Below are 57,671 nucleotides of genomic sequence, written 5' to 3' on the forward strand. Positions count from 1 at the left end.
TTTTTCCAACTGCCAATTATGTAAACAGAAACTTTGGTATGGCGAATGGTATGCCACTTCCTGAAGACATAACTCAGGCAGATCCTGCTTCAGGGTATGATCCCAGTTATCCATTCAGAGACAGGGATCCCAGATTTTACAATAGTATTGTCTATGATGGGGTGCAGGTAGTTCAGGGATCCATGCCGCCTTCTGATGAGGCGCACAGACATGCAAACTTATATACAAATGGTAGTTATAGAGGTTCTGTTTCACAAAGTCCAACCGGACTGCTTAACCGCAAATTCGTTCCTTTGACGGCCAATAGGTATGACAATGCATTTGCCTTTGGTGTGGGCTTGCATTTAAATGTTCCCTACCTCCGATTAGCAGACGTGTACTTAATGTATGCAGAAGCAGCATTGATGGGCTATGGTTCAGTGATGGGTAAATCCCCAAATTTTGACAAGACGGCCTTGGATGCTGTGAATGCCATTCGGGCCCGAGCAGGCGTGCCCGGAGTATTGCCTCAATATCAAGCTTCAGTGACTGATTTTATGGAAGAAATAAGGAGAGAAAGAGCAGTGGAATTGGCATTTGAAGCACATCGATTCAATGATTTGCGAAGGTGGATGCTCTTGATAGAAAGACCTTACACCTTAAAAACTTCATTGGAATTTGATAGGGCGCCTGAGACAGATTTGTCGGGAGATCCATCACAACACAGGGTGGTTAATATAAGAGAAGAAGTGCTCCTTGAGCGTCCTTTGGCTGAAAGGCATTACTGGCTGCCCCTAAAAGTATCTGATGTAACCTTGTACCCAGAATTTAGACAAAATCCTGGGTGGTAATAAGGCTGTATACCAATCAACTTAATTAGAAGATAATGATGAGAGATATAAAAATAATCTGGCTTCTAGGGATTGTTATGGCATTTTTACCGATGTCATTGATAGCCCAGAATGAGCAAAATATAAATTTTAGAGGTACAGTAAAAGAACTGAACGGTGTTCCGGTACTAGGGGCGATCATTAGTGATAATGATGAGCAAAATTTGACCACCACGGATAATATGGGGGAATTTGAACTTGCTGTTGCTCCAAACTCCATCCTGATCATTGATGCGCCGGGATTTGAAAGAAAAATAATAAGAGCAACTCCCCAATTAAATGATATTTACTTAGAATATGAGTTCGAATCAAGACAGGTAAATGTAGCATTTAGGACACAGGATAGGGACAATCTGATAGGAGCAGTGAGTTATGTGAATGTTCCGGATCTGATAGATAAAAACTATTTCACGCATCCCTTGGCGGATATGGCTGGATTTGCTCCTGGTTTTCACGGAAATATATGGGGTAATAATGAATACATGTTGTTGGTGGATGGGGTGCCTCGGGAGGCCGGCAGTGTGATGCCTTTGGAAATTGAACAGGTCACATTTCTGAAAGGTATATCCGCTGTTGCCTTGTATGGCAGTCGTGCTGCAAAAGGGGTCATCATGATCACCACCAAACGTGGGGCTCCCGGAAGGCAAACTATTAATGTTCGAGCAAATACGGGAATCCATGTACCGAGCAGGTTTCCTAACTATTTGGGTTCAGGAGAGTATATGTCGCTTTATAATGAGGCACGTACAAATGACGGTTTGGATCCTTTATATTCTCAAGAAGAAATCTATCACCATGCATCCGGAGCAAATCCATACAGATATCCCAATACAGATTTCTATTCCGAAGAGTATTTGCAAAGGGCATACAGCAGGCACGATGCGACTGTTGAAATAGCCGGAGGAAACGACCGTGCAAGGTATTACACCAACTTAGGATATGTGTCAGAGGGTGATTTACTGGATTTTGGCCAAGCAGCATATAATAGAAATGAACGACTAAATGTAAGGGGCAATGTGGACATAAACTTGACTGACCGTATTTCAGCTTTTGCAGATGCCGCTGCCATATTTAACAATGGCAGGGGAGTAAACGCTAACTTCTGGCAAGGCGCCGCCAACATCCGGCCTCACAGATTTTCCGCTCTTGTTCCGATCAGCATGATAGAGGAAAATGATATGGCTTCTATGACTTTTGTACAGAACAGTGACCATCTTATTAATGGCCAATATTTATTGGGAGGTACTCAACTGGAACAAACAAACCCTATAGCCGGAATATATGCAGGAGGTTCTAATCAGTTCACCAGGCGGCAATACCAATTCAATACGGGAGTGAACGCCGATTTAGGGAATGTTTTGGATGGGTTAAGCTTTAATACACGTTTTGGTATAAATTACGCCACTTCCTATAATCTTTCTTTTAACAACAACTACGCGGTTTATCAAGCTCATTGGAATAATTATGCGGGACAAGATTTGATTTCCAATCTTACTAGGTTTGGGCAGGATGCCAGTACCAGGACGCAGAATATTACTGATAACTGGTTCCAGCAGACTATGGCGTTTTCCGCACAATTGAATTACGACAAAGTAATCAACAATGATCATCAAATATCAGCGATAGTTTTAGGGCAAGGGTTTCAGCAAGCGACTTCGGCAACTTATCACCGGATAAGTAATGCGAATTTGGGATTGCACCTAGGCTACAGTTATCAAAATAAATACCTGGTTGAATTTAATGGGGCGTTGATCCATTCGGCAAGACTCCCTGAAAATAACCGTCAGGCATTTTCTCCGACTATGTCCTTGGGATGGAGGATCAGCAACGAGGATTTCTTGAAGAATTCATCAGTTGTAGACAATTTGATGATTTCAGTTTCAGGAGGGAGATTGCATACAGACTTGGATATTGCAGACTATTACCTGTATGAGCAGGTGTATACACAGCAAGGTGATGGAACGGTATATTATACTTGGAAGGATGGGTTGAACAACAACACCACAATTTCTAGACGTGGGGCAAATCCTTTTATGACTTTCCCCAAAAGAGAGGAAATCAATTTAGGGGTAGATGGTTCCTTTTTCAAAAATAAGCTTGTGTTTAACAGTTCCTTTTTCATCAGTCACATGACAGGTTTGTTGACACAAAGAGGTGATATCTATCCTTCCTATTTTACACAAGGATGGCCTGCTTCTTCCTTTATCCCATTTGAAAATTTCAATAAGGACCAGCGGACAGGATTTGACTTCAATCTAAATTTGAACGAAAGGATTGGGAATACCAATCTCTCACTGGGATTTGTAGGTACTTATTATAACACAAAAGCATTGGAGCGAGGTGAAATTTGGCAAGATTCCTATCAAAACAGACAGGGAAGACCTTTAGATGCTATATGGGGATTACAAAATGCTGGTTTTTTCAATAGTACGGATGACATCAGCTCAAATCCAACCCAAATCTTTGGAGAGGTTAGGCCCGGGGATATCAGATATGTGGACCAAAATGGGGATGGCAGGATTACCCCTCAGGATGAAATGTATCTGGGCAGAGGAGGCTGGTTTGGATCTCCACTGACTTTGGGGGTGAATGTGACAGCACAATGGAAAAACTTCACATTTTTCGCTTTGGGAATAGCCAGAACAGGTGCTCATGCTATGAGAAGTTCCTCTTATTTCTGGATGGCTGGGGAAGACAAGTATTCGGAAATAGCCAGGGATAGGTGGACTGAGGAAACCAGTGCAACGGCAACATTTCACCGATTGACCACGCTCAATGGTGCCAATAACTTCCGTAATTCCGACTTCTGGCTTTACAGCACTGACCGATTTGATCTGGCAAGAGTTCAGCTTTCCTACGATGTGCCCACCGAGAGATTTTTCGGTAACAATTTTATCAAAGGAATGGGTGTGTATATCAATGGAGCGAATTTGATGACTTTCTCTCCTAACAGGGAGATACTGGAAATGAACATAGGTACTGCACCCCAAACGCGTTTCTTTAATCTGGGGTTAACCGCCCAATTTTAACCTTAAAATGACATGAAAGAGATAAAAAATATACTGGGTTTCTTTATTTTGCTGGCGGTCCTTTTTTCAGGTTGTGATGACCTATTGGAGCCTGCAATTCAAAACAACCGTGATTTGGAAAGCGGATACAATGAGCCAAGATTTGCGCAAGGGCTGATCAAGAACGGATATGCAAGAATACCCACCAATGGATGGACTTTCAGCGATATGGCCACGGATGATGCGGTCAGTAATAATGAAACAAACCCCTACTTTACGGTAGCTACCGGACAGTGGGCAGCTGACAACAATCCCTTGAATCAATGGACCAATTCTAAAGCGGCTATTCAATATTTGAACTTGATGCTCGAATCAGCTGACAGTGTCAGTTATACTATTGATAATCCTTTGATTGACCGGATGTTTGCCGACAGGATCAAGGGGGAAGCTTATGGACTGAGAGCTTTGTTTATGTATTACCTGCTTCAAGCACATGGAGGATATGCAGATGGAGAATTGCTAGGAGTGCAGATTTTAACTAGGTCACAAGATCTTACCTCTGATTTCAATGTGCCAAGGAACACGTTTGAACAGTGCATGCAGCAGTTGTATGCTGATGTAGATAGAGCTCTGGAATTATTGCCTGAGGACTTTGAAAACGTCTCTAATATATCCATGATGCCTGAGAGGTATATTACCATGGGCGCCAGTGTCAATGATTTCAACCGTGTCTTTGGTGAAGATGCCAGACAATTGCTGAGCGGCAGAATTGCACGGGCTGTCCGAGCACAAGCCGCCCTTATGGCAGCCAGTCCGGCATTTAGCAATGCAAACACAACTACTTGGGCTGATGCGGCAAATTATGCTGCAGAAGTCATAGAGCTTAGAGGTGGTATATCAGGATTGGCTCCCAACGGGTTGACTTGGTACACCAATGTAGCTGAAATCAATAATATTGGAGGAGGTGTCAATCCTGGTGAGATACTTTGGAGAACTTCAATTGGAGGGCCTAGCAGTGATTTGGAAGCTGCCCATTTTCCACCATCCCAATTTGGCAATGGGTTGCTGAACCCAACCCAGAACCTGGTGGATGCATTTCCATCAGTAAATGGATATCCGATTAGCCACCCATCCAGTAACTATGACCCTACCAACCCTTATGCAGGCAGGGATCCCCGGTTAAGTCATTTTATTATCTATAATGGGAACACTGCCGGACCAAACAATGATGCGATAACTACAGCAGCTGACGGCACAACACTCGATGCATTAAACAGAGTGGAAGTGTCCACCAGGACGGGGTATTACATGAAAAAACTGCTTAGACAAGATGTAAACAGAAACCCTGTTTCCATCAACGAACAGTTGCATGTGAATCCAAGAATCAGATACACTGAAATATTCCTTATTTATGCAGAAGCCGCCAATGAAGCTTATGGCCCTACCGGAACCGGCGGACATGGTTTTTCTGCCTATGATGTGGTTAGGGCAATCCGGGAAAGAGCAGGGATCGGCCTTGATAACGGTGATTCTTATTTGGAGTCCGTAAGAAGTGACCAAGATGCCATGCGCGAACTTATCAGAAACGAGAGAAGGCTGGAATTGTGTTTTGAGGGATTCAGATTTTGGGACCTAAGAAGATGGGACAAAAACCTGACTGAACCTGCTAGAGGAGTTCGCATTCTCGGGGGAGATCCTCAAGTTTTCAATGTGGAAAACAGAGTATTTGCTAATCATATGACATATGGTCCAGTGCCCTTTAGCGAAATATTAAAATATAGCGCTATGAAACAGAATACTGGCTGGTAAAAATAACACTCAGCAGTTTTAGAAGGCTTAAAATCTAAAATATTCGAAAAATGAAAAAAATTGTATACATACTTGTAGTTGTCCTGACTGGCTTGACATCATGCGTAAATCAAGACTGGGAATTCCCGGATTTTGATTTTCAGAGTGTTTATTTCGCTCACCAATATCCTGTGAGGACCATTACTTTGGGTGAAGATATATTCGACACTACTCTTGATAACGAGTGGAAATTTAGAATCCTGGCCACGACCGGGGGTGTCTATAATAATCGGAATGATATCTCTATGGATTTTACCATAGATAATTCTTTGGTAGAGGGATTGGTATTTGGTGCTAGTGGAGAAGAGATAGTAACAATGCCCTCACATTATTATGGTATCACTGGAGAGAACTTCATCATTCCAAAAGGAAGTTTGTCAGGAGGCGTTGAAATTCAGTTAACTGAGGACTTTTTCAATGATCCATTGGCAATCAGAAACACTTATGTGATTCCTATGGTGATTTCCAACGTGGTAAATGCCGACACCATATTATCAGGTAGAACAGTGATAGAAAATCCCAACCCCCACGTGATTGGAGACTGGGATGTTACCAGAAAAGACTTTGTACTTTATGCAGTCAAGTTTGTGAACGAATGGCATGGTATCTATTTGCGCAGAGGGCAAGACGTCATTACAGGAAAGGCTGGTCATGAGGAACTAAGCGGGGAGTTTGTTCGGCGAGAAGAGTTCGTAGAACGTGATGAATTGAAAGATGTAAATACCGTTTCTCTGACAGAAGTAGAACTTCCACTGACTTTTCAGGATCAAACCGGTGCCAATATTCATGCTACACTTTTATTGACCTTCAATAATCAAGGTGAATGTACAATTTCCTCTGCAAGTGAAGGGGTTATTGCATCAGGAACTGGGAGTTTTGTTAAAAGAGGAGAAAAGAAAAGCTGGGGAAACCAAGATCGTGATGCTCTGTACTTAGATTATGAAATTGATTTACCAAATATGCATGTTCAGACGACCGATACATTAGTAATGAGGAATAGAGGGTTGGCTATGGAATTTTTTACTCCAGAAGTTAGGTAAGTTTTCACGCATTTAAAGAAACAGACAATGAAATTAAAATATATATGGATTTATGCAATTGGTTTTGCCAGCCTAACTTCCTGTGCGGATATTGAGGCACTTGAATTTCATGTTGACCAGCCGGAAAGTGTGGCTATGCAGGAAGAAATCAACGCTTATGGCCACCTCTTAGATTATATTAATACAGACGGGGCATCAAATTTCCTACTCGGCACCTCAATTAACGCCTCTGACTACACCAGTAGAGGTGTATCGTATAGATTGATAAATAACAACTTTAATGAGATCAGTACGGATGTAGCCATGACCCACGGTGCGGTACTTCAGTCAAATGGGGATCTGAATCTAGTTAATGTTTTAAGCTTACTTGAATCTGCGCATGAAAATGGACTTTCATTATTTGGGAATCCGTTAGTTTGGCATTCAAATCAAAATTCTGCTTATCTCAATGGGTTGCTTGCTCCTCTGGTAGTTAATTCACCCCCTTTTGCCAATTCATTGGACAAATCCGGATTAACGGATGGGTCCTTTCAAGGGTGGGATATTACTAATGGAAGTTCTAATATATCAATAGTAGAATATGAAGGGATGGGGGGGCAATCAAATGCCATCCAACTGAGGTCCAGCGCAAGTTCATCTGCTCCTGCAGATTTGCAGCTAGGAACTCCGGCCATTCCTGTCATTCCTGGAAATGATTACGAAGTAGTGGTTTATATCAAATCTGATATCCCTGGAGAAGGGCGGATTTCTTTTCAGGGATTGGTGGAGAATACACCTCAGATAGACTGGATGAATACAGGAGAAGTAACTGAAACTTTTAATACCAATCTTTCTTGGAGTGAAATCCGGTTTCTCGTTAGGGATTTCCAAGGGGATTCCTTTAGGATCAATTTTGATTTAGGGTATGAACCAAATGTCTCTTATCACATCGATTTAGAAAACCTATATGTTTATGATACCGATGGGGAGCCCATCATTAATAATTTGATTACAAACGGTGATTTTGAATCTGGTATCGCCTGGGGTGGCTGGGGAAATAACTCTGAAAGGGGAGTAACGCCGGACGGACAAGGGGTTAACAATTCCGGACGAGCATTATATGTTAATAACCCTTCCACAACAGGTGGCTTTTGGGAGGTGCAAACGGCTTATGACCTTTCAGAACCTTTGCAGGAAGGTGAAACTTATAACCTGAGCTTTTGGGTAAAAGGTGATGCCGAAGGTGTGATAAGACCGGAGATGCAAAGTCCGGATTGGTCTTCCAATGGTTTCGGGATGGTGTATGTCACAGAAGAGTGGCAACACGTAAACCTTTCTACTACCATGACCGCCAATGACCGTCAGCGATTAATCATCAGTTATGGTGAGTTTGCTGGGACTGTTTATATGGATGAATTTGTGCTAAGTAGTTCAGCTTTACAGGGAGGTACCACTACTATAGTAGAACGAACCCCTGCAGAAAAAAACCAAATAGCAACAAGTCAATTAGAAAATTGGATCGCTGGTATGGTAACTGCCACAGCCCCATATGTAACTTCCTGGAATGTAGTCAATCAGCCTATGGACGATAATAATCCATCTCAACTTAGAAGTGGACAGAACGGTGCAGGTAATGACCAATTTTTTTGGCAAGATTACATAGGTAAAGATTATGGCGTATTGGCTTTTGAGTTTGCAAGAGAACATGGCAATAATGGGGATCTATTATATATCAGTGACAATAATCTGGAAAATAATCTGGATAAAACTAGAGGGTTGATTGAATATGTAAATTATTTGGAAACTAATGGCGCATTGGTAGATGGAATAGCTGCCCAAATGAACCTTAGCTTAAGTTCGAATACTTCTCAGATTGCAGAAATGTTCACCATGCTTGCTGCTTCAGGTAAGTTGGTAAAAGTCACCCACTTAAAAGTAGCATTGGGTCCTGGTCCACCATCGATGGAAGTGCTTGATCAACAGTCAGATATGTATTATGATGTGCTAAACTTATATAAAACACATGTGCCTGCCCAGCAGCGTGGTGGCATTAGTATGGGAGGTATTACGGATGGGGCTGATTATGGTTTGTTATGGAGTCCAAATTTAAACCGTAAGCCTGCCTATGCGGGATTAGCTGAAGGCTTAAAAGAATAGTATTAAGGGTTATTAGTAATGTAGAGCTGGAATGGAAAGGTTGGTTTAAATTTTAAGCAGTCTTTCTATTTCTAGCCTTTTTTGTCCTTAAAACCCTAGCATTTCAAAGTACACCTAATGTTCTAAAAGATTTAATATTTAATATATTCATTACAAACCTATAAAACCTATTGGTCATGAATGGTCAATAAAAACATTAATCAAGCGAATTATGAAGATCACTAATTGGAGTCATTATAAGAGTTACATTTCATTATTCATTATCCTCATAATTGGATTGGGCTGTGTAATCAAACCTGATAAAAAAGTAAATACAACCTTAAAAGATGCATTTGAGGGTAAGTTTTATATCGGTGCAGCTTTAAGTGGACGACATATTAGTGGAAGAGATAAACCCGGCATGGAAGTCCTTAAAAACCATTTCAATTCCATAGTAGCAGAAAATGTTATGAAAAGCGGAATGATTCAAGCGAGAGAAGGGGAGTTTAATTTTGATATGGCGGATAAGTTTATTGAAATTGGGAAAAAGAACAATCTCCATATTGTGGGGCACACCTTAATTTGGCATTCTCAGGCACCCAAATGGTTTTTCACAGATGATGAAGGTAACGACGTTAGTCCTGAAGTTTTGGCAAAACGTATGGAAACGCACATCCATACTGTGGTTGGTCGATATAAAGGACAGGTTAAAGGCTGGGATGTGGTCAATGAAGCAATCTTAGATGATGGCTCCTGGAGAAAAAGTAAGTTTTATGAAATCTTGGGCGAGGATTTTATGAAACTCGCATTTCAATATGCCCATGAGGCCGATCCCGATGCAGAGTTATACTATAATGATTTTTCTATGGCCCAGCCTGGCAAGAGAGAGGGAGTAGTAAAAATGGTCAAAAATTTACAGGATCAAGGTGTGAAAATTGACGGGATAGGAATGCAAGGTCATATTGGCTTAGAATATCCTACCATTGAAGAATTTGAAAAAAGCATATTGGCTTTTTCTGATTTAGGTGTTACCGTGATGATCACGGAACTGGATCTTAGTGTGCTTCCCTCTCCAAGGAGAGATATGGGGGCAGATGTTGCTACTAATGTTGAATACCAACAAAGCCTAAATCCTTACACAGAAGGATTGCCTGAGGATGTACAAAAGAAATTTGATGAGCGATATCTATCATTTTTCAAACTGTTTTTAGACCATCAGGATAAAATTTCGCGGGTGACCTTATGGGGCATCAACGATGGAGACTCATGGAAAAATGGGTGGCCGGTAAGAGGCAGGACAGATTACCCTCTGTTATTTAATCGTGATAACACTCCCAAAAGCGTAGTCAACGAAATTATACAGCTAGCCGCCCAGTATTAATTAATAAAGTAAAACCAGGTCAATTCATTTGTGCAAATTTTAAGCAGGCCATATATATTAATAGATGGCCTGCATTAACTTCTATTTTGATGATTAAACTCTGTTCTGCCATATTGCTCCATATCCTCTTAAGCTGTTTGAGGGTCAAATCCACTTTTGGCAAAACTGGTTTAATCCCCCGATTAAATTTCTTTCTGGTATGCTTCATTTTCGGGGTATTTACAGCTCATGCCCAATCTGATAAGGGTGGTGCTGATATGAAATTATGGTATGACAAGCCGGCTAAGCAATGGGTAGAAGCCTTGCCCATCGGAAATGGACGGCTGGGCGCTATGGTTTTTGGAAATCCAAATGAAGAAGTTATCCAGCTGAATGAGAATACTTTTTACGCCGGTCAGCCCCACCGGAATGACAATCCAAAAGCATTGGAAGCGCTAGATCATGTGCGTAAATTGATTTTTGATGGTGAGTATGTAAAAGCGCAAAATGTCGTGGATGAAAATTTTTTCAGCGGCCCCCATGGCATGCCCTATCAAACAATAGGAAATCTCAAGCTGACATATAAAGATCAGAATGAAGCAGTGGAATATTACAGGGAACTGGATTTAGAAAATGCCATGGTTTCCAACCGCTATAAAAAGTCGGGGGTAAACTATTCCACAAAGGTCATTTCTTCCCATCCTGACCAGATAATTGTAGCACATATCACGGCTGATGAGGCAGGTTCGATCAATTTTTCAGCATCAATGGACAGGCCTGGAGATTTTAAAGTCCGTGTGACAGGAGATGACTTATTGGAAATGTCAGGTACATCCACTGATCATGAGGGAATCAAAGGAGCGGTAGATTTTGTGACAAGTGTCAGATTTGTAAATAAGGGCGGCACGGTAAAGTGCGAGCAAAATGAGATCTATATAGCTGATGCGGATGAAGTCACTATATATATTTCCATAGCGACTAATTTTGTAAACTATGCGGATCTTTCAGGAGATGCATCTGAAAGAGCCAAAGCCTATTTAGATAAAGCAGCGGTTAAGGGTTATGAAAGTATCTACAAAGATCATATAGCAGATTATCGTGAATATTTCGATCGGGTAAAGCTGGATTTGGGTAGCACGGTGGCCGTGGATTTACCTACTGACGTAAGGGTAGAGGAATTTGCCAAAGGCAATGACCCTCAATTGGTTTCCTTATATTTCCAGTTTGGCAGATACCTGCTCATAGCAGCATCTCGCCCTGGAGGCCAACCGGCCAATCTGCAAGGCATCTGGAACCATCAATTGTATCCGGCCTGGGATAGCAAGTACACGGTCAATATCAATGCTGAAATGAACTATTGGCCGGCTGAGATCACAAATCTTACGGAATTACATGAGCCATTCATCCAGATGGTAAAAGAACTATCTGAAACAGGTCAAAAGACTGCAAAGGATATGTACGGATCCAGAGGCTGGGTATTGCATCACAATACTGACCTTTGGCGAATAACCGGTCCGGTTGATTTTGCCGCTGCAGGCATGTGGCCGGTAGGTGGCGCATGGGTTTCCCAACACCTCTTTGAGAAATATGATTTTTCGGGCGACACAGCCTATCTGGAATCTGTATATCCGGCGGCCAAACAGGCTGCTGTATTCTTCCTGGATTTTCTGGTGGAAGATCCGGAAACAGGCCATTGGGTAGTATCTCCTTCGGTGTCACCGGAAAATATCCCTCATCAACACCATAATTCAGCTGTGGGAGTCGGTACTACAATGGACAACCAACTGCTTTTTGACCTGTTTACTAAAATTATCAAGGCGGCTGAAATCCTGGGAGATGAAGATGATGTAATTGAAGAAATAGCAAATAAGTTAGCCATGCTTCCTCCTATGCAGATAGGAAGTTGGGGCCAGATACAGGAGTGGCAGGAAGACTGGGACAATCCCAAAGACGATCATAGACATGTATCCCATCTGTATGGCCTGTATCCATCCAATCAAATTTCTCCCTACAGAACACCCGAGCTTTTTGGAGCCGCCAAAACTTCACTTCTAGCTAGGGGAGATGAATCCACCGGTTGGTCCATGGGCTGGAAAGTCAACTTATGGGCGAGGTTCCTGGATGGAAATCATGCCTATAAGCTGATCAAGGATCAGCTGAGTCCCGCTATATTGCCGGACGGCAAACAAAAGGGCGGAACCTATCCTAATTTATTCGACTCCCATCCTCCATTTCAAATTGATGGAAATTTTGGCTGCACTGCAGGCATTGCCGAAATGCTGCTTCAAAGTCATGATGGGGCAATCCATATTTTGCCGGCCTTACCGGATGATTGGAGTAAAGGAACAATAAGTGGTTTGAGAGCAAGGGGAGGATTTGAACTGACATTTGATTGGGACAATCATCAGCCGAAAGAAGTCAGCATTAGATCCACGCTGGGCGGCCTATGCAGGATTAGATCTTATTTTCCCCTGCAGGGCAAAGGCTTGAAAGAGGCTGATGAGGTTAATCCAAACCCCTTTTACCAAACTCCCCAACTAAAGGACCATATCGTATCTGATGAGGCTGAACTGAAAGAAGTTGCCCTAAGAGAAGTTTTTGAATACGACCTTGAAACTGAAAAGGGCAAAACTTATCTGTTGCAAAGGAAATAACAAAAGCAAATAAGTAAACTAGCTACTAAGAGTAATTAAGTTACTTTCCAAAGATAAATTTAACTACTGATAATATGAAAATAATAAATCTTAAACTGCTGTTATTCAGCTTCATGTTTTTGAATGTATCATCATCGGTTTTCGCTCAAGATGAATACTTCTACATTTTCCTTGCTTTTGGCCAATCCAACATGGAGGGTTTTGCAGATTTTGAAGAGCAGGATACAATAGAGGATGACCGATTCAAAGTGTTGCAAGCCGTGGACTGCGAAAATCTGGATAGAAAGAAAGGGCAGTGGTATCCAGCCACAGCGCCCATTACCAGGTGCCAAACAGGCATTAGCCCTGCGGATTATTTTGGAAGGACATTAACGGCACATCTACCGGAAGAAATTAAAATCGGGATTATCAATGTCTCTGTGGCAGGCACTAAAATGGCCCTTTTTCAAAAAGACAATGAGAAGTATGTAGCATCATCACCGGACTGGCTTCAAAATAAGGTAAAGGAATATGATGGTGATCCCTACGGTAGGTTGATCGAACTGGCCAAAATAGCCCAGAAGGATGGGGTGATCAAAGGTATTTTGCTACACCAAGGAGAATCTGACACAGGAGATCAGACATGGCCTGTCCAAGCAAAGGGTGTTTATGATAATATTCTCAATGATCTGGGCTTAGAGGCTAATTCATTGCCTCTATTGGCCGGAGAGATGGTCAGTGCTGAGCAGGGTGGCAAGTGTGCCAGTATGAATACTGTAATCAATACCTTACCTGACGTAATACCTCAAGCTCATGTCATCTCATCCACTGATTGTGAGGCAGTGGAAGATGGGTTGCATTTTTCTGCTGCAGGCTATAGGGAATTGGGCAAAAGGTATGGGATGAAAATGCTTTCTCTGTTGGAGCAATGAAAATCTGGGAGGGAAGGTGTCAGGAGATGTTTTATACTGTTAATGATGCCATACCTGAATAAGTTGATTTTTAAAGTTAATCAAAAAAACAAATACCAAATATTAAATAGTCTAATTAATGGAAGCATCAAAAATATGGAGTCGGTTTAGAATTTTGACCCTCTCATTCATCTGTTTGATCATGTTTACCACTTCGGAGTCCTATGGTCAATATTTTAGAGATACAAACACCGGATTGCCGAGCAAATTTGTACACAAAGGTGCTGGGAACCCATACCTTCCCCTTTGGGAACATGTACCAGACGGTGAACCCCGTGTGTTTGAGGACCCGGATAACCCCGGCAACTACAGGGCATACATCATAGGTTCACATGATGTCAGGTTTACCAGTTATTGCGGACCAGATATCAGGATGTGGTCAGCCCCTGTGGAGGATCTCTCTAGCTGGCGGGATGAGGGGGCAATATTTACTTATGAGATTGATGGGCAATGGGATGTCATGTATGCACCTGATCTGGTAGAAGTAAAAAGGAGAGATGGTACCAAAGAGTACTACCTCTATCCCCACAGCAGGGGGCCGGGTCGTGAAGCTATGGTGGTCAAAGGTGACCGTCCAGACGGACCTTTTACGCCCATCAATATGACAGAGGATGGCACCCGCACCGTACCGGGAAGTATATTGGGTTTTGATCCAGCTGTTTATGTGGAGTATATCGATGATCCCAATGATCCAGACTATGAAATTGGGTTCCGTGCCTATGGCTTTTGGGGCTTTCAAAGATCTATGGCGGCAGAGCTGGATCAGAACACCATGTATTCACTAAGACCTGGGACGGACGTGATTCCTTATTTCTTACCGGCAAGCAGGAGGTATGGTGTGCTCAAAGACCCCGAAGGAACGGAGTACCCCAATATTTATCAAGAAGAGGATTTGGGTACATTCAATTTCTTTGAAGCCTCTTCTATCAGAAAAGTAGGGAACAAGTTTATTACTGTTTTCAGTGGTTACTCAGGTCCGGATTATGGAGTGAGCAGCACCAATTCTACTTTGAGATATGCTGTAGGGGATTCACCATTGGGCCCCTGGAAAAGTGGAGGTGTATTGGTTGACTCCCGAGGGCCAGTGCTGAATGAAGATGGCTCAGGAATCATTTTAACCAATGGCGGTCATAACACACATGGCAGTATCGAAGAGATCAATGGACAATGGTATGTATTTTATCACAAGCCTCCAAGAGGATTTGGCTATGCACGCCAACCTGTAGTAGCACCGGTTACCATCGAAGTAGATGAAAAATCGGTAGCAGAAGGTGGTGGCGCCACAATCCGTGCATTTGATCCCTATGCAGACAATAAACAATGGTCAGCAAAGGATAATCAGGGTCGAGAATACAAAGGTGCTGAAGTCACTTCAGAAGGATTTCATATTTATGGCCTAGACCCATATCAGTATTATTCCGCCGGCTATGCTGCTTATTTGTCAGATATTAGCATTCAGCAGGATTCCTGGGATATATGGGATAACCATATGCCAATTACCAATGTGAAAAATGGCCATATCATCGGTTACAAATATTTTGGGTTTGGCGGTTTACAGGAAGATAAAAATGGGCTGAAAGCTTTTGAAGGCACCAAAAATGGAAATATGACTGCCTTTAACCTCTTCCTTTCACCCAAGACCAGCAAGTCCTTCCGAGTCAATGTATGGCTCGACGGTCCTTATGATAATGAAACTTGGAAGGGGAAAAAAATAGGCGTTATCCATGTACCGGCAAACGCTGCTCAAGAAGCCACTCGTTATAAGATAGATGTTTCCCAGTATGTAGACCAACTGGATAAGAAGCATGCCATATTTCTTGAAGCAGATGGAGATGAGTCTGATTCCCTATTTGATTTAATCGGCCTAGGTTTCAGTTCTAAAGACAGGGAGATTATCCGTCCGATTTCACCAAAAGTCAATATATCGGTTAATGGGAGTGCGATAAATGTACCCCAAACCCCGCTTAGGTCTACTGATGAAAATGGTATAGTGGGTTATGATATCTATGAATCCATATACAAATTGCCAAAAGGCACTAATGGAGTTCCGGTCATAACAGCTTCTGCGGATAATGCTGATGTCAAAATAGATATAACCCAGGCGGCATCACTTAGCGAAAAGGCTAAAGTGACATTTGATTACAAGGGAATGGTAAAAACCCATTATGTGGTTTTTGATTCTTCTATTTAAATTGATATAAAAATTTAAAACTGGTTTTATGTCTTTGACTACAAATGCCAAAATTTGTTTTGGTTTATATCTGTTATTCAATTCGTTTTTAACATCTGCCCAAGAGAAAAGTACTGTATCCAGTCCTGATGGAAATCTGGAAGTGCAGGTTTGGATAGCTGACGGGCAGGCTCAGTACGCTGTATCTTATAAGGATAATACCATGCTTGTAAATTCCCCCCTTGGACTTATCACTAATGAAGGGGATTTTACCACAGATATGGCTTTTGTCAGTTCGTCGCAGGATGAGATTAGCAAAGAATATAACCAAGACAGGATTAAAGTTTCAGCCATAACTTATAATGCTAATAATTTAATATATACAGTCAAGAACGGAGAAGGGAATGAAATTTCTATTCACTTCCAGGTCAGTGACAATGATATAGCCTTTAGGTATGAATTGCCAAAATGGGGAGAAACTACCGTATGCGTAGTCGAGGAAGAGACCACCGGCTTTAGATTTCCAAACAGTGCCACAGCCTTTTTGTCGCCTATGATGAAACCCATGACGGGTTTTGCGAGGACCGCACCTAGCTATGAAAGTGGATATACAGTACAAACGCCAATGGAGCAAACAAATGCAGAATTCGGCTACGTTTTTCCAAGCTTGTTTCAAATAGCAGACAGAGGTTGGGTTTTATTATCAGAAACAGGTGTGGGGAGTAATTATAATGCTGCTCATTTAAGCAATTATACTGGTGGCCTATATAATATCCAATATCCCCAAATGGAGCAAAACAATGGTTTTGGAAGCACAGGGGCGCAGATAGGCTTGCCGGGACATACGCCATGGAGGACAATTACTGTGGGGGAAAGCCTTAAGCCTATTGTGGAAACCACTATTCCTTTTGATGTGGTAGAGCCCTTATATGAAGCCTCTCAGTCTTATCAATTTGGAAAAGGTACCTGGAGCTGGATAGTATGGCAGGACAACAGCATGAATTATGAAGATCAGGTCGAATATATAGATTTGGCTGCCGCCATGGATTTCGAATATATTTTGATTGATGCCTGGTGGGATAAAAATATCGGGTATGATCGTATGGAGGAATTGATCCAATATGCCAATAGCAAAGGGGTGGATGTATTTCTGTGGTATAATTCCAATGGCTCAGCTAATGATGCATTTCAGACGCCTTTGAATAAAATGAATACTTCCATGGCCAGAAAAGCAGAAATGGAATGGATGAAAGAAGTCGGCGTAAAGGGTATTAAAGTCGATTTTTTCGGAGGTGATAAACAGGTAACCATGCGGTATTACGAAGATATCCTGGTAGAAGCCAATGAATATGGTCTGATGGTGATTTTTCATGGAGCTACCCTGCCAAGAGGCTGGGAGAGGATGTATCCGAATTTTGTGGGAAGTGAGGCAGTCATAGCCTCCGAGATGCTGATCTTCGTGCAGGATACCCGAGAAAAAGAAGCATTTTATGCTTCCCTGCATCCCTTTATTCGCAATACAGTAGGCAGCATGGAATATGGGGGTGTCCTATTGAATAATTTTTTGAACAGGGGAAATGAAAGGGGCCAAGAAAGGTTGACTACAGATATATTTCAACTTGCCACGGGAGTACTATTCCAGAATCCTGTCCAGATGTTTGGCTTGACCCCTAATAACCTGACTGATGTTCCTGAATTTGAGCTGGACTTTCTAAGAAAACTGCCCACTACCTGGGATGAAACGATTTATATAGACGGATACCCTGGAAAGTATACCATAATCGCCCGAAGGAGCGGGGAGCATTGGTATATCGCAGGTGTCAATGCCGAGGAAGAAGTTAAAACATTGACAATCAATTTACCCATGGTAAAGGGGAAAAGTGTGTCTTTGTACAACGATGATAAGAAAAGACAGCCAACTCTAAATTCAGTAAAAATAGGTAATGATGGTGCCTATACTGTATCCATGCAGCCTCGAGGAGGGTTTGTCATCACTGATAATTAAAGTTTAAAAAGTTTAAAAAGTCTATATAGTTATGGTGCATAAATTCGCTCTTTATTTCATTATAGGTGCAATAATATTTTCTGGAGGAGAAAGTTTTGGCCAAAATCCAATTGTCCAAACGTCTTTTACTGCAGATCCGGCTCCGCTGGTGTATAATGATAAGGTCTATTTATATACTTCCCATGATGAAGCTGAATCTACTTGGTTTACCATGAATGATTGGAGACTTTATACCACAGGTGACATGGTTAACTGGACTGACCATGGCGCTATATTATCGATAAAAGATTTCGAGTGGGGCAGGATGAATGCCTGGGCACCACAGTGTATAGAGCGGGATGGTAAGTTTTACATGTATGTGCCTATTACTGACCGCAATAATAGAAACGGCATAGGTGTAGCTGTGGCTGACAGCCCATATGGGCCCTTCATAGATCCTTTGGGCAAACCGCTGATCAGTAACACCATGGCTGATATAGATCCCACCGCTTTTATTGATGAGGATGGTCAGGCCTACCTGCTCTGGGGCAACCCGGAGTGCTACTATGTCAAGTTGAATGAAGATATGATTTCACTCCAGGGGGAAGTGGATAAATTTCCCAATACGGTGGAAGCCTTTGGAAAAAGGGAAGGTGATCCCAAGAGACCTACCACTTATGAAGAGGGACCATGGCTGTACAAAAGGAATGATCTGTATTACTTATTATTTGCCGCAGGTCCCATCCCGGAGCATATAGGTTATTCTACTGGTCCGAGTCCTACAGGCCCTTGGGAATACCAGGGCGTATTAATGGCCACAGAGGGTAAGAGTTTTACCAATCATCCGGCGATCATCGATTTTAGAGACAAGACATATTTTTTCTATCACAATGGTGCCTTGCCCGGCGGAGGGGGATTTACCAGATCGGTAGCCGTAGAGGAGGTTCAATTTAATGATGACGGTACCATAGTCCCAATGAAGATGACCGAGGGGATCACTAAAAGTTTGGGATCTGTAAACCCATATGTCAAAAATGAAGCTGAAACCATAGCCTGGTCAGAAGGTGTGAAAGCGAAACAAAACGAAGTGGTGGGCAATTTCATCACAGCGACGCGAAATGACGCCTATACCAAAGTAGTAGGAGTAGACTTTCGGGAGGATGGCCCCTCAAAGTTTACAGCAAGGGTGGGGACTACACACAACAGCGATGTAGACATGGAGATCAGGCTTGGCAGTAGAGATGGAGAACTAATAGGGTCTATCAATATACCCAATACAGGGGGAGATGACAGGTGGACGCTAGTGAGTACTGATGTGAAAAATGTCACGGGTGTACAGGATGTGTTTTTTGTCTTCAAAGGTAAAGCAACAACTAACGTTATGTATTTTGACTATTGGACCTTTACCAATTAATGGCAATGCAGTCAAAATCTGTGTGATTTGAAGAACAGGAGTTATTGAAGAAAAACAGAACCCTGATTAAACGAAATGAAAATATAGAATAAAGAGATATGAAGAAGGAAACGAAAAACACTACCAAATTAAAATCTAGTACTGACAGAAGAGATTTTCTTAAAAAGAGCGCTCTAGCATTTGGAGCTATCCAGATCATTCCCCGTCACGTACTTTTCTCCAAGCCTGAAATAAGGAACAAAGCTGGAGAGATAGTCCAGATGGCATCCAAAGTGCCCAGTGATCGGATTAATTTGGCCTGTATAGGTATAGGAAATAGGGGAGAGCAGGTCATCAATGATTTTGACAAGACCGGATTATCCAATGTGGTGGCGCTTTGTGATGTGGATATGGGTGCACCTCATACCGCAGCGATAATGGAAAAGCATTCCAAAGCTAAACGGTTTACGGATTTCCGGGAGCTATTTGATCAAAACGAAACTGCTTTTGATGCAGCTGTAATTTGTACTCCCGATTTTTCTCATTTTCCTATTACTATGCATGCTATGGCATCAGGAAAGCATGTTTTTGTAGAAAAACCCATGGCGCGGACTTTTCAGGAGGTAGAGCTGATGATGAAAGCTGCCAAAAAGTATGGGGTGGTAACCCAAATGGGAAATCAGGGACACTCAGAGGCCAATTCGTTTCAATTTAAATCTTGGGTGGATGCTGGCATTATTAAAGATGTACATGCCATCACCTGTCATATGAACAGTAGAAGAAGGTGGCATGGATGGGATACATCTTTGACGACCTATCCCAATCCAGATCCGATTCCTTATACGCTAGACTGGGACCTATGGTTGACTACTGCACAGCATCATGATTACAATGAGGATTTTGCCAATGGGCAGTGGAGGTGCTGGTATGAATTTGGGATGGGGGCACTCGGCGATTGGGGCGCTCATATCATGGACAGTTTCCATAGGTATTTGGAGCTTGGGCTTCCTGAAGAAATCAATGCCGTAAAGCTAGAAGGACATAATCCATTGTTCTTTCCCCAGGCATCTACGCTGGAATTCAAATTTCCCAAAAGAAATGAAATGCCTCCCGTCACGGTATCTTGGTACGATGGGTTGGATAATTTACCAGATTTACCGGAAGGCTATGGAACTTCGGAATTGAGTGCGGATATACCTGCTGCCGGCACAGGTCAGATAGAAAAAAGAACTCTGAACCCCGGTAAAATCATCTACAGTAAAGATCTCACTTTTAAAGGAGGATCGCATGGAAGCACACTTTCTATTATCCCTAAGGAAGCTGCCAATGATATGAAAAGTAAACTGCCTGAAGTACCTGAAAGTACCTCAAATCACTTTGCCAATTTTCTGTTAGCTGTTAAAGGAGAAGAAGAGACAAGGTCTCCTTTTGAAGTGACGGGACCTTTAAGTCAAATCTTTTCTCTGGGAGTTCTGGCACAGCAGACTAATGCTAATTTAAAATTTGATAGGGATAAAAAAATTATCACTAATAATCCACAGGCAAATGCGCTTCTTAATGGCGCACCACCAAGAAAAGGATGGGAGGAGTATTATAATGTATAATGTAATCAATAGAAAACACTATAGAGCTACTTGATATAATACAGGCAGGTCTTGATAAACTTTGAACTGATGAGAAGAATCAAAATAGGTTTTATAATTCTAGCAACCTTGATATCGAATTATTCCTTTGGACAGGGAACCAACTCCATCGCACCGGATGGATTTGACCAACCGTCGGCAAACAATCCTAAGGGTGAAGTAAAACAGATCCGTTACCCATCTAAAACAGTGGGTAATGATAGAGTGGCAAATATTTATTTCCCACCTGCGTATACGGATTCGGAATCCTATCCGGTTTTATATTTACTACATGGTATAGGAGGGGATGAAAGGGAATGGCTGGATCAGGGCCGCCCGGAAGTCATTATGGACAACTTATATGCGGCTAACAAAGCCAAGCCTATGATCATCGTCCTGCCAAACGGCAGGGCCATGGAAGATGACAGTGCGGGTGGAAATATCTTTGAAGGCCCAAAAGTAGAAGCTTTTGCTACTTTCGAGCAGGACCTGCTCAATGACCTGATCCCCTATATTGAAGAAAATTACAATGTCAAAGCTGACCGGGAGCACAAGGCCATTGCTGGACTATCTATGGGAGGTGGTCAATCCTTAAATTTCGGATTAAACAATATCGATACTTTTGCATGGATAGGAGCTTTTTCACCTGCCCCAAATACCAAAAAGGGTGACGAGCTCCTTCCCAATCCTGAAAAAGCACGGGGGGAGTTGATGTTGTTATTTCTAAGCTGTGGGGATGAAGATAACCTTTTAGACATAACCAAAAGAACTCATCAATTTCTGAAGGAGAATAAAATCGAACATGAATATAGAATTGTACCGGGAAATCACAATTTTGAGTATTGGAAAAACGAGCTTTACTTTTTTGTACAAATGGTTTTTTAGCACCTGGGAGTAGGGGGCTTAAAGGTACTTTATTTGTTTTGAAACCGATTTCATTAATTTGTGATTGCTTACTCCAGGTTTACCAAAGCCAGCGTTTCCCATCCGTATAATTCTTTATTGTTCTCCATTTTCTCCATGGCCTGGGAGAGCTTGTTCCGAAATGACCAGCAGGTTTCCCGTCTCAATTCGAGAATTTTGGAGAGTTCATTTAAGGTAAGGTCTACATCTTTTCTGTTGGATAGATAGAGGATGTAGAATGCCTTTTCAATTGGGAATTTCAGCTTATGGAACAGGGTGTCCACAGTGGGGGATTCATAATAGTTACAGTTTTTGCACCTTCTTCCATAATTTGGGCCTTCCTTATATTTATTATAATCACACTTTTTACAATTGTATTTTTCTTTCCATTTTAGTTCAGAGAGAAAGTGCAGGCAGGTTTCTTTATCGGGGAAAACCTTCTTAAAGTCTGTAAAAGCCAACCCTTTCATTAAAGCGAGGTCTTTTGTGACTTCCACAACATTCATTTTAAGTTTTTGATTGTTTTCTTCCAGAGATTGGTTCATCTGAAAAATCTGTGCATTCAATTCTTCTAATTTTAGATTTGCAGTTTGCAGTTCCTTGTTTTTTTGCTCAAGATCGACAGCGATCCTTTCGATTTTTTCTGTTCTTGCTCTAACTTTCCTTTTCAACTTTGAATTGAGTTTTTTAGTCAGCTGGTTGTTTATCTCCAGAACCTGAGTTTTTTCTAAGTTAGCAGCTATATACTCATCCTGAAGGAATTTGATCTGATTAAATATGGAAAATGAGAAAAGGACCATTTCCAAGAAAATAACAGGGTAAACTATATACCAGTTGAGGATAGGGCTGTCAAATATTTGAATGGTCTTGGAATAAGAATAAATGATTACCAGAAAAAGGCAGGCATAAGCGAAAGTGTATGACCATGAGAATACTTTTGCCTTCATCAAAGAATGTAGCCCTAATGAGAATGGGATAAATAAAATGATGATTGTTACAGTAAGATAAACAATATAATTAAGTTCATAAAAGAATATTTGGTTGATATATAAAACAACCTTAAGTGATATTGTCCAATAGGTAAGGTGTGAAATAGAGTTTAATTTAGTATATTTTCGAATAAATCGATCTGAAAATAAAAGAGTAGAAAGGATAATAGTGAGCTCAATAAAATTCTCATTGTGGAGTTTATTTACCCAGGGGGAATTTGGCCAAAGGTATTGGAATCCCAGCCCGTCTCTACCTAAAGAAAACCAGATACAGGCCAAAATTAAACAGGGAAAATATATGTATAAAGTATCTCTTAATTTAAAGAATAAATAAAGGTTGAAAAATAATATAATGATAAGCACTCCATAATATATTCCCAAAAGGAGATATTCATTTAGGGAGTGAGCCAGAAATCTTTCATTGGTTCTCAAATGAAAGCTGAACTCTTGATTGTAACTTCTTGTGACTTTCAAATAATAGGTCTTAGTTTCCCAAGGCCTTAAATCCAGGAAATAGTTAAAATTCTTATGCTTGATATTTCGCTCTTCAAAAGGCCTTTCAAAGCCTGCTGTAGAAGGTTCGAATTTCCCCTCTGGTGTGGGGAAATAGAAGGTTACTTTTTTAATGTCAAAACCCCAAGATTCTAGATACCAAGAGTGATTGTGAATGGATTGTTTATTATGGATTGTGAAGCGAATCCAAATTTGGGAATCAAGAAAGTCAAATAGGACATGGGGATCTGTTGCTCTTTGGAAACGATTTTGAAATGTTTCGTGGGAGATCTCATCAATAGTATAGATGGAGGCTGTGTCCAGAAAAAAATCAAAGTTGGTAGACACATTAATCTGCGATACACTATCAGGCAGCTCCACTACTGTACCATGATTGGTTTGTCCAAATGCACTGGAGGTAAATAGAACTGAGATAATTAGGAAGAAGTTGAATTGATAAAAAACTGTCATAATCCTGATTTGTTAAAGTGCAGGCGTATCCTTAGATTGGGTTTTTAAGTTGTTTTAATGCAATTTCCTGAGCTTATACCCATGCCTCACCTAGCCGGAATATTCTCGACTGATTAAATCCGGTTGTGTATTTTAGGCAAAATAATGAAATCGATTACATCTTCTTTCCTTTTCCAAATTCTCTTATAGAAATTTTCTGCATTTCATCAAATTTTCTGAGTAATGTGGAAGAGTTTTGCTTTCAATAGTAAATGGGCTGTTTTTATGTGTGCGCAGTCAATTAGTAAGGTTAAGTGTTTCCAGGGTAAAATCAAATTTTTTTTCTTCTAAAATGGCGTTTTTATGGATTTTAGTAGTTAGGTAATATTTTGGGCAGAAAAATTTATGCAATCGGTTGCATTTAAGGATTTTTTTTTGGAGGTTTAGACCTTATTAGATTCTTCAATCCTAGCCATATTTATCGGTTAGATTGAAAGTGTTGATCAAACTCAATTAACTAACCCTTAAATAATCAAGCGTATGGATTTAAAATCTACCAAGATTATCCGAATAGTTCCTTCAGGGAAGTCCCGAAGTCGGCTTATTGGGATAATGGGCATGCTGGTATTCTTTTTTATCAGCCTCACGTCAATGGCTCAAAGTGTAACGGTTTCAGGGGTTGTCCTTGATGATGAAGACTTAGGCCTACCAGGTGCATCTATATTGGAAAAAGGAACCAACAATGGTGTGATTTCCGATATGGATGGAGCATTTACATTACAAGTTCAGCAGGGAGCTACCTTGGTGGTTTCCTTTGTTGGATTTGGTACTCAAGAAATAGAAGTCGGAAACAGGTCTTCCATTACTATTAAATTGAGGCAGGATATGGGTTCCTTGGATGAAGTAGTGGTAGTAGGGTACGGAACTATGAGGCAAGAAGCTGTGACAGGATCTGTTGCGTCCATTGGTGGGGAAAGAATAAGGGAAGTAGCTGCCGGTAACATTACGGAAAGTCTCCAAGGGCGTCTGCCAGGAGTGGATATCTCGCAATCCTCTACCCAGCCTGGGGCCACGCAGCAAATCCGTATTAGAGGCAACAGATCCCTTACGGCCAGCAATGACCCTTTATTGGTATTGAACGGGATTCCATTCTCAGGTTCAATAGGGGACATTAATCCGGAAAGTATAGAAAGTATTGATATTTTGAAGGATGCCTCTGCGACAGCTATTTATGGATCCAGAGGGGCTAACGGGGTAGTTTTGATAACGACTAAAAGTGGTTATAAAGGTCAGCAAGCTAGGGTAAGTTATAGCGCTTTCCATGGTCCCAAAACGGTTTTCTCTCCCTATCCCATGATGGATGCCAACGAGTTTATCCAGATGAGAGAAGCTGCAGGTATGTTTACCAACGGCCCGCATGAGTCCAATGATGTCAGCACAGATTGGCAGGATCAGTTTTATCAGACAGGTACCATGTCCAACCATGACATAGATGTCACCGGTGGAGGAGAAAAAAGCACATATAGTTTTGGATTGGGGTATTATCATGATGAGGGAGTAGTGCCTACGCAACAGTTTGACAGGATATCCATGAGAGCTTCAGTGGATCAAGAAATCGGGAATTTCCTTAGGGTTGGTTTTAACTCCAATAGTAATTATAGTAAAACCCAAGGTTCACAAATTGGGTTATACGGTGTACTTAGTATGTCTCCGATAGCAAGTCCATTCAATCCTGACGGTACCCGAAGAAGAACCATCGGGATGCCACTGGATGAGCCTTGGGCTATGACCAGACATAGTGTTAGAGAGGCACAAGACGAATGGCTAAATGAAACCCGGGCATTTGCAACATTTAATGCAATATATGCAGAGGCAAAAATTCCTGGGGTGGATGGTTTGAAATATCGTGCAAATCTAGGTTTAAATTACCGTCAAAGTAATCAAGGGGAGTTTACCGGTGTAGGTATTAACAATCCAAATCCCGCTACGCCTTCTACCGCTGCGGTAGGTAATTCCCATAATTATCACTGGCTAATGGAAAACCTACTTACTTATGACAAAATAATCGCAGACAAACATATTATAAATGTAACAGGGCTCTACGCTTCAGAACAAAATACTTTTTATAGCACAAGAATGTGGGGGCGTGATATTCCTTCTTCCCAGTTTCAGTTCTATAATATAGGCTATGCAGCTGACGAGATACAAATCAATCCTAATGACCAAAATTACAACCAGTGGGGGTTGATGTCCTATATGGGTAGGGTAATGTACTCGTATGATGATAAGTATATGATATCAGCGACTGTAAGGTCAGATGGGTCCTCGAGGCTTGCCCCGGGCTACAATTGGCATACTTACCCGGCGATTTCCGCAGGCTGGAATTTAGGTAAAGAAGGGTTTATGAGTGGTTTAGCCAATGTGGATATGTTAAAGCTGCGTGTGGGTTATGGACAAACCTCCAACCAAGCGATTGCACCTTATGCAACCCTCGGAGGCTTAGGTACCAGGCCATATAATTTTGGCGATGATACTTACAGCATGGGATATTTTGTAAACACCCTTCCAAATCCAAACCTAGGCTGGGAATACTCAGAGACATGGAATATCGGGGTTGATTTCGATATTTACAACAGACGTTTGACAGGTAGTTTGGAATTCTACAACACCCATACCAGAGATATTCTTTTAAATGTTGGTTTGCCTGCTACTGCCGGCGTGGGTAGTTATACGGCTAATATAGGTGAAACTCAAAATAGAGGGGTGGAACTGGCTTTAAACGGTCTTCTTATGGAGCGAGGTGATTGGCGTTGGGAAGCTGGAGTCAACATGTATCTCAACCGTAACAAGCTATTGGCACTTTCCTCCGGACAAACCCGAGATGAAGGCAACTGGTGGTTTGTAGGACATCCAATCAACGTGATTTTTGATCATAAGTATGTAGGGCTTTGGCAGGAAGGTGATCCTCACCAGGATATCCTAGAGCCAGGAGGAAACCCGGGAATGATCAAAGTAGAATACACCGGAGAATATAACGACGAGGGGGTGCCATTGAGAGCTATAGGACCGGATGACCGTCAGATCCTAGATTTACAGGCCAACTTTATGGGTGGTTTTAATTCCCTCCTTAGCTACAAGAATTTTGATTTGACCATAGTAGGTACTTTCCAAAGTGGGGGCGTACTTATCAGTAATCTTCACTCTTCCGGAGGGTACCTCAATATGCTCAACGGTCGAAGAAACAATGTAAGTGTTGATTATTGGACTCCAGAAAATACAGGAGCAAGATACCCTGCTCCAGGAGGCTTAGCTTCAGGTGATAATCCAAAGTATGGAAGTACCTTGGGATATTTTGATGCCTCCTATCTGAAATTTAGAACCATTACACTTGGGTACAATTTCGACCAGTCTGGCAATTGGATGACCGCCGCCGGTATAAGCAGGTTTAGAATATATGGTGCTGTTCAGAATCCATTTGTTCTGTTCTCTCCATTCAACAGAGAAACGGGCATGGATCCAGAAACAAATTCGTTTGCAGATCAGAATACAGCCGTACAAGGTTCAATGCCAAGTCGATTGCTTACAATCGGCACTAATTCTCCGGCAACTCGTAATTTTATAGTGGGTGTTAACTTGACATTTTAATCGATTATGAAAAAGATACAGATATATCTGAATCCAGTGAAAGGTTTGCTGTTGGCGGCACTTTTACTTGTTTCTTGTGCTGAAATTCTGGATGAAACGCCACGGGCTAGATTTGAGCCCAGCTTTTTCCAGACACCAGAAGGAATACAGGGTGGATTGACATCAATGTATGCCCACCTTCGCTATATTTATGGTCAGGCTTATTATTATAACACAACCCTGACAGGTACAGATGAAGTTACCTATGCCCAAAGTGCCGACCAAAACTTCTTGGTAATGGATCTTAGCGGCCAAGGTGAAATTGATCCTAATAGTAGTAGGGCAGATGCATTATGGGGGGCCGCTTTTTCGAATATCAATACCGCAAGTGGGATCATTGAGTTCGCATCAGAAGTAGGAACTTCAGATGCTTTAATTGCTGAAGCCAGATTCTTCAGGGCTTTTGATTATTTCCTATTGGTGCAGACATTCGGAGGCGTTCCCTTGGATTTGGGTGCAGGTGAGCTGCAATTTAATGTAGCCCCAACCAGAGTGTCTACCAGAAACACGGTTCCTGAAGTATATACAAGGGGAATATTCCCCGATATGATCAGAGCGATAGAGGATTTGCCTGAGACAGGCCGACTTACCGGAACGGCGACCAAAACTTTGGCCCGCTTGTACCTGGCCAAAGCATATCTCACTTATGCATGGTGGCTTGAAAACCCCAACAATATTCCTACTTATCCGGAAACTCCACGTGTAGATCCTGATGGACAATCCCCCCAGTGGTATTACCAGCAGGCTTATGATATTGCTCTTGAAGCGATAAATAACCCGGGTCCGTTCAGGTTGCAGGAAACCTTCTTTGATGTAAACTATGCACCGAATGATAGAAACAGTGAATTGTTGCTCTATGCCGATCATACAGAAACCAGTGAGTTTTATAACGCTGGTAGCCTTACCTGGGGCAATGGTGAAGCACCAGACAACTTTGCCGGCTGGATGATGACCTGGAATTATCCAGTAATAAGAAGCAGTTCTTCCAATTCTACTTGGGCTAATGATCTAGAGTCTGTAAGAAGAGAGGCCGTTCAGCCCCTTGGTAGACCATGGACCCGTATGGCTCCAACCATCGGAGCTATTACAAACACCTTTGCTGACAAAACAAATGACTCTCGATACGATGGTACATTTACTACCGTTTATCGTGCTAATACGGATGTTGCACCAGTTATTGGTGGGCCGGTTTATAATGCCAATTTATTGCCGGTTCAACCTGGAGACCCTATACTTACTTTCCTTCATGAAGAGCCTGATCAACCTATCGATTATCCTTCTGACATCAGATTAGGTGGGAATATTGGTGCAGGTATATTGCCGGGAAGATCCGATTTCGTGATTGCGCCAAGCAATATCAGTAGAATGAAATACCCAGGTTTGTGGAAATTAGGTCCATATAGAACTGACAGTGGTGACGGTTTAGGTCAACCAAATGCGGGAAGTACCAGACCTTTCAACATCGCTAAGTTTTCAGAACTTTACTTGATTGCAGCTGAAGCGGCAGTGATGGGAGCTTCTGGACCTCAGAGCGCACGTGACCTAGTAAATGTACTTCGGGCAAGAGCGGGTGTTTGGCGTTGGGATAATCATAACAACCAAGAAAGGCTGGAAGATCGTAGTGGTGAAATGATGGAAGCCACTCCGGCCGTCATCGATATCTACTATATCCTGGAAGAGCGTTCCCGTGAGTTTTATGGTGAAGGGTACCGCTGGTATGACCTTATCAGAACTCAAAAATGGGAGGAGCTGTCCAGAACCTATCAGATAGCCGGAAGAAATTATGGAGACGTGACGGCGCAAACCATTACCAGAAACATCCAGCCGTACCACTATCTGAGGCCAATACCTCAAAGCCAGATTGATGCTATGGAAGGTGATAGGGCTGCCTATCAGAATCCAGGGTATTAATTCAAACCTATAAATATTAAACCTATTGTTAAAGTAAGCATGATAGAGATGAATTTTTCTATCATGCTTTTTTATTGACCTGATGCCGTGTATTCAATATTCATCATTTCACGGCTGACTAAAAAGCATTTATTCAAAAAATACAATAATAAGATGCGATTACTGACTATTCTACTGCTTCTACTTTTACCCCAATTTGTACATTCTCAAATAGTAATAAGTAACGAGAAAGAAAATGAAGATTATTTTTCAATTGCGAATGATCCTTTTTCAACCAAAATATTATTTGATACATTAGACAATGTGCTAGTACAGAAATCTGTTCAATTTTTAGCTAGCGATATTGAAAAAGTTACCGATCAAAAACCTAAGATTATATCCTCAGGTGAATACCTCGATAACAACCTGATAATTGTAGGGACTATCGGAAACAGCCATTTTATTGATCAGCTGATTACTTCAGAGAAGCTGGATGTAAATCCTATCATAAATAACTGGGAAAATTTCATAATTCAAACTATCGAAAATCCTTTTCCTAGTGTAGATAGGGCTTTGGTTATAGCAGGAAGTGACAGGCGTGGAACGGCCTTTGGCGTATTTACCCTATCTGAAAAAATTGGGGTTTCACCTTGGTATTGGTGGGCGGATGTGCCGGTTGAAAAAAGTGAACAACTATTTATAAAAAATGGCAGACATGTTTCCAGAGGCCCATCTGTCAAATACAGAGGGATTTTTCTTAATGATGAAGCTCCGGCTTTGAGGAATTGGGCTAAAGAAAAATTCGGAGGTTTTAATCATAAATTTTATGAAAATGTTTACGAACTGCTTCTCAGGAACAAAGCCAATTTTTTATGGCCGGCCATGTGGCTTCCCACCGCATTTGCAGATGATGATCCCGAAAATGCCCGACTTGCAGATGAATACGGCATTGTAATATCTACCAGCCACCACGAACCCATGATGCGCGCCCACCACGAATGGCAGAGGTTCGGGGGTGGCGAATGGAATTATGAGACCAATAAAGAACAACTGCAGGAGTTTTGGCGCGGTGGCATAGAGCGTATGGGAGATTATGAAAGTGTAGTTACCATGGGTATGCGTGGTGATGGTGATGAGGGAATGTCTGAGGAAACTGCTGTGGATTTATTGCAAACTATAATTGAAGATCAGCGAAATATCATTACTGACGTCACAGGTAAACCTGCCCACGAAACTCCCCAAGTGTGGGCTATCTATAAAGAAGTGCAGGATTACTACGACAAAGGGATGCGGGTGGAAGATGATATTACCATTCTTTTCAGTGATGACAATTGGGGAAATATACGGTATCTGCCTAAGAAAGATGATCAAAGCCACCCCGGTGGATTTGGGATGTATTACCACTTTGATTATGTGGGAGCGCCTGTGTCATACCGATGGAACAATGTCACCCAATTAGAACGTGTGTGGGAGCAAATGAAGCATACTTATGAGGCAGGAGTCAAAGAACTGTGGATAGCCAACGTAGGAGATATAAAACCCATGGAGCTGCCAATTAGCTTCTTTCTGGATTTGGCCTGGGAAACGGAAGCAATCCAAGCTGAAGATTTGCCAAACTATTATGTGAATTGGGCTAAACAGCAATTTGGGGATGAGTATGCTAAAGAAATAGCTGAAATTCTGGCTTTGTATACGAAATACAATGCCCGTCGAACCCCAGAGATGCTAGAACCTAGCACCTATAGCTTGGTAAACTATCGTGAGGCAGATAGGATATTAGATGAGTACAGAAATCTTCTGGAAAGAAGTAATACTATCTATAGCAAATTACCCGAAAGTTATAAATCTGCTTTTTATCAGCTGGTGCTGTCTCCGGTAGAGATGAGCAGCAATATAAACGAAATGTATATAGCTACTGGTAAAAACAGGTTATACGCTCAACAGGGTAGGGCTTCGGCCAATAAATATGCTGAGAGAGTGAAGGAATTGTTTGCCTATGATGCCGAACTTACCAGACAGTTTCATGAAGATCTGGAAGATGGCAAATGGAATCATATGATGTCGCAAACCCATATCGGGTATACCAGTTGGAATCACCCCCGTACGAATGTAATGCCAGCTATTTCGTACATCCATACAGCTAGTTTACCACAATTAGGCTTTAGCTTAGAATATGGGTCGGATGTCGAATGGGGCGGCTTTAGTGTAGAAAGTGATCCACTATTCAGCAAAAGTTTCAGTGAATTTGATCCTCTCAACCAGCAGACTTACTATATAGATATTTTCAATATGGGGGAAGGCAATTTGAACTACTCACTTGAAGCCAAACAAGATTGGATAAAATTATCAAGGGAGGAAGGTAGTTTGCAATATGATGAAAAAGTATTTGTAAGTATCGATTGGGAAAAAGTTCCTAACCAAGAGAATGTTGCCGGGGAAATTATTATCAAGGGAGCAGGCAAAGAGTATGAAATCCAAGTTCCTGTTCGGAACAACCTTCCAACTGCATCTGGATTTATAGAAAATAACGGATATGTTTCTATTGAAGCGGCCAATTATACAGCAAAAATAGATGCACTGCCTATTCATTGGACAAAAGTTCCTAACCTTGGCCGAACCCATTCCTCTATGATTATTGAACCGGTAAATGCGCCTCGACATGAACTCAGTACCGAATCTCCAAGATTGGAATATGAATTTACGGTTTTTGATGATGGAGAAATTACCATTCATACTTTCCTTTCCCCAACTCAAGATTTTAAAAAACAAGGTGGGTTAAAATTTGCCATCTCAATAGACGATGAAGAGCCTCAGATTGTAAATATGAACGAAGGCGAAATCAAACCTGATCATAAATATGCAGATTGGTGGACAAAGTCAGTAGCTGATCATATTAAGGTCTCTACATCCAAACATAAAATCAAACAACCAGGTAAACATACCTTAAAGATCTGGATGATAGACACCGGAGTAGTCTTCCAAAAATTCGTAATTGATGCAGGGGGAATGAAGCCAAGTTATTTGGGTCCACCTGAAAGTAATTTTGTGAAACCTGCTTTGTAAGAACAGTACGTGGTATTACCAATTAGCTCGGAGGAATTGGCTACAAGGCCGATCTCAATTAACCTATTAAATTTATGCTGGGTAAAGATGACATCTTTACCCAGTTTTTTTCTTATATGGCCTAAAAACCTCTGAAATAATCCCATTAGCGTCAACAGGGTTTTTTTATTAAATTGGCTTCCAGAATTAAATAACCAAAATATAACTTATGAACCGATTTAATTATTTGGGCTTTGGCGCTGTCATTACCGGGATGGTGATGGCGGGCTGTTCCCAGCAGTCAGCCCTTTCCGAAAGGGGAGGGGAAGTGCAAGCCATCAATTTGAACTACATGGATTCTACCACCCGCCCTCAGGACGACTTTTTCCAGTTTGTCAACGGTGGCTGGCTAGAAAAAACCGAGATCCCGGGCGACCAGGGGAGATGGGGAAGCTTTAACGAGCTTCGCGAATTTAACAATGAGGCAGTGTTAAGAGTCCTCGAAAAAGCCTCCGATAGTGAAGAATTCCAGGAAGGCTCTGACCAGAGAAAGGCGGCCGACTTCTACCAGATCGGTATGGATAGCACACTGGCTGAAAACAGAGGCATAGAGCCTTTGAGGCCTTGGTTTGAAGAGATCGAGAAGATAAATTCAGCCGAGTACCTTCAGGCCTATATGGCCAAGCAGCAAAAAAGAGGGGGAGGAGCATTTTTTGGTCTGGGTGTAAACACCGACTTGAAGGACTCTGAAAGAATGGCCCTTTACGTTTCGCAAAGCGGTCTTGGCCTACCTGACCGAGATTATTATGTGGAGGACAACGAGAAATTTAATGACCTCCGCCAAAAATATCAAAAGCATGTAGCTTCAGCATTGAAGCTAGCCAAAGTGGATGATGCAGAAGGTGCCGCTCAGCGTATCATGGATCTGGAAACCAGATTGGCCAAGGCCAGCAAAACCAGAATTGAAATGCGTGACCCGGAAGGCCGTTACAACAAGTTTACCCTAAGTGAAATGAATGAGTTGACGCCTTCATTTGACTGGAAGAAGTATTTGGACGAACTGAATGCCGACACGGATGAGGTGATCGTTTCGACTCCGAAGTTTATGGAGGAAGTGGAGAAAATCATGCAGGAAGTTCCGGCTTCCACTTGGCAGGAATACCTAAAGTGGAACTTGGTCAACAGTGCTGCTCCATACCTGAGCTATGAGTTTGTAAGGAATAATTTTGATTTCTACGGTAAGGAACTTCAGGGTACCGACGAGATGAGACCAAGATGGAAAAGAGTGTTGGCTACTACTGAAAGAGCTGCCGGGGAGGCCATCGGAAAACTTTATACAGAGGAATATTTCCCACAAGAAGCAAAAGAAAAAGCCCAAGAAATGGTGGACAACATTATGTTGGCCATGGGAGATAGAATCAGGAACCTGGACTGGATGACTGATGAGACAAAGGAGAAAGCCCTCGAAAAGCTTGGTACTTTCAGTGTGAAAATCGGATTTCCTGATGAGTGGAAAAGCTATGCTGACCTAGAAGTAGACGGCAATCCTGAAACTGCCAGTTATTTTGATAACGTGATGAGATCTTCTGAATTCAGGTTCAATGAAAATATCTCTAAGCTGGGTAAGCCGATTGACAAGAATGAGTGGTTTATGACCCCTCAAACGGTGAATGCCTATTATAACCCAACTTGGAATGAGATTGTGTTCCCTGCCGGTATCCTTCAGCCCCCATTTTATGATTACAGAGCTGATGCTGCTGTGAATTATGGTGGTATTGGCGGTGTGATTGGACATGAGATCAGCCATGGTTTTGATGATCAAGGTAGCAGATATGATGCTCAGGGTAACTTGAGAAACTGGTGGCAGGATGAAGATTTGGAAAACTTCCAAGAAAGAACCGGTCAATTGGTTGCCCAGTACGATTCCTATGAGCCATTAGACGGTGTGAATGTAAAAGGAAGCTTGACTTTGGGTGAAAACATCGGTGACCTTGGTGGTGTATTGGTGGCTTTTGACGGATTAAAAAGACACTTGGAGGAGCACGGCAGACCAGAAAGCATTGACGGATTCACTCCGGAGCAGCGATTCTTTATTTCTTGGGCTACCATCTGGAGGACCAAAAGCAGAGAAGAAGCTCTAAGAACCCAGATCCAAACTGACCCTCACTCCCCAGCCATGTACCGCGGAAACGGTCCATTGGTGAACATTGATGCCTTCTATGAAGCATTCAATGTACAGGAAGGCGACGGCATGTACAAAGCCCCTGAGGACAGGGTTAGAATCTGGTAAGATTTTATCGTTTTTAAGGTTTATTATAAAAGGTCTGATCGGTTTTGGTCAGGCCTTTTTTATAGCAAAAGAGTGAAAGTTATTTGCCACGGAAGCGCAAAGGCACGAAGAAATTCCGGGGGTTAAGGGATTAGGCGGCCTGCGGCCTGGTTTAGGGGTTTAGAAATCGCAAGCGACGAGAGGGATTTGGCTTGACTGCATCGCGGTAGTTTCACGCCCGCCTACCGGAGTGCATGCAAAGGGCGCAAAAAGGTTGGCAAAGGACGCCAAGCTCTGGAAATGGACTGAATCTAACCTTCTAACCCTCCCGATCCGCGAAGCGGTTTTGGGGAAATAACCTTCTAAACTGCTTAAGTATTTTTACTTTTTAGAATTGAATCAATAATTAAGCAATTTCGTTAATTTTAATTATACTAAACCCATTTACCATGGATCTCAAAACTGTTAAAACTGACCTTATACATTGGGTAAAGGACCTTAAAGATAAATCTGTTTTACAACAGCTTCAAGAATTGAAAAAACAACATGAGGACTCTTTGGAATTAAGTGAATCCCAAAGGAAAGAATTAGATTTAAGGCTTAAAAAATATGAGGAGGGCCAGATGCATTTTTCATCTTGGGATGAAGTAAAGGACCGGGTTAGAAAGCGTCATGAAGATGATTTATAACTACCAGCTTTCCGAAGAAGCTGAAATGGATGTAATGGAGGCCTATAGTTGGTATGAAAAGCAAAAGCAAGGTTTAGGAGAAGAATTTCTAGAAGCTCTAGATCATGCAAAAAAGGTCATTTCTTCAAATCCGCTAACCTATAAGGTCTATTATAAAAATAAAGTCAGAGCATTTGTTTTGAGTCGTTTTCCTTTTTTAGTATTGTATCTAGTAGACGACATTGATATCAACGTTATTTCCGTTTTTAATACAAATCAGCACCCCAAGAAGTGGAAAAAGAGATTGTAGCCTATACAAATCAGTAATTTATATTATTTCATTTATTTATAATCCTTTTGCGCCGATAAAATGGTTTATGGGTCTATATCGACCTGGTTTAGGAGTTTAGAAATAACGAAGCGACGAGAGGGATGTGGCTTGACTTCATCGCGGCAGTTTCACGCCCGCCTCCCGGAGGGCAGGCGAAGTGCGCAAAGAGTTTTGCAAAGGACGCCAAGTTCTGGAAATGGCCTGAATCTAACCTTCTAAACCTCCCGATCCGCGAAGCGGTTATCGGGAAATAACCTTCTAAACTGCTAAGTTTGGAAGGTTATTTGGCCTGTGGCCTTGTTTAGAGGTTTAGAAATCGCAAAGCGACGATAGGGATGCTTTCACTCCTAACCCCTTCTACCGTCCCGAAGTGCCTCCTGACTTTTCCATCGGCGCTCCTCGGGAGATCTACTATCTACTGAACTATGTTAAATTCTAACCTTCTAAACCTCCCGATCCGAAGCGGATATCGGGAAATAAACCTCTATACTACCTAAACGAATCGAAGAAGCTTCTTCTCCTTGAGACCTTCAGATCCTGGAGAATTGAAGATTTGACACGGATGTCGATGTTGTAGGAGGTAAAGCGGCCAAAAGGGATCCAGTTGACGTTCATCTGCCAGCAATGGAGGTCACGGGCTATACCGATCATGGATTGGGTGACTTGGGCAGTAGATAGATCATACCCCGTGTTGAAGTTGATCTTCCATTTTTCGGAAAAGCTCACATCACCCGATACATTTAGGGCCTGGGTCACATTGGTGACACCAGTAAAAGCACGGTTGTAACTCAAGTTGTACCCAAAGGTCAGGTTCCACGGAATGGCCCAATCTATATATTGGCTGGGATCGGCCACTATCCGATCAATTTCGTTTTGGGTAAATTCATTCATCACCCCCCCTTGGGCCATGAAATCATTGGTGATCTCATCGCGCCTTTCCCCGGGACTTTTTTCCGTCTGACTAGGGTTTATGCTCCCGTTTAAGTTAAGGGTGGCGTTTCTCAGTCGGCCTATACCTTGGCCTCTATTCCATGCAAAATCGTTCACCCTTCGCTCGGCTTGCTGGCCCTGCGCATTGGTGACAGTGCGGGTAGCGTAAGGGTCCATGGTCGCCGAAAGGAACACACTCAGGCGCTGATCAAAGAAGGCCGTTCTGGTATTGATGTTTATCGGGGCCAAATTAAAGGAGTCGGCTGCCATGTTGTAGTTGGACGCAATGTTCAACGTTTGGAGCACCGGGACTTTTTTGGTTTCCTCATTACCTGTAGTATCGTTGGAAGTTTTGATCTTGGCTTCCACCACGTTTCTGATGGAAAGGTTAAGTGACCTGGCCTCGCCCAATGGCGGACCACCAAAAATTGCCCCTTGATAACGGCTGAAGAACTGGGTCCTGCCCGTTTCGTCCACTTGAACTTCCTGAAAATAACCGAATCGTGGGTCGGCAAAATTAGGCGAATAACTAAAGCCAAAAGTTGGCTGCATGTGGTGCCTTACCGCTTCCACTTTACCACCTTTTCTGAAGGTATAAAAACCGTAGATGTTTGTAGAAAGGTTAAACGATGAATTATAGAAACCAGCCCTGTTAAACCCATCGGACCTGATTTGATCCACCCGCTGCTCCTCGGCATTATAGAAATAGTCAATCTGGTTCAAATACCACAGTTCGGTATAATTGAATCCTGCCGTGCCGGTGAAATAACGGAACAAGGTGAAGTTGGAGGTAATTGGTACAGTGTGTCTAAACCCATTGTCCGCTTCCCTCAACAACTGTGGCAAGTTGGCAAAATTAAACGGCAACACTGGAGGTCCTGTAAGTGGATCTATGCCTTGGAAAGGGTCAAATGGATCGGGCTCCTGAAATTGCGGCTGGGTGTTTACTCCTAGGGGATTTACAATCAAATTGTTGATGGAGTTTTGGGCGTTGAAGTTCCAGGCAATGTTCAAGGTCTTCAAGGGTTCAAACTGCACATTTCTGAAAGGGTTTTGACGGTTCATGTTGACCGCGATGTCTGGAAGGACCACCCTCACCTCATCCGTCTGGATATTTTGCGAATGCCGTAAGTTGACTGACATACTGAACGGGGTGCCCGCAAAGGTCTTGCTATAGGCAATGTTGGAGGTAAATTCCGCATTGATGTTTCTGGCAAAGTTTACAGGGTTTACCACCGCATTGTTATAGGTCGTCGTACCGGCATTTACGGAAGCCGAGAAACGGCTGTTTCCCCTAGATTCCGGCGTATGCTGCCAGTTGACCCAAAATTCGTTGTAATCCACTTGGAATTCCTCGGTTTCAGGGCTTTGGAAGCGTTGGTAATCAAAATTGAAACCTCCACTGAACCTGTACCTTTTCCTATATAGAGTGGCTGCCTTGGCACCGTAACCCCCTTTGGAGAAGATTTCACCTGTAAGTCTGGTGTGTATATAATCGTTGAAAGCAAAATAATAACCGAAATCTCTAAGGAAGAAACCCCTGATCTGTTCCTCGCCGTAAGTTGGAAATAATATCCCTGATGCTTTTTCCTGCTGGTCGGGAATTATCCCAAAGGGTAGCCCCAAAGGTGTCGGGATGTTGTTAAAATGCAAATTAAACGGGCCTGCGACCACATGTTTGCCCCTAATGGATTTTATTTTGCCGGATGCAATATGCCAATGTGGTTCAGCCAGATTACAGGTGGTGTAAAAGCCATTACTCAAGTAAACGCTTCCGTCATCATCCTTCTTCACCGTCTGCCCTCTTAAAAAGCCTTCATCCTGCTCGGTGACCACATCGGAGATGATGGCTTTTTGGGTCTTGAAGTTATACCGCATTTCCTTTCGGATCTCATAGGTGGCAGGTCCTTCTTTAAAAATAGGATTGCCTTGTATAGCTCCAAGAGAATCTGTAATACCAGAGGCAAATAGTTCGCTCTTTTCCCAATCAATTACTATATAATCAGCATCTAGGCGAATATTTCCGTATTCAAACCAGGCATCATTATATAAATATACTTTATTGGAAGTGAAGTCCGTTATAATACTGTCTTCGGCGTAATAGTCAATTTGGGTCTGTATGTCGCCCTTTGGCACAACCGTTGTAGTGTCGGTACCGTCTGGAAGCGTGTCAGGACCTGGGATTGGTATACTGTCGGGCCAAGCGGGCTCGGGCAGCAGGTTGGGGTTGATGACCGTATCGGGAGCGGTAACCCGCATTTCGGGCAGTCTTCTACCTCGACGGTCTTGTCCAAAAGCGTCTAGATCAAGCAGGAATAAGAAAATAAAGGATAAGAATAGAAACCTATATTTCTGCACAGATTATTTCTAGTTTAATCAAAAATTTTTAATTTTTGCGTAAAGTTAATGTTATTAACGTTTATGAAACGAACCCTCCCTAAAAATATTCTAATTATTTCGATTCTCACGCTCTGTGGGCTTTTTGCAGGCTTTGTTCCCACTGGTGAGCGGGCACCCGAATTTCGCCTCAAGCGGATCGTGATAGATGCCGGACACGGCGGTCATGACCCCGGTACGTCTGGGGCCACCTCCAGGGAAAAGGATGTTGCTCTCAAACTGGCCCTTCAAGTGGGCAAGTATATCGAGGAAAACCTGCCTGGAGTGGAGGTCATATATACACGTAAAACCGACGTTTTTATTCCCCTCAAGGAAAGGGCCAATATTGCGAACCGGAACAAAGCGGATTTGTTTGTTTCCATCCACTGCAATGCCACTGGCAACAAGGGCGTAGCTGGTACAGAAACGTACGTGATGGGTAGCAAAAACTTTGACGCCAATTTTGATATTGTAAAGAGGGAAAATGCGGTAATCCTCCTGGAGGATGACTATAAAGAGAATTACGAAGGTTTTGACCCCAAGAGCCCGGAATCCTACATGATGTTTAACCTCATGCAGAAGGCATATTTTTCCAACTCACTTTCCTTGGCCCAAAAGATTGAAACCGATTTTACCAGTAGGGTGCAAAGAAAGAGTCGCGGTGTAAAGCAGGCTCCTTTTTATGTACTTTGGACGACAAGCATGCCTAGTGTGTTGATCGAAACCGGCTTTCTCTCCAATGCGGCAGAGGAGCGCTACTTGAACAGTGCCAATGGCCAAACTTACTTGGCTTCGGCGATTTACCGATCTATTAAGGCATACAAGGAGGAGATAGAGTCGATGTAGGGAAGATTTCACTACTTGTCCTGGGTAGCCCTCCCGATACTCATCAGGACTATAGAGGGCGAATCGGGAAAGGCCAATTCGAGGAGAAAAATGAGTGTCAATTTAATTTAGGACGTTACATTGGAGACGGGAGAGCAGGGACTTGTGAACTTCGTGCCGCCCACTTTGTACTTTATTTTTGATATCACTTTTATTGCTTCTATTTTAGCAAAAGCATATAAACCCAATAATCAATTTTTCATGAATCTTGAATACAACAAGAATGAGGACCTGAATAAGCAACTCATTTATAAATTAGAGAAAAAGTTAAAACAAGTCCATCTGGGCGGCGGTGAAAAGAGAATTGCCAAAGAACATGAAAAGGGCAAACTTACTGCCCGCGAGCGGATAGATTACCTTCGGGACAAGGATTCTGAATTTTTGGAAATAGGCGCTTTTGCCGCCGACGGCATGTACGAGGAGGAAGGCGGTTGCCCCTCTGCCGGTGTGGTAACAGGAATTGGCTATGTGAGTGGCCGGCAATGTATGATCGTGGCCAATGACGCTACGGTGAAAGCCGGGGCATGGTTTCCCATGACGGCCAAGAAAAACCTCAGGGCACAGGAAATAGCCATGGAAAATCGGCTTCCTATTATTTATTTGGTAGACAGTGCCGGAGTATTTCTCCCCAAACAAAATGAAATCTTCCCAGACAAGGAGCATTTTGGGCGTCAGTTCCGCAACAACGCCAAGATGTCCTCCATGGGAATCGTGCAGGTTGCCGCTATCATGGGCAGCTGCGTGGCCGGTGGTGCCTATCTGCCCATCATGTCTGATGAGGCTTTGATTGTGGACAAAACGGGTTCCATCTTCCTGGCAGGCTCCTACCTGGTAAAGGCCGCCATCGGCGAAGATGTGGACAATGAAACCTTGGGTGGAGCCACCACTCAATGTGAAATTTCCGGGGTGACTGACAACAAATACGAAAACGATCAGGAATGTCTGGATGCCATCAGAAGGATCTTTTCAACCCTTGGAGCACCTGAATCTGCCGGTTTTGACCGGGTGGAGCCTCAGAAGCCGGCAAAAGACGAAAAAGAAATCTTTGGCGTCTTCCCTTCCGACAGGGTCAAACCCTACGATATGCGGGAAGTGATCGGCCGATTGGTAGACAATTCCGAATTCGATGAATATAAGGAAAACTATGGCCAGACGCTCCTTTGCGGCACGGCCAGGATTGACGGCTGGGCAATCGGCATCATAGCCAACCAGCGCAAGATCGTCAAAAACAAAAAAGGGGAAATGCAGATGGGTGGTGTGATCTACTCCGATTCCGCCGACAAAGCTGCCCGTTTTATCATGAACTGCAACCAGCGTAAAATCCCATTGTTGTTTATTCACGACGTAAGTGGGTTTATGGTAGGCAGTAAGGCGGAACATGGAGGCATCATTAAGGATGGGGCCAAAATGGTAAATGCCATGGCTAACTCCGTAGTGCCCAAGTTTACCATCATCATAGGCAACTCCTATGGGGCGGGAAATTATGCCATGTGTGGTAAGGCCTATGACCCACGCCTGATTTTCAGCTGGCCAACAGCACAGATGGCTGTGATGAGCGGTGCCTCGGCTGCCAAAACCTTGTTGCAAATCAAGGTGGCCAGTCTTAAAAAGGCCGGAGAGGAAATCACCAAAGAAGATGAGGAGAAATTGCTCCAAGAAATCCAAGATAAATATAATGAGGAACTCAGTCCTTACTATGCCTCTGCGAGACTGTGGGTGGATGGCGTGATCAATCCATTGGAGACCAGGAAAGTAGTGAGTATGGGTATTGAGGCGGCCAATCATGCCCCCATTACTGAGCGTTTTAATGTTGGTGTGATCCAAACTTAATTCCTGCTTAGAAGTTTGTAATTTTGAAAGCTGTTCCTGATATTAAATAATTGGGAACAGTTTCTTTTTTAGGATGCAGGAAGATGGAAAATTTGACGGACAAAGAATTGAACGCATTGGTTTCCCTACTCGATGATGAGGATAGGGAGGTCATCAACCACGTAAGGGATAAGATCAAATCGCTCGGCACTGAAATTATTCCTTTTTTGGAACAAAAGTGGGAGGAAAGCTTCAATCCCACGGTGCAAAAGGAAATCGAGGAACTCGTACATGAGCTTCAGCTTTCCCAAATGCGAAGCCGCCTCCGGGAGTGGAAAGAATCCGAAAAGCAGGACCTGCTCACCGGGTTGTGGATCCTCAATACCTACCAATATCCCGATTTGGAGTTTGATGAGCTAAACGGGGAAATGCACCAGATTTACTTCGAGGTCTGGACCTCTTTCAAAAACGACCTGCAGCCTTACGATCAGGTAAGGATTATTAACAATGTGCTATTTAACCGGTTAAAGTTTTCCGCCAACACTAAAAACTTCCATGCCCCGGGCAACAGCATGTTGAGCAATGTACTTTCCACCAAAAAGGGAAACCCCATCAGCCTCTGCGCCATTTATTTACTGGTGGCCCAAAAGCTGGGGATACCGGTACATGGGGTCAATTTGCCTAACCTTTTTGTGCTTATTTATCTCAATGAAGCCCAATCTTTTTACATCAATGCTTTTAATAAAGGGCTTATTTTCAGCAAATCCGATATATTTCATTATTTGGAGCATTTGAAGATTGCGCCAAAGGATGAGTTTTTCGAGCCCTGCACGAGCCTGGATATTATCAAAAGGATGTTTAGAAATCTAATAGTTGCCTATGAGCGGCTAGGGGATGTGGAAAAGTCGGAAGAGGTGAAAAGCCTGCTCGAGCTTTTGATAGATTAATTCCTCGAACCTCTAGGGCGGATATTACACCCAACGGCTCGGGTTTGGGCAGGGCTGGGGGAAGAGCGGCGTTGGATTTGGGTAAGTGCATTTTCCAGATAGCGCTGGCTTACGCTTCCTGGAGCTTGAGGGTTGTTGTCTATAGCGCCTTGATAAACCACAGATTGGCCTGTAGGGCCACTGGTAATCACCAAAACTTCCGGAAGTTTGCTTGCATTAAGGGATCTCGTAACCTTTTGTTCACCATCCATCAGATAAGGGAATCGAAAACCTCTTGCCTTCATTTCCTTTTCTGTTTCTTCCACACTTCCGGCGTGTGGGTTGATTAGTGCAAATGAAAAATCATTATCAAATCTACTGGCAATGTCCTTGATTCTGTCTTCATAAAGTTTGGAGAAAGGACAGGAGTTGGAGGTGAAAATAAGAACTGTACCGCTTTTGTTGGTCAATTCCTCCAAGGAAACCTGAGTGCCTGTATTGGAATCCTTGAGCTCAAAATTCTGAACCCGTTGTGCCACCGTCACAAGCATGGATCCCATCATCAAAACCAATAACAGCAGCGATCTTTTCATTTCTACCTTAATTAATTCTAACTTGAAAATAACTAGAAAGTATTTTTTTAAACCGCAGAGAAAGCGTAAAGAAGCAGAGCAACCAACACATTCTCTGGGACCTCTGAGCCTCTGCGGTTATATTTTTTCCGTCTTCGGTCTCCCGTCCCCTACCAAATCGTATAACTCAACACCACATCCTGTTCCACTTCCAGTTGAACCTGATAGTGGTGATCGGTGTATTCGGTGTCATAGACTTTACCTTTTACGATCCTTGCTCCCTTGTCAAAGGGCTGTAACAAAATGTTTTGTCGTAGGCTGATGCCTCTTTTTCCTTGGCATTTAAAAATGGATTCTTTAACCGACCAGGCCATGGTATAATGCAGGGGGTCATTGTCCAGAAAGTCCATTTCGGAGGGGTCAAGAAATTTTGGGCCCAACCTGACCACTTTTTCCCTGACAAAATCCAAATCAATTCCTACGGGCATTTCTTTGTGAAAGATTGCTGCGGCAAGTCCCATAGTGTGGGTGAGGGATACGTATCCATAATTGTCCATGGGGTGGCTTTTGCCGTGCTCATCTTTGAAAAACCCCGGATAAGGATGCTGTATGCATTCAAGAGCTTCCTTAATGGCCAATCTGGCGCCACGCCATTCGGTTTTTTTGCCGGGATGGCTGATGTTTGCGTAGGAAAGTTTTTCTCGGAAGCTTAAAAAATCAAGTGCCTCGCCCTCCGTCCCCTCAATATTCTTGATGGCCAGGGCAGATAAAGGACTTATTTTTTCTATTTTTGTTTGCATATGCCTTAATGTACTCAGGATTACCGTCTGCAATATATGTCAAATATTCAAGTAAATAAACTCCATACCCTTACTGGTCACAATGATTGCATTTATGCCCTTGCTGAGTGGGGTGAGAAAGGCCTATTCTTCACGGGGTCAGGAGATGGGATGGTGGTGCAATGGGGGCAGGCCAACCCCAAAGACGGCCATTTATTGGCCAGACTTCCCCATAGCGTTTATGCGTTGGGCATAGACGAAAAACGGGGTTGGCTTTTTGCCGGGCACAATTATGAAGGCATTCATGTGATAGACCTGGATACAAAAAAGGAGATATGGTCGTTAAAAATAAGTTCCGCAGCCATTTTTGACCTTCAGGTGAAAGGTGACAACCTGATGGTTTGTACAGGAGACGGACTTGTGATAATTGTTGATGTCGAGGCCAGGGCTGTGGTGAGGCATTTGAAAATAGGGGATAAGAGCGCTCGGGTAATGGCTTTTCATCCCTCTGGGGAAGATTTGGCTGTGGGGTTGAGTGACCATACGGTAAAAGTATTTGACACCAGCAACTTTAAGCCAAAAGCCAACCTGACCAGCCACCAAAACTCCGTTTTTGCCCTGGGATATCATCCGGTATCCGGCCAGTTGGTCAGTGGTGGCCGTGATGCGCACCTTAAAATCTGGCAGGCAGAAACTTATGAGGAAAAAGAAAGCATTGCCGCTCATTTATTTGCCATCAATTATTTATCTTTCAGAAAAGATGGAAGGTATTTTGCCACCTGCAGCATGGACAAATCGATAAAACTTTGGGATGGGGAGAGTTTCCGTCTCCTAAAAGTAATCGACAAAGCCCGCCATGCAGGTCACGGTACCTCAATCAACAAGGTGCTTTGGAGCAGCTTTTCAGATAAGTTGATCTCCATAAGCGATGACAGGACTGTGGGGATCTGGGAGATAGGTATGTGAAATAAAAGGGACACAGACCTGCCTCCGCAGGCAGGGGTTCGCGGAGTTTAAAGAGGAGTTTCGCAGAGGCCTCTTACCGGAGAAAACCTGATAGAAATTTCGAGAAAAAAGTGTCAATGCAAGTTTTGACTTCGCAATTCTATGGATTATGGTCTATGGACCATCAACTATAGGCAGACCGACTGGCACCTGATAATAGAAAATAACGATTAAAATGAAAATAACACCATTAGAAATAAGACAGAAAACCTTTGAAAGGCATTTCAGGGGATATGATAAGGAAGAGGTAGGCGCATTTTTGAACAGCTTGTCCCAGGAATGGGAAAGGCTGATGGATGAGAAAAAAGACCTTCAGGTGAAATTGGATCAAGCTGAAAAGCAATCCAACAAACTGCGTGAAGTGGAGTCATCCCTTTTTCGCACCTTAAAAACAGCTGAGGATACCGGTGCCAATATCATCGAACAGGCTAAGACTACCGCCGATCAAATTGTGGGCGATGCCCAGATCGATGCGGATGTTCTAAGAAATGATGCCAAGCAAAAGTCCCAAAACATGTTGGAGGCGGCTGAGCAGAAAGCTCGGGAGATCATGGAAAACCTCAAAACGGATATTCAGACATTAGTGGACAATTATGAGCATCTCTTGGAGCAGCGAAAAAGAGTCCTTAAAAACCTTCAGCAGATCGCCACGCATACCATCGACACCATGGAGGATGCGGAAAAGACTTTTGAGCAGGCCGATATCACGGTGCATACAGATTTAATTGAGCAATTGAGCCAGGAGGGTTCTTTTGAATCCTTTGTGGGGCAGGTGCCTGCTAAAATGGAAGAAATCCAAGAAGAGGTAGAGCAGGAAGAAGTGCAGCCCGAAGCCGAGGAAGAAATTAAAGCCCAAGTAGAGGAGGTCAAAGCTGAACCAGAGGAGCCTAAAAGGATAGAAGAGGAAATAGTGGAGCCTGAAGCCAAGGAGGAAGAAAAAGAGGAAGAGCCTCGCAGAGAAGATCAGCCCAGTCCCACGGTGCAAAATGAGAAAAAACAGACTTCAGGATCTTTCTTTGACCAGTTTGACTGATGGGGAGAGTTTCACTGGAAGGAATTGAGTTTCATGCCTATCATGGGGTGTTTTCCGAGGAGAAAAAACTCGGGAATAGGTTTACGGTTGACATGCATGTAGATACCGATTTTAAAAAAGCCATGGTGGATGATGATCTGGAATCCACCGTGGATTATTTTAAGCTTTACACGATAGCAAAAGCACATATGCAGGAGCCGGTAAAGCTTCTGGAGCATTTGGGGCATTTGATGTTATTGGATATTTTGAAGCATTATCCGGATGTCAAGCATATCGAGATTATCATCAAGAAACACAATCCCGCCCTTGGAGGGGTGGTCAATTATTCCGTTGTAAAAGTAGCTTACCCGCAGGATTATGAATAAAATTTTACCTTTACTTTTTTTACTTGTTTTCCCTTTCCAAATCTACGCCCAAACCGTCCCCTACCGGATATTCAATTTACAAGGAGAAGAAGTAAGTTTTGAGCAAATGGCTGAAGAAGCCGCCGAGAAACAGGTGGTGCTTTTTGGGGAACTTCATAACAACAGTATTGCCCACTGGTTGCAGTTGCAGCTATTGAAAAGTCTTCATGAAAGGGGAGAGGGGCTGGTTTTCGGTGGAGAGTTTTTCGAAGCGGATGACCAATTGAGCCTTGATGAATGGTTTGGGGATCTAATTAATGAAAAGAATTTGGAGGCTGAGGTCAAGCTTTGGAACAATTACCAGACAGATTACAAGCCCTTGGTTCAATATGCCAAGTCCAATGATATTCCTTTTGTCGCCACCAACGTCCCCCGCAAGTATGCTTCTGCAGTAAGCCGTGGAGGTTTGGAGGTGTTGGAAGATTTTTCGGAGGAAGCCAAATTATTTATAGCTCCTCTGCCTATTGAAATAGACAGGGAGCTACCGGGATATGTAGGGATGAAAGAAATGATGCATGGCAGTCACATGAATGCTGAGCACATGGTAGCTGCCCAAGCATTGAAAGATGCCACCATGGCCTATTTTATCCTGAAAGGTCTGGATGGCATGGAACAATTTTACCACATCAACGGCTCCTATCATTCCAACAATTATGAAGGAATTGTTTGGTATTTGAAGCATTACGAAGAAGGGCTTTCCATCATGACAATTACCGTAGAGGAAAAAGGCGTGATGGATATCGATGAGGAAACCAGAGCAAAGGCTAATTTTATCATCGTATTGCCCACAGATAGTCCGAAGAGCTATTAAGCACTGAGAACTGAGTCCGTTTTCGTTACGTAGGGCCTACAGCGTCCATCCTACACGCCACGGCGAGCAGGCATCCGACATCGGACATCCGACACCCGGCATCGGACATCTAACCATCCCAACCATGTATAAAAAAGCAGAAATAGCCAAGACGAAGAAAGATTTTTGGACCACCTTTGGGGCATACATGAAGCCGGTGCCATCAGCGGAGGGCACGAGGGTGAATTGGCAGAATTACAAAACTGGAGTTAAGCAACTGTTTTTTAGAATGAAGGCCGAGCGGGGTTTTGCCTCTATTGGCATTGAGCTCAACCATCCCGATATGGATATCCAAGAGTTGCAATATGAGCAATTGATTATGTTTAAAAGCATGCTTCGCGGCCAATTGGGCGAAGAATGGAACTGGTCCTACGCCCAACCCGATGAATATGGAAGGCCCATGTCAAAGGCCGAGGTTGTATTAGAAGGAGTGAGTGTGATGGAGAAAGACGATTGGCCAAAGATCATTTCATTCTTAAAGCCAAGGATCATCGCCCTAGATGAATTCTGGAGTAACGTCAGGCATGGGTTTGAAGAGTTGAAGTAAAAGAATGGGCCACAAGGGCACAGGGTAAAATATGGTCACGAAGGGCACAAAGTTAAAAAAAGAAGTCACACCAAGTTTGGAATGGCCACAAAGGTTTTTTTGGAAAGTTTTTATCGCAGTGTTTCACAGAGGAGTATTACAGAGTAGGATTTATTCATAGTTGTTTTACTCTGGGGTCCTCCGTGCTCAAACTCTGTGGACCTCAGTGGAAAAAAAAACGGATACTTTTTTACTTCGTGCGACTTTGAGTAAACTTCCTCGACTTAGCGGCCCATTTCAACGTTTACTCCCCTTTAACTTCCTCTTGTTTCTTTCGGTCCGGGTTGGTGAAGGTGAAGCCGCGGGCATCGTTGCCATCGAAGAAATCGATATGCATGCCCATTAAAAACATCATATGTTTTTTCTCCATCAAAACGGGAATGCCCTCTACCTCGAATTTTTCGTCACCATCCTTCTGTTTATCAAAGCCCAGCGCATATGCCATCCCCCCACAGCCACCGCCTTTAACACCCACTCGCAGACAATACTCAGCAGGTATGTTTTTGTTGGCCATGATATTACGGATCTCGGCTTGGGCCGGCTCGGTGATTTTGATGGGTATGATCATATACTTAAAAGGCAATTTGGTACACTCTGAGTTCAAAATTATACATAAATTAAATTTCCACACAGTTTTATCCCTACCAAATTATTTAGGATATTCGAGAAACAAATTAAACCAATGGAATATATCACAGAACTTTTGAAGATTGTCCTTCCCGCAGGGCTGGTCATTTATGGGATGTACATCATCGCGGTATCATTTTTGAAAAGGGAAAGGGATAACAAGCTGATCGAACTGAAAACAAAGAACACGGATACCGTGTTGCCAATTAGACTGCAGGCGGGTGAAAGGTTGTGCCTGCTATTGGAAAGGATTACTCCCAACAACCTTGTGCGCCGCGTTAATGACGGGTCCTATTCCGCTAGGGAGCTGCATGCAGTTTTGCTTTCTGAAGTGAGGGAGGAATTCAACCACAACCTTTCCCAGCAGGTGTACTTTACAGACGAAACCTGGGAAAGTGTGCGCAAGGCCGTGGAGGACGTGATCACTATGATCAACCGCGCTTCCCAAGACCTTAACGAAGAAGCTAGAGGTCTCGAACTTGCCAAGCGGATTTTCCAACTCTCCCTGGAGCAGAAAATGGACAGCATTAAGCGTGCCCTGCAAATGGTGAAATCAGAGATCAGGATTTACTTCTAAACAACATTTATGGCAACTATTAAAGACACTGCAGAGAATATTTTTCAAAGAGCCAAGCTCCTTTATTTTGAACAAGCCCAAAAGATCTCCAAAAATGAAGTGAAGCTGAAAAAACTCATGGACTCGGCTTCTGAAAAGCTGCACAAATTTAGCAGCAATCCCCAAGTGGTAGAAATGATCGGCCATGTGGACGTGCTTTTCAGGATGATCAGAGCCCATGTAAATGGGACGTACAAAGGATTTTCGGCCAAATCTCTAGGGATGATGGTTTTAGGGTTGGTATACTTTGTCACTCCTGTTGATTTAATTCCCGATTTTATTCCCGTAATCGGATATGTGGATGACTTGACCGTGCTTTTGGCGGTGATCAAAACGTTGCAGTCCGATATTCAGAAATTTGTTCATTGGGAACAATCCTATAAATAATGATAAAACGTATTGCCATAGTGGCCGGTGGTTCTGGACTGGTAGGAATGCAGCTCCTGCACCAGCTTTTTCAGCATAAGGAATATGATGCTGTTATTGCGATTGGCAGGAGACACCTTGCATTAAAACATCCCAAACTGGCCCAGATTGAGGTGGACTTTGCGAAGCTAGATCGCTGTGATTTGGTGGAGGGATTAAGGATCGATGATTTTGGGGGCGAAAACCAGCAAATCATCGAGGCCTTGGAGAACCAGAGCTGTGAAATCCATGCATTCTGCAGTTTGGGTACAACTATTAAAAAAGCCGGCAGCAAGGACGCCTTTTTCAAAATAGACCATGATTTTGTCATTAATTTCGCCAAATGGACTTATAAAATAGGGGCAAGAAAATTCCTTTACGTGAGTGCCATAGGGGCTGATCAACAAAGCTCCTTTTTTTACAATAAAGTAAAAGGTCAGGTGGAGGAAGATCTGAAGCTTATCAAATTTGATTATTTGGGCATTTTTCAGCCATCCATCTTGTTAGGACAACGTAAGGAAGTAAGAGTAGGAGAGGATGTGGGGAAAGTGATCATGAAGGCCTTTACCACTGTAGGGCTGTTTCGCAAATACAAACCCATACAGGATAGCCAAGTGGCGCGGGCCATGATTCATCATGCTTTAGAACAGCCCAAACTGGTAGTAGAATACATTTCCTCCAAGGCGATGCAGGCCTTACAAAAAGATTAGATGATCCATGATAGCAGTACTCCAGCGGGTTTCCCAAGCGGAAGTCTTGATCAACGGCAAGGAAACCCGTAAAATCGGTTTGGGATTAGTGATTTTGCTTGGCATTGAGGAGGCAGATGATGCCCGTGATATCGAATGGCTGAGCAAAAAAATCGTTAACATGCGGATCTTTCCAGATGAAAAAGAGGTGATGAACGAAAGCATCTTGGACCATTATGGGGATGTGTTATTGATCAGCCAGTTTACCCTACATGCAAGTACCAAGAAAGGGAATCGACCCTCCTATATCAAAGCCGCAAAACCTGAAATAGCTATACCTTTATATGAGAAATTTGGGAAGGCATTGTCTTCAGAACTCAAAAAAGCGATTGTCACTGGGGAGTTTGGGGCCGATATGAAAGTCTCCCTGACCAATGATGGGCCTGTGACTATCATTATCGATAGTAAAAACAGGGTGTGATAAGGATAAAAAAAATGGTGAAAAAGTTGAGAGATTACCTTTTCACCATCTTTAAAAAGAAAAAACCATATATTACAAAGGTAGGGCCCTAGGCAAAGCCTGTCAATACCGCGATCGCGGTATATTTGGCCCTTTTTTTAAGTTTTTTTGCCATGACGATAGAGCAAGCACAGCAATTAGTAGATAAATGGATCAACACCGTAGGGGTTAGGTATTTCAACGAGTTGACCAATATGGCCATCCTCACTGAAGAGGTAGGGGAGCTGGCCCGGCTCATCGCCCGCAAATACGGTGAGCAGTCCTTTAAGGAAAGCGACAAAAACAGAGACCTCGGCGACGAAATGGCCGATGTGCTTTGGGTGCTCATCTGCCTTGCCAACCAAACGGGTGTAGACCTCACCAAAGCCCTGGAGAAAAATCTTGAAAAAAAGAATATCCGGGATAAAGACAGGCATAAAGGGAATGAAAAGCTGAGGTGAAAAATTATTATGTCCGCAATCAATATTAAACATTTAGCCGAACTGCTCAAACTGTCACCTTCCACCGTTTCGAGAGCCTTGAATGATAGTTTTGAGATAAGTGATGGCACCAAAAAGCGTGTAAAAGCTTTGGCCAAGGAGCTAGGTTATCAACCTAACCCCTATGCTAGAAGTCTACGAGGTCAGAAAAGCACCACCATAGCCGTTATAATTCCTGAAAGAGTGAATAACTTTTTTGGGCAGGTGATCGAAGGGATAGAGGATGTTACTCAACCACACGGATACCATTTGCTGGTTTATAATTCCCAAGAGGACGTGGAAGTGGAAAAGACAATTGTGTCAAACTTGATCAATGGAAGAGTAGATGCAATTGTGATGTCTGTGACTAACCAAACCAGTAATTTTGACCACCTCAATAGGATCCACGCATCAGGGGTTCCACTAGTTTTTTTTGATAGAGTCTGTGCAGAAATTCCAACTACAAAATTTATTACCAACGACTACGAAAGTGCCTATTTAGGGACAAAACAGCTAATTGAAAGCGGGTGTAGTAAAATTGTATTTTTGGTTTTATCCAAAGAAGTATCTACGGGAAAAGAACGACTTAGAGGTTATTTGGACGCCTTAAAAGATGGAGGGTTGACTTTTGAGGAAAACTGGATTCTTACCTGTTCAGAAAAGGAGGATGAAAACATAGAAAGAATTTCGGAAGTTCTGGCTGAGGGATATTCAGGATTGGGGATATTGGCATCCATTGAAAAACTAGCTGTTTCGACTTATTATGCTGTTAGAAAAGTGGGGATTAAAATGCCTGATCAGGTTAAAGTAATAAGTTTTTCTAATATGAAATTTCCGGAAATTCTGGATCCCCCATTGAGTATTATATCGCAGCCAGCCTATGAAATAGGAAGTTCGTGTGCAAAAATATTAATGGACCATTTGTTAAGTGATAAACCCCAGACTTTGGAGGATAAAACCGTCACCCTTCCTTCCAAGCTATCTATACGCAAATCTTCCGGCAATTAAAGTGAAGGTAGCTGCTAAAGGCATAACAGCTACCTCCATGTTTTTAAATGGTGGGCTCCCAGCCCTTTTCATATTCTCTTGACCAGAGGGCCATTGCTTTAGGATTGTTTAAAATATGTCCATTGCTGGAGTCACATTCAAAGTTTTCGTTCACCCTTGAGGATATATTAGCTAGGTGACATAATAAGGAACTTTTAGCTCCTTCATCAATAGGGGAGGTTTGAGTTTCCTTGCCCCTAATCGCCTCAAAGAAGTTGACCACGTGACCAGTGCTTGTGCCTCCACCTCCACCTAATCCTACTCCACCTTCACTGCCCTGAGAAGATACTTCTTCAATTTGCTTTCCGCTTCTATCATGAAGTCTGTATTTTTCGCGATCCACAAAAACGGATCCCTCAGTACCATATATAATTGTACCTCTTCCTCCTCCGTATGTGTCATAATTGTTACGGCTCTTGCCGTCCCATTCGATTACCTTATTGCCTTCAAAGGTGAAGCTTGCTTTCATGGTGTCATACATGGTCCAGCCATCATCCGGAAAATGATATTTGCCTGAATTTACAGAGACTTGTGTAGGGAAGTCAGTCTGTAGCGCCCAGCGAGCTACATCAAGTTCATGCGTAGCATTGTTTCCGGTCTCGGCAGTGCCGTAATCCCATCCGTACCAGTGCCAGTTGTAATCCCATAAATTGTGATAGTACGGTTTTCTTGGAGCCGGACCTTGAAAAAGTTCCCAATCCAGCCCCTCTGGAGGACTGCTTTCTTTGGGTAGAGGGGTTTCTCCTCTTGCATTGTTGTAGAATGCTGTAGCTAAATATGGATCTCCGATGATTCCCTCATGAATTTTTTTGATAATTGATATCGTGTGGTCAGAGCTCCGTTGTTGGTTGCCCATCTGCACTACTTTGTTGTATTTTTTCTGATAATCCACCAATAGCTCACCCTCACGTGGGTTGTGGCTACATGGCTTTTCTACATACACATGCTTGCCGGCCTCCATGGATATCCATGTCCCCGGGGCATGCCAATGGTCGGGTGTGGCGTTTATCACAGCATCAAGATCCTTATCTTCCAACAGCTTGAAAAGGCTGTTCTCTAATTTAACATTGTAATCTAAATGTTTGGAAAAAACGCTTGCTGCATTCTCCCTACGAGATTCCATTACATCACATAGATAAAGCAGCTTAACGTTACTCTCTTCCCTGACGATAGGCTCAACAAATGCCCCCAACCGTCTTCCTAAGCCTATTATCGCTGTATTGAGGCGGTCATTGGCACCTAAGATATTACCATAACTTTTTGCCGAGAAACCCAAGGCACCCAAGGCGGAGATGCTAGCGGTAGCTAGCGTTGATTTTTTTATAAATTCTCTTCTTGATCGGTTTTTATTATCCATTGTTATTTGTTCTTGGGTATTGTTATTGAAGATCTTTAATTCGGATATTTTTGAAACTTACTTTATCCCCGTGATCCTGAAGCAAAATATGGCCTGCTTCAGCCTCTCCAAAATTCTCCCAATCTTTGTATTTACTTCCCGCTACCAATTCCCTGTATTCTTCGGAACCTCTATGATATTCCAGCACCTTGATGCCGTTAAGGAAATGCTCTACTTTGTTATTTGGATGGACTACCACTCTTCCACTATTCCATTCTCCGAGCGGCCTTACAAATCGGGGCTCCTTTTTCGCAGTAATAAGGTCATACAAAGACGCTAACGTACGGTTTCCGTCTTTACCCATCTTGGCATCTGGATGGTTTTTGTCATCCAGAATTTGATATTCCAAACCAATCGCCGAACCTCGGTTTCCTTCTGATAAGGTGACAAAATATTTCACGCCACTGTTGGCTCCTTCTGTAAGTTTGAAATCAAAAGAAAGATCAAATGCCTCAAACTTTTCCTTGGTGACAATGTCGCCAAAGTTGCTGGACTCCCCGCCATCGGCGGCTTCTATCCAGAGGACGCCGTCATCAATATGCCAGCCTTCTTTCGGAAAGTCATCCCTGTAAGCCCCAATCCAACCTTCAGATGTCTTGCCATCAAAAAGCAATTTCCAGCCATTGGCTTTCTCATGTTCGGTTAGGTTGTTTTTGGATAAGTTGGCTACAAAAACTTCCTCTTTAAACTCTTTGGGGTTTAAATTCTCAGTCTGGATTTTTACGTTTCTAAAATAGGTTTTATTCCCCTCGTCCTCTGGATTGTTAATGCTGTGCACCTGAAGTCCGATGTGACCCGAAGCATCCATATCGTCCACTACATAGGCGACCTCTGTTCCATTAATCCAAGACTTGATTTCATTGCCTATCACTTCAATCCTGTATTTATTCCACTCACCTATTTTAAATGCTTCCTTGGCTGAAGGGTTTAAGTCCAAGGGATAGATCCAGCCCCTTCTAGCTTCATCATAAAGCCCGCCTGACCATGCCCGGTCAGTAGGATCAGCCTCTATTTGGTAACCATACACTTTTCCTTGGCCATCATTGGCATTTTCGTCATATTGTCCACGAATCATGATACCGGAATTGCTGGACTGGTCTTCAATCTTGAGTTCTAACTCCAAAATGAAATCACTATATTCTTCTTCAGTTATTAGAAAGGTGTTTGGAGAATTTGCTTTTGCATAGCCGATTATTTCATCACCCTCAATTTCGAATTCAGCCTGCCCCATTACGCTTTTCCACCCCGTGAGGTCTTGGCCTTTAAACATTGGGGTAAGCTCATTTCCTTCTTGGGCAGGTTGTGAACAGGAGCTAATCAACATCGCTGAAATGCCCAAAGCTGCAGCCGTTTTTAAAAATTTCATATGTATTTAGATTAAGGGGGATTTATGTAAAGCTGGATAAGGGTTTGATGATAGGGTAAAATCTATCCATGAAGTAGATTGTACCAGGGTATAAGGAATATTTTGGGTATACATACAATTTATAATTGGTTCTAAGCTTAAGTACTAAATTTGAGGATGCAAAATCAAGTAAATCATAGGCTTTTTTTGCGGAAACGTTTTCGGAAAATTTGGTGATTATATTTTCGACTTATCCATTTTACCACTAAAATTTGTTTATGCTTAGAAAAAATAATAATAGGTCAGAATTTAGGGTTTGAGTCACCGCCTACATAAAAGCTTTTTATTCAAACAAAAAGTTTTTTACCTTGGATTTCTACAAGTAATCCAAAATTTAACTTTCCTGTTGTGAATAGAAGAGACTTTCTTAAATCTGGTGTTTTATTATCTGCTTCAAGTGTACTGACCTTCCCTTATCTTACAGGAGCCACTTTAGATGAGAAGCCCTATAACGTGGGGATTTTGGGATATGGAAACCGGGGATCCGGCCTTTATTCCATATTAGATGAGATGTCGGATAAATTTCATGTTTCAGACATTTGTGATAACCTCCCCTTCCGGTTAGATCAAGCTAAGAATCGAACTTCAGGGAAAGATATTCGATTCCATCATGATCTAAATTCCATGTTGGATCAAAAGGATTTGGATGCTGTATTTGTTGCTACCCCGCTTTCCTTTCATTTTGAGCATGCCAAAGCAGCTTTTGAGTCAGGAAAGCACATTTATCTAGAAAAAACCATGACTTTTTCTGTTGAGCAAGCTCAGGAGTTATGCAAAATCGCGGCAGAAAGACCCAACCAAATTCTTCAGGTCGGTCACCAGTTTAGGTATTCGCCGCTTTACTTCAAGGTCAAGGAAATGATTGATTCAGGGTATTTGGGCAAAATTACAGCAATCGATGCTCGATGGGATAGAAATCACGATTGGCGAAGATATGTTCATTCCCCAGAATTCGAAAGACAGATCAATTGGAGGATGTATAGGGAATACTCCGGGGGGCTGGCTGCTGAACTTTTGTCGCATCAGATGGACTTTATTCATTGGGCTTTTGATTGCGTTCCAAGCAGCATATATGGCATAGGAGGCATTGACAACTTTAAGGATGGAAGAGAAACCTTTGATAATATCCAGTTGGCCTTCAGGTATGAGGATGTCGGTATGGTAGGTAGCTTTGGGGCAACTTGTTCTAACAAGCAAGAAGGATACATTTTTAAAATTAAGGGATCCAAAGGGATGCTGTCCCTTTTGATGGACGACGGGATATTTTATCCTGAAGAAGAAGTAAGGGAGGAATTAGCGGAAGTTGACGGTGTTTCAGGTGCTACCAAACTGACCTGGACGGATAATAAGCAAGGTATAAAATTGACAGACAGGCCATTGAAGGAGGGAACCTATTATGCTGTCGAGGACTTTTACCGCTGTCTTCAAGAAAAGCGAATGCCATATTCAAATGCCTTCAATGGTGGTCAAACCGCCATTGCCGTGGCCTTGGCAAATGAGTCACTTCATACTGGGTCGGTGCAGCCCTGGCGGGAAGATTACAATTTAATAGATCATCCAACTGCCAAAAAATCAGTTGGATGATCTTATATGTATATCCGTAATTGCAGCAGTAAGAGGGTATAACTGCCCAGTTCTTGGTCTGATGCTAAAATACCCTTTCTTCGGTCTTCGGTCTTCCGTCCCAACTTATAGCAATCGAAAAAAAGAGAAATTGGCTGCCTGTCTTTACCGGGCAGGCTGGCATCATTGCGGATAAACATGTTTACTTATTTGCCAAAGTTGAAATACTCTTTGGCATTATGGTAGCAAATGTCAGAAACAATCTTTCCAAGCCATTTTTCGTCTTCGGGGAGTTCTCCATTTTCTAGGTCTTGGCCGATGAGATTGCACAATATCCTCCTGAAGTATTCATGCCGTGGGAAGGATAAAAAGCTTCGCGAATCTGTAAGCATACCCACAAAACAGCTAAGCAGCCCCATATTGGATAGGGAGTTGATCTGTTTTTCCATGCCGTCTTTCTGATCCAAAAACCACCATGCCGATCCGAACTGCACCTTTCCTTTGATAGAACCATCATTGAAATTCCCAGTCATGGCTGCAAAAACTTCATTGTCAGCGGGGTTAAGGTTGTAAAGAATGGTTTTCGATAATTGGTCCGTACTATCCAGATTATTCAGGAATGCTGCCAATGATTTTGCTTGGGAAAAGTCTCCTATAGAATCAAAGCCAGTGTCAGGCCCCAAATCGTTGAGCATGCGTTGATTGGTGTTTCTCAGTGCCCCAAGGTGAAACTGCTGGGTCCAGCCAAACGCATGGTAGATCTTGCACAATTCGCTAATGGTGAAAAACTTAAAGTATTCTATCTCTTTTAGCGTAAGTGTGTCACCACTTTTGAGCCTTTTAAATAGACCCTCGATATCAAAAGTGCCGATTGGGAAATAGAAAAGTTTTTCTAATCCATGGTCAGCAAGCCTACATCCATGTTGGTGGAAATACTCAATTCTTGACTTTAATGCGGAGAGAAGATCTGCATAGGAGGTGATAGAAACTCCACTGACATGGGATAAGCTATCAAGATAGGGAAGATAATTGCTTGGATTTTCTGCTTCATAGGCTTTA

General features: G+C 42.7%; 42 protein-coding genes (2 of these 42 cut by a window edge). 34 read left to right on the plus strand and 8 right to left on the minus strand.

What is annotated here, in order from left to right; translation table 11 throughout:
• From KI659_RS01795 to KI659_RS01855, 13 genes are all read left to right on the plus strand, one after another.
• Positions 1–830: the end of a RagB/SusD family nutrient uptake outer membrane protein gene (locus KI659_RS01795; protein WP_246535251.1), read on the plus strand. Its footprint begins 1,036 nt before the window's first position; only the last 830 of its 1,866 coding nucleotides appear in the window; the start codon falls outside the window, past its left edge; the stop codon is at positions 828–830.
• 35 nt (positions 831–865) lie between these two features.
• Complete coding sequence (locus KI659_RS01800) at positions 866–3,898, plus strand: SusC/RagA family TonB-linked outer membrane protein (RefSeq protein ID WP_246535252.1); 3,033 nt, start codon at positions 866–868, stop codon at positions 3,896–3,898.
• Positions 3,899–3,910: 12 nt separating this feature from the next.
• Entirely contained in the window at positions 3,911–5,686 is a 1,776-nt protein-coding gene (locus KI659_RS01805) for a RagB/SusD family nutrient uptake outer membrane protein (protein WP_213943627.1), read from the plus strand.
• A 50-nt stretch (positions 5,687–5,736) separates the two neighbouring features.
• On the plus strand, positions 5,737–6,765 hold the full coding sequence (locus KI659_RS01810; RefSeq protein WP_213943628.1) for a DUF5627 domain-containing protein: 1,029 nt from the start codon (positions 5,737–5,739) through the stop codon (positions 6,763–6,765).
• A gap of 27 nt (positions 6,766–6,792) precedes the next feature.
• Positions 6,793–8,901: an endo-1,4-beta-xylanase gene (locus KI659_RS01815; RefSeq protein ID WP_213943629.1), complete on the plus strand. Its 2,109-nt coding sequence runs from the start codon at positions 6,793–6,795 to the stop codon at positions 8,899–8,901.
• 211 nt (positions 8,902–9,112) lie between these two features.
• On the plus strand, positions 9,113–10,261 hold the full coding sequence (locus tag KI659_RS01820) for an endo-1,4-beta-xylanase (RefSeq protein ID WP_213943630.1): 1,149 nt from the start codon (positions 9,113–9,115) through the stop codon (positions 10,259–10,261).
• Between the two features lie 89 nt (positions 10,262–10,350).
• Positions 10,351–12,894 (plus strand): glycoside hydrolase family 95 protein, encoded by a 2,544-nt coding sequence (locus KI659_RS01825; protein WP_213943631.1) that lies wholly within the window; start codon positions 10,351–10,353, stop codon positions 12,892–12,894.
• A gap of 74 nt (positions 12,895–12,968) precedes the next feature.
• A complete protein-coding gene (locus KI659_RS01830; protein ID WP_213943632.1) occupies positions 12,969–13,805 on the plus strand; it encodes a sialate O-acetylesterase in 837 nt (278 codons plus the stop codon).
• 118 nt (positions 13,806–13,923) lie between these two features.
• A complete protein-coding gene (locus tag KI659_RS01835; protein WP_213943633.1) occupies positions 13,924–16,035 on the plus strand; it encodes a glycoside hydrolase family protein in 2,112 nt (703 codons plus the stop codon).
• A 28-nt stretch (positions 16,036–16,063) separates the two neighbouring features.
• The gene (locus KI659_RS01840; RefSeq protein ID WP_213943634.1) at positions 16,064–18,019 is read left to right on the plus strand and encodes a glycoside hydrolase family 97 protein; all 1,956 of its coding nucleotides are present in this window, start codon (positions 16,064–16,066) and stop codon (positions 18,017–18,019) included.
• Between the two features lie 31 nt (positions 18,020–18,050).
• A complete protein-coding gene (locus tag KI659_RS01845; RefSeq protein WP_213943635.1) occupies positions 18,051–19,412 on the plus strand; it encodes a glycoside hydrolase family 43 protein in 1,362 nt (453 codons plus the stop codon).
• A 98-nt stretch (positions 19,413–19,510) separates the two neighbouring features.
• Positions 19,511–20,995: a Gfo/Idh/MocA family oxidoreductase gene (locus KI659_RS01850; RefSeq protein WP_213943636.1), complete on the plus strand. Its 1,485-nt coding sequence runs from the start codon at positions 19,511–19,513 to the stop codon at positions 20,993–20,995.
• A 69-nt stretch (positions 20,996–21,064) separates the two neighbouring features.
• A complete protein-coding gene (locus KI659_RS01855) occupies positions 21,065–21,898 on the plus strand; it encodes an alpha/beta hydrolase (RefSeq protein ID WP_213943637.1) in 834 nt (277 codons plus the stop codon).
• Between the two features lie 68 nt (positions 21,899–21,966).
• On the opposite strand, the gene KI659_RS01860 is transcribed toward KI659_RS01855, so the two are convergent.
• Positions 21,967–23,868, minus strand: coding sequence for a 7TM-DISM domain-containing protein (locus KI659_RS01860; protein ID WP_213943638.1), 1,902 nt, complete (start codon positions 23,866–23,868; stop codon positions 21,967–21,969).
• Between the two features lie 519 nt (positions 23,869–24,387).
• On the opposite strand from KI659_RS01860, the gene KI659_RS01865 reads away from it, so the two are divergent.
• The 6 genes from KI659_RS01865 to KI659_RS01890 all read left to right on the plus strand — a co-directional run bounded on the left by KI659_RS01865 (position 24,388) and on the right by KI659_RS01890 (position 35,710).
• Positions 24,388–27,492: a SusC/RagA family TonB-linked outer membrane protein gene (locus tag KI659_RS01865; protein WP_213943639.1), complete on the plus strand. Its 3,105-nt coding sequence runs from the start codon at positions 24,388–24,390 to the stop codon at positions 27,490–27,492.
• Between the two features lie 6 nt (positions 27,493–27,498).
• Positions 27,499–29,442: a RagB/SusD family nutrient uptake outer membrane protein gene (locus KI659_RS01870; protein WP_213943640.1), complete on the plus strand. Its 1,944-nt coding sequence runs from the start codon at positions 27,499–27,501 to the stop codon at positions 29,440–29,442.
• An 87-nt stretch (positions 29,443–29,529) separates the two neighbouring features.
• Complete coding sequence (locus KI659_RS01875; protein ID WP_317195905.1) at positions 29,530–32,484, plus strand: glycosyl hydrolase 115 family protein; 2,955 nt, start codon at positions 29,530–29,532, stop codon at positions 32,482–32,484.
• Between the two features lie 208 nt (positions 32,485–32,692).
• Complete coding sequence (locus tag KI659_RS01880) at positions 32,693–34,753, plus strand: M13 family metallopeptidase (RefSeq protein WP_246535253.1); 2,061 nt, start codon at positions 32,693–32,695, stop codon at positions 34,751–34,753.
• A 428-nt stretch (positions 34,754–35,181) separates the two neighbouring features.
• Complete coding sequence (locus KI659_RS01885; RefSeq protein WP_213943641.1) at positions 35,182–35,421, plus strand: addiction module protein; 240 nt, start codon at positions 35,182–35,184, stop codon at positions 35,419–35,421.
• Positions 35,411–35,710 carry a type II toxin-antitoxin system RelE/ParE family toxin gene (locus KI659_RS01890; protein ID WP_213943642.1) on the plus strand — a complete coding sequence of 100 codons (300 nt, stop codon included), beginning with the start codon at positions 35,411–35,413 and terminating at the stop codon, positions 35,708–35,710. The genes KI659_RS01885 and KI659_RS01890 overlap by 11 nt, the downstream gene beginning before the upstream one ends.
• Positions 35,711–36,220: 510 nt before the next feature.
• Here the strand turns inward: KI659_RS01890 and KI659_RS01895 are convergent.
• Positions 36,221–38,920 (minus strand): putative LPS assembly protein LptD, encoded by a 2,700-nt coding sequence (locus KI659_RS01895; protein WP_246535286.1) that lies wholly within the window; start codon positions 38,918–38,920, stop codon positions 36,221–36,223.
• A 162-nt stretch (positions 38,921–39,082) separates the two neighbouring features.
• Between KI659_RS01895 and KI659_RS01900 the strand changes: the two genes are divergently transcribed.
• From KI659_RS01900 to KI659_RS01910, 3 genes are all read left to right on the plus strand, one after another.
• Positions 39,083–39,883, plus strand: coding sequence for an N-acetylmuramoyl-L-alanine amidase family protein (locus KI659_RS01900; protein ID WP_213943644.1), 801 nt, complete (start codon positions 39,083–39,085; stop codon positions 39,881–39,883).
• A gap of 240 nt (positions 39,884–40,123) precedes the next feature.
• Positions 40,124–41,752 carry an acyl-CoA carboxylase subunit beta gene (locus KI659_RS01905; RefSeq protein WP_213943645.1) on the plus strand — a complete coding sequence of 543 codons (1,629 nt, stop codon included), beginning with the start codon at positions 40,124–40,126 and terminating at the stop codon, positions 41,750–41,752.
• A gap of 83 nt (positions 41,753–41,835) precedes the next feature.
• Complete coding sequence (locus KI659_RS01910; protein ID WP_213943646.1) at positions 41,836–42,678, plus strand: transglutaminase-like domain-containing protein; 843 nt, start codon at positions 41,836–41,838, stop codon at positions 42,676–42,678.
• Here the strand turns inward: KI659_RS01910 and KI659_RS01915 are convergent.
• The gene (locus KI659_RS01915; protein WP_246535254.1) at positions 42,675–43,250 is read right to left on the minus strand and encodes a redoxin domain-containing protein; all 576 of its coding nucleotides are present in this window, start codon (positions 43,248–43,250) and stop codon (positions 42,675–42,677) included. The genes KI659_RS01910 and KI659_RS01915 overlap by 4 nt on opposite strands.
• Positions 43,251–43,399: 149 nt before the next feature.
• Positions 43,400–44,029, minus strand: coding sequence for a 4'-phosphopantetheinyl transferase family protein (locus KI659_RS01920; protein WP_213943647.1), 630 nt, complete (start codon positions 44,027–44,029; stop codon positions 43,400–43,402).
• Between the two features lie 36 nt (positions 44,030–44,065).
• Here KI659_RS01920 and KI659_RS01925 point away from each other — a divergent pair, with 36 nt between their 5' ends.
• The 5 genes from KI659_RS01925 to KI659_RS01945 all read left to right on the plus strand — a co-directional run bounded on the left by KI659_RS01925 (position 44,066) and on the right by KI659_RS01945 (position 47,847).
• Positions 44,066–44,974, plus strand: coding sequence for a WD40 repeat domain-containing protein (locus KI659_RS01925; protein ID WP_213943648.1), 909 nt, complete (start codon positions 44,066–44,068; stop codon positions 44,972–44,974).
• A 214-nt stretch (positions 44,975–45,188) separates the two neighbouring features.
• Entirely contained in the window at positions 45,189–46,046 is an 858-nt protein-coding gene (locus KI659_RS01930) for a DivIVA domain-containing protein (RefSeq protein ID WP_213943649.1), read from the plus strand.
• Complete coding sequence (gene folB / locus KI659_RS01935; protein ID WP_213943650.1) at positions 46,046–46,411, plus strand: dihydroneopterin aldolase; 366 nt, start codon at positions 46,046–46,048, stop codon at positions 46,409–46,411. Before KI659_RS01930 ends, folB begins: the two co-directional genes overlap by 1 nt.
• A complete protein-coding gene (locus KI659_RS01940) occupies positions 46,404–47,261 on the plus strand; it encodes a ChaN family lipoprotein (RefSeq protein ID WP_213943651.1) in 858 nt (285 codons plus the stop codon). Before folB ends, KI659_RS01940 begins: the two co-directional genes overlap by 8 nt.
• Positions 47,262–47,385: 124 nt before the next feature.
• Positions 47,386–47,847: a DUF4268 domain-containing protein gene (locus tag KI659_RS01945; RefSeq protein ID WP_213943652.1), complete on the plus strand. Its 462-nt coding sequence runs from the start codon at positions 47,386–47,388 to the stop codon at positions 47,845–47,847.
• 283 nt (positions 47,848–48,130) lie between these two features.
• On the opposite strand, the gene KI659_RS01950 is transcribed toward KI659_RS01945, so the two are convergent.
• Positions 48,131–48,454 carry a HesB/IscA family protein gene (locus KI659_RS01950; protein WP_213943653.1) on the minus strand — a complete coding sequence of 108 codons (324 nt, stop codon included), beginning with the start codon at positions 48,452–48,454 and terminating at the stop codon, positions 48,131–48,133.
• A gap of 114 nt (positions 48,455–48,568) precedes the next feature.
• Between KI659_RS01950 and KI659_RS01955 the strand changes: the two genes are divergently transcribed.
• From KI659_RS01955 to KI659_RS01980, 6 genes are all read left to right on the plus strand, one after another.
• On the plus strand, positions 48,569–49,090 hold the full coding sequence (locus KI659_RS01955; RefSeq protein ID WP_213943654.1) for a DUF7935 family protein: 522 nt from the start codon (positions 48,569–48,571) through the stop codon (positions 49,088–49,090).
• A gap of 9 nt (positions 49,091–49,099) precedes the next feature.
• Positions 49,100–49,516, plus strand: coding sequence for a YkvA family protein (locus KI659_RS01960; protein ID WP_213943655.1), 417 nt, complete (start codon positions 49,100–49,102; stop codon positions 49,514–49,516).
• Positions 49,516–50,244, plus strand: coding sequence for an NAD-dependent epimerase/dehydratase family protein (locus tag KI659_RS01965; RefSeq protein WP_246535255.1), 729 nt, complete (start codon positions 49,516–49,518; stop codon positions 50,242–50,244). The genes KI659_RS01960 and KI659_RS01965 overlap by 1 nt, the downstream gene beginning before the upstream one ends.
• Before the next feature lie 7 nt (positions 50,245–50,251).
• Positions 50,252–50,704, plus strand: coding sequence for a D-aminoacyl-tRNA deacylase (gene dtd, locus KI659_RS01970; protein WP_213943656.1), 453 nt, complete (start codon positions 50,252–50,254; stop codon positions 50,702–50,704).
• Positions 50,705–50,856: 152 nt separating this feature from the next.
• Positions 50,857–51,183, plus strand: a complete 327-nt coding sequence (locus tag KI659_RS01975; RefSeq protein WP_213943657.1) for a nucleotide pyrophosphohydrolase — start codon at positions 50,857–50,859, stop codon at positions 51,181–51,183.
• A 9-nt stretch (positions 51,184–51,192) separates the two neighbouring features.
• Positions 51,193–52,209: a LacI family DNA-binding transcriptional regulator gene (locus tag KI659_RS01980; protein ID WP_213943658.1), complete on the plus strand. Its 1,017-nt coding sequence runs from the start codon at positions 51,193–51,195 to the stop codon at positions 52,207–52,209.
• 43 nt (positions 52,210–52,252) lie between these two features.
• On the opposite strand, the gene KI659_RS01985 is transcribed toward KI659_RS01980, so the two are convergent.
• A complete protein-coding gene (locus KI659_RS01985; protein WP_213943659.1) occupies positions 52,253–53,605 on the minus strand; it encodes a Gfo/Idh/MocA family protein in 1,353 nt (450 codons plus the stop codon).
• A 22-nt stretch (positions 53,606–53,627) separates the two neighbouring features.
• Positions 53,628–55,010, minus strand: a complete 1,383-nt coding sequence (locus KI659_RS01990) for a 3-keto-disaccharide hydrolase (RefSeq protein WP_213943660.1) — start codon at positions 55,008–55,010, stop codon at positions 53,628–53,630.
• 387 nt (positions 55,011–55,397) lie between these two features.
• Here KI659_RS01990 and KI659_RS01995 point away from each other — a divergent pair, with 387 nt between their 5' ends.
• Entirely contained in the window at positions 55,398–56,633 is a 1,236-nt protein-coding gene (locus tag KI659_RS01995; RefSeq protein ID WP_213943661.1) for a Gfo/Idh/MocA family protein, read from the plus strand.
• Positions 56,634–56,818: 185 nt separating this feature from the next.
• Here KI659_RS01995 and uxaC read toward each other — a convergent pair whose 3' ends face one another.
• On the minus strand, positions 56,819–57,671 hold the 3' portion of the coding sequence (gene uxaC / locus KI659_RS02000) for a glucuronate isomerase (protein ID WP_246535256.1). It continues 554 nt past the right edge of the window; only the last 853 of its 1,407 coding nucleotides appear in the window; its start codon lies off the right edge, out of view — the gene reads right to left on this strand; the stop codon is at positions 56,819–56,821.

Source organism: Litoribacter ruber (assembly GCF_018449405.1).
In the GTDB taxonomy this organism is placed as follows: Bacteria; Bacteroidota; Bacteroidia; order Cytophagales; family Cyclobacteriaceae; genus Litoribacter; species Litoribacter ruber.

Excerpts from the sequence above, each read along its gene's own strand:
- KI659_RS01930 (WP_213943649.1), top strand. The coding sequence starts at position 45,189 with ATGAAAATAACACCATTAGAAATAAGACAGAAAACCTTTGAAAGGCAT.
- KI659_RS01925 (WP_213943648.1), top strand. The coding sequence starts at position 44,066 with ATGTCAAATATTCAAGTAAATAAACTCCATACCCTTACTGGTCACAAT.
- KI659_RS01885 (WP_213943641.1), top strand. The coding sequence starts at position 35,182 with ATGGATCTCAAAACTGTTAAAACTGACCTTATACATTGGGTAAAGGAC.
- KI659_RS01830 (WP_213943632.1), top strand. The coding sequence starts at position 12,969 with ATGAAAATAATAAATCTTAAACTGCTGTTATTCAGCTTCATGTTTTTG.
- KI659_RS01990 (WP_213943660.1), bottom strand. The coding sequence starts at position 55,010 with ATGAAATTTTTAAAAACGGCTGCAGCTTTGGGCATTTCAGCGATGTTG.
- KI659_RS01950 (WP_213943653.1), bottom strand. The coding sequence starts at position 48,454 with ATGATCATACCCATCAAAATCACCGAGCCGGCCCAAGCCGAGATCCGT.
- KI659_RS01860 (WP_213943638.1), bottom strand. The coding sequence starts at position 23,868 with ATGACAGTTTTTTATCAATTCAACTTCTTCCTAATTATCTCAGTTCTA.
- KI659_RS01820 (WP_213943630.1), top strand. The coding sequence starts at position 9,113 with ATGAAGATCACTAATTGGAGTCATTATAAGAGTTACATTTCATTATTC.
- KI659_RS01940 (WP_213943651.1), top strand. The coding sequence starts at position 46,404 with ATGAATAAAATTTTACCTTTACTTTTTTTACTTGTTTTCCCTTTCCAA.
- dtd (WP_213943656.1), top strand. The coding sequence starts at position 50,252 with ATGATAGCAGTACTCCAGCGGGTTTCCCAAGCGGAAGTCTTGATCAAC.
- KI659_RS01800 (WP_246535252.1), top strand. The coding sequence starts at position 866 with ATGATGAGAGATATAAAAATAATCTGGCTTCTAGGGATTGTTATGGCA.
- KI659_RS01805 (WP_213943627.1), top strand. The coding sequence starts at position 3,911 with ATGAAAGAGATAAAAAATATACTGGGTTTCTTTATTTTGCTGGCGGTC.
- KI659_RS01965 (WP_246535255.1), top strand. The coding sequence starts at position 49,516 with ATGATAAAACGTATTGCCATAGTGGCCGGTGGTTCTGGACTGGTAGGA.
- KI659_RS01825 (WP_213943631.1), top strand. The coding sequence starts at position 10,351 with ATGATTAAACTCTGTTCTGCCATATTGCTCCATATCCTCTTAAGCTGT.
- KI659_RS01845 (WP_213943635.1), top strand. The coding sequence starts at position 18,051 with ATGGTGCATAAATTCGCTCTTTATTTCATTATAGGTGCAATAATATTT.
- KI659_RS01850 (WP_213943636.1), top strand. The coding sequence starts at position 19,511 with ATGAAGAAGGAAACGAAAAACACTACCAAATTAAAATCTAGTACTGAC.
- KI659_RS01910 (WP_213943646.1), top strand. The coding sequence starts at position 41,836 with ATGGAAAATTTGACGGACAAAGAATTGAACGCATTGGTTTCCCTACTC.
- KI659_RS01880 (WP_246535253.1), top strand. The coding sequence starts at position 32,693 with ATGAACCGATTTAATTATTTGGGCTTTGGCGCTGTCATTACCGGGATG.
- KI659_RS01810 (WP_213943628.1), top strand. The coding sequence starts at position 5,737 with ATGAAAAAAATTGTATACATACTTGTAGTTGTCCTGACTGGCTTGACA.
- KI659_RS01815 (WP_213943629.1), top strand. The coding sequence starts at position 6,793 with ATGAAATTAAAATATATATGGATTTATGCAATTGGTTTTGCCAGCCTA.
- KI659_RS01975 (WP_213943657.1), top strand. The coding sequence starts at position 50,857 with ATGACGATAGAGCAAGCACAGCAATTAGTAGATAAATGGATCAACACC.
- KI659_RS01945 (WP_213943652.1), top strand. The coding sequence starts at position 47,386 with ATGTATAAAAAAGCAGAAATAGCCAAGACGAAGAAAGATTTTTGGACC.
- KI659_RS01985 (WP_213943659.1), bottom strand. The coding sequence starts at position 53,605 with ATGGATAATAAAAACCGATCAAGAAGAGAATTTATAAAAAAATCAACG.
- KI659_RS01980 (WP_213943658.1), top strand. The coding sequence starts at position 51,193 with ATGTCCGCAATCAATATTAAACATTTAGCCGAACTGCTCAAACTGTCA.
- KI659_RS01865 (WP_213943639.1), top strand. The coding sequence starts at position 24,388 with ATGGATTTAAAATCTACCAAGATTATCCGAATAGTTCCTTCAGGGAAG.
- folB (WP_213943650.1), top strand. The coding sequence starts at position 46,046 with ATGGGGAGAGTTTCACTGGAAGGAATTGAGTTTCATGCCTATCATGGG.
- KI659_RS01900 (WP_213943644.1), top strand. The coding sequence starts at position 39,083 with ATGAAACGAACCCTCCCTAAAAATATTCTAATTATTTCGATTCTCACG.
- KI659_RS01955 (WP_213943654.1), top strand. The coding sequence starts at position 48,569 with ATGGAATATATCACAGAACTTTTGAAGATTGTCCTTCCCGCAGGGCTG.
- KI659_RS01960 (WP_213943655.1), top strand. The coding sequence starts at position 49,100 with ATGGCAACTATTAAAGACACTGCAGAGAATATTTTTCAAAGAGCCAAG.
- KI659_RS01920 (WP_213943647.1), bottom strand. The coding sequence starts at position 44,029 with ATGCAAACAAAAATAGAAAAAATAAGTCCTTTATCTGCCCTGGCCATC.
- KI659_RS01855 (WP_213943637.1), top strand. The coding sequence starts at position 21,065 with ATGAGAAGAATCAAAATAGGTTTTATAATTCTAGCAACCTTGATATCG.
- KI659_RS01905 (WP_213943645.1), top strand. The coding sequence starts at position 40,124 with ATGAATCTTGAATACAACAAGAATGAGGACCTGAATAAGCAACTCATT.
- KI659_RS01895 (WP_246535286.1), bottom strand. The coding sequence starts at position 38,920 with ATGCGGGTTACCGCTCCCGATACGGTCATCAACCCCAACCTGCTGCCC.
- KI659_RS01890 (WP_213943642.1), top strand. The coding sequence starts at position 35,411 with ATGATTTATAACTACCAGCTTTCCGAAGAAGCTGAAATGGATGTAATG.
- KI659_RS01840 (WP_213943634.1), top strand. The coding sequence starts at position 16,064 with ATGTCTTTGACTACAAATGCCAAAATTTGTTTTGGTTTATATCTGTTA.
- KI659_RS01915 (WP_246535254.1), bottom strand. The coding sequence starts at position 43,250 with ATGAAAAGATCGCTGCTGTTATTGGTTTTGATGATGGGATCCATGCTT.
- KI659_RS01835 (WP_213943633.1), top strand. The coding sequence starts at position 13,924 with ATGGAAGCATCAAAAATATGGAGTCGGTTTAGAATTTTGACCCTCTCA.
- KI659_RS01870 (WP_213943640.1), top strand. The coding sequence starts at position 27,499 with ATGAAAAAGATACAGATATATCTGAATCCAGTGAAAGGTTTGCTGTTG.